This window comes from Marinomonas sp. BSi20584 (assembly GCF_002792415.1).
GTDB lineage: Bacteria > Pseudomonadota > Gammaproteobacteria > Pseudomonadales > Marinomonadaceae > Marinomonas > Marinomonas polaris.
Map to the genome: position 1 here is coordinate 1 of NZ_KZ454891.1, position 57,671 is coordinate 57,671.

Consider the following 57,671-nt stretch of genomic DNA (forward strand, 5'->3'; position numbering starts at 1 on the left):
GCTAACGCTGTCAGGGCTTTTTTTCGTCTGCAGAAAATAATGAATCGTCTTCAGGAAAGGTACTTTGACGGCCTGAAGGCCGACCTACAGCTTGGTTCAGGACTGTTTTGTCGGTCGTGGCTTTATCCCGACAAAACGTGACGTACTATATTCTAAGCTTTTTGTTAGCATACTATATTTCACCTCGGTATTTGCTTCGCTTGCCCTGTTTCGCAAGCTCAACGCGTTAGCGCTAATCCAAACCAAGGCGAATGGAATGTTGTTCAAAGAGGCTTTAATATGAGTGATTAGAGCGTTAAGAGATTAAATTTTTCCTTTTAAAGAATCTTTGTCACTTTATTTCTTAAGTTCTTGTAGTTGTTTTATGTAAGTCAGCTTCTCTCTATTCTTATGCCATGCATCGTAGAGCGCTATCAGATTTTCCAATGCAATTTGTTTGGATGCTGTTGGTGCCTGTGCTTTTTCCATCAAGGAGAGTGATTGCAGAAAGAGAGGTTCTGCTTTTAGGTAGTCTCTTTTAGTATAGAAAATAGCACCAGCTCTTGCGGAGGTATAGGCGGCTTGTAATGGCTGGGTCGGGATCTTGTCATGAAGTACTAGGCTCTGCTGATAAAGTGTTAAGGCTTCTTTAGTGTTGCCTTGATCTTCTTCTACACTACCGAGATTACCAAGTATGAGTGCTTGCTCTATACTTTGGGCATGGTTGAGTTTATGTAATCCAGCTAGGGCCTCTTGATAAAGCGCTTTGGCTTTTGGGTAATCATTTTTCTGCTGGCTGTCTAATGCCAATTCATTTAAGTTCATAATATTGGCTAACGACGCTTCGCTCGATGTAGATCGAATAGTAAGGGCTTGCTTACGCAGAGGTGTGGCTGAACTCTGTTTTCCTTGAGCCTCTAAGATAACAGCAAGACGTTCTAGCGTTTCGGCAAGGCGGACATCATTGCTTTCTAGTGTATTTTGTTCTCGGTTGAGTTCTTGCTTTAGTGTAACTTGCGCGGCATCTTGCTGGTTTTGTTGTACATATGCTTCGGCTAGTGAATAGTTAATTTGACGAAAAAGTTCACTAAATGGCTCATTACTTCTTCCTTTCATAAACACTTCGAGGATGGATATGGTCTCGGCATAATTCTGCGATTCATTATGAAGGCGAGTTAGTGCGTTTACGGTTTTTAAAACGTCATTCGCTTGAACATCTTCAAATTGTTGAATATCCCAAGCTTGGGTATAAGCCTCAATGGCATTTAGTGGTTGGCCAGCCTGTTCTAGGAAATTGCCTTTATTAAATAACAGAGTGGCTACTTGAGGGTGTTCGTCATCGTAAGCGCTTTTTGTAAACTGGATCGCATCATTGATTGAATCAATTGCAGGGTTCTGCTTGCCTTGTGCTATCTGGATAAAAGCCAATAGGTTGAGACTGCTAGCACGAAACGCGGTACCGTTGTCGGCTTTTTTTGCAACCTTAAGGGCATATTTGGCGCTTTTTTCTGCCTTGATGTAATCGCCTTCTTGATAAAGAGCCATGGCTTTGTCTTGGTAGTATTGCCAGTTATCTGCTGCCCAGGATACAGAGCTTAATAATAGGGCGCAAAGAGTGACAAAAATGGCTAAGTGATGCAGTTTTATCATGTTAGAAATTTTTCTCCAGTTTTAGGCTGACTTGGTTGTTTTCACGGCTATACAGCCAATCTACATTGCTGTTTATATTTGAGTGTTTGATGGTTAGGCTCGGAGCAAAACCTAAGATGGACAGTTGAGGCGATTTCATGACCAATGTGTAGCTGCTTTCATGGTCATTGCGTTTCGCACCAAGAATGTTGCTGTACGCTTTGTAGGTTTGTTCGCGGAAAGAGGTGAAAAATGTTGTGCTTAGAACATTAGAAAACGATTTTGAGACCCCGAGTCGTACGCCAAGTTGTAAGTAGCCATAGGGTTTATCATCCGCTTGTCGGTCTAAGCCATCAACACCTCCGAATAACGTCCAGCTATTTGGTAAGACTTGCCACATAGTTGCATTTGCTGAGTAGGAAGGGCCGTTATAACGTTCGTAGTTTTGCTTTTTATAGCGCAGTTCTTTGTAATCGCCTTGGACTTTAAGCATTTGCTTGTTAGAAAAGCGACGAGTCCATTCGCCATGCAGGCCTAAGGCACTGTACATGGCTTTATTTCCATAGGCGGAAAATTCAAAAGAAGGAGCGAGTTGTATCTGGTCATCGAGATCTTGGTAGCGATAACCTAGCTGTGTAATTAGCGTACTTTCATTGTAATCAGTGTAATCGTCATAGCTTTTACCATATAGCAAAGAGCGAAAATACAGTCCATTATGACTCGTAATAGGTGTGTGCTTGTTAAGGGTCAGTTCGTAATCAAGCCCCGTTGCTGAAATAGCATCGGGGATTTTTCGTTCATAAATACATTGGCCTTGGGAAAGGAGTAAACAGGTACGACTTTCTGAAGATTGGTTAAGGTTATCATTCCATACTGCACCAAGCGCGATAGACGTCGACCAATCACGGCGCTGTTCAAGTGCTTTACGGAAACTTTCTACCGTACGATAGACGCCAGTCTGTTGCTCATTGTCAGGATCGAGCTTTGCCGATATTTGTGTAAAAACTACCTCTGCTTCTTTATCTTGATGATCTTCGAATAGTACGCGGGCCAGTTCCAGTTGACCTGGCAAGAATTCAGGGTTCAGGCCGAGGAGCTGGCGATACTCTGTTGCGGCTTGCTCCATATTACCTTGGATTCGAGCTAATGCGCCTTTCGCATAAGCGAGTAAAAGTGGATCAGCATCGGAAAGTGTTCGGTATTCATCGAGAAAGTAAACGACGGCATTCCATTGTTTTTGTTTAATGGAAACATAGAGCGCACGCCCGATATCATTAGCATTGTGTCCTACGGTGTAAGACTTGCCATCAAGAATCAGCTCTGGGCGTTTTTCTGATAGGTAATCTTCATCTTTGAGTAACTCACTTTCCTTTGAATTGTTTTGTTGTTCTATGTTTTGGTTTAACCTGAGCTGAGTATCCAGATCGTGATCATCTGCTGTTGCAGACCGTGAGAACATAAACAGCAAGGCCAATCCGACTATCTTGCAATGAAGAAAGTTACTTTTTAAAAAATGCATGTAAATGGCTCATCATAGGCAGTAAAGAGAAAAGCCGAGCAGGATAATCATGCTCGGCTAAGGTTAAATCATAATAATGACTTAGTCTTTAGAGCCGCCAAATGCGGTGTCGTATTGCGTACCAGCAAAGTCAACAAGCCCCGCTAGATCTGCTTGGCCATTGTAGAATTGAGCTGAAACGTCACCAGCAGAAGCGACTTCGATTACTGAAATACTTGCTGTTGCATCTGAGCCAGTAACAGAAGCATCGCTATTAATGGTAGCTGTACCAATATCAACAGTAAGGCCATTTGTGTTCGCCATGCTGCCTGTTAGTGTTGCCGCAGCAAAGTCAGCGGTTAATGTACCGTTTAGCAAGCTTGCAGCTGTGCCATTGTAGTTATTGATACCCACGACTGTATAGGTGGCCGTACCAGAGGTTGGTACAGAAGTATCCGCATTGGCACCAGAATAATAAACAGTATGGCTTGCAGCCGTTGTATCCCCTGTTTTAGACCACTCACCGAACCAAACATCACTTGTACCGACCTGAGCGAAATTAAATACACCTAAGGAAGCGTGAGTTGCAGGAGCTTCTTCACTATCGTAAGCATAATTAAGTTGATTAACCCCATTAGCATCTGCTGGGGAATAGGCCGTTAGACCTTGAAAATCAACCTCTGTGCCAAGACCAGTAGCTTCGATAGAAATGCCTGCTAACCCTGATGTATGAGGTCCACCATTTACTTCTGATGCGGCAATTTGTACATAGCTCGTATTACTAGATGCACCAACAACGGCTGCACTTGCCATGCCTGAGAATACTAAAGTGCCAAGAGCGAGAGACATTGCGCTTACTAGTTGTAACTTTTTCATTGTACTACTCCATTGTGTTGTTTGTTTTCCCAATGAAAACACGGTTGCTATGACATTACTTATGTAGTGTCATCCTTGCTAACGGGTCGCTAAAAGCGGCCTGTTAAACCCAGTTTAAATGTGCGTCCCGGCGCGGCCACGGCAGATCGAGTAGCTGGATCCACGTAATACTGGTCGCTTAGGTTTGAGCCGGTGAGCTCCACATCAAAGATTTCATTAATTTTATAGCGGACGTAGGCGTCGAAGATGAGCGTGTCGCCCCAGCTATAAGGCGTGTTATAGAAATAAACATAACCGTGTTCATTGTCACCGGCCCCATAAGAGTTTGCGATGTACCAATCTAGATCACTGTTTTCGTAGCCTTTGTAATAGGTAGCTCGACCACCTATTTCTAAACGACGGTCCATAAAGCGGCCTCCTAGTGATAAGTTGGCGGAAAGCTCCGGAGTAGCTTGGGCGAGTTGGTAACCATTAGGAAAGCCGTATTTGAAGCAGCGAGGAATCGGATTATCAACGGCCCGCGCCAGGTCATTTGTGGATAACATTGCCGCGCTGTCTTCATCACAGATTTCATTTTGTAAGGTGTAATTCACGCCTAAACCAGTGAAAAATCGGCCATTGTCATAACGAGCACTGAGTTCTATACCACGGATTTTTTGCTCGTCGACATTGTTAAATTTAAAATTGCTGTCTCGTTCGATAACGTCTTCAGTGAGGTTGTCGTAGTAGGCAATTTTGACGTCGGCATGCTCTGCGCTAGAAAACCATTGGGTTAAATCGTGTACATAAGCCAGCTCCCAGTTATGGGCGTGTTCTGGTTTGACGCCGTAAGGGTTTTGAGATGCCGAAAAGGCCATGGTACTTTCAAACATGCTTGGGTAGCGCAAGGTTTCTGTATAAGTTAGATAAGCTCTGCTGTAATCGGTGAATTGATAACTGATACCTGCATGAGGCACCCAGCCATGGTCTTTGTGTTTTTTGGCTTCTGTGATGGATATGTTATTCACAGGATTTGTTTGACATGAAACGACGTTTTTTCCTGCTAGCTCACCATTTAGGCAAGGGTTGTCGGCACGGTCGTAATTGCCATCAGCATCGGGCTTCCAAGTTGCATAGTTGTTGTAAGTATTCTCAATAACTGTCTTATCGTATGAAATACCAGCAACAATTTGGTCATATACTGCTTGGCTTATAGCCCCAGAATCTAAATATGTTTTAAAGAAGGCTGTTCTTTCAGCAACTAATGTTGCAATTTCTTCATCTGTACGGACATATCCTGTGCTGTAAGAAATATTGTAATAATCGGTAGTACTTTGGCTAAACTCACCAGGATGAGCCGCGAGGAAATCATCAAACGCCCAATAAGCGGAATAGGTCATGCCGGCATTGAGTTTGAGCTTATCGGTAGGGCGCCAAGCAAAATCAAAATTGGTTTCCCACTCTTCCCGTCGACCAGCGCGTGGGAGCATTCGCCAGCCTGCACTGGCCGCTTCATCATATTCGTCATCGGATGTGAGCTTTTCGTGCTGAAAACGACCGCCAAGTGTTAGGTCTAGGGTATCGGTAAGGTTCATTTTGTTACTAAGGGTGATACCGTCGCGGGTGCTGTTGGCATTGGCGACAGCGTTATCATAGAGTACGCCCGATGTATCGGAGGGTAAGGTTTGGTTAGGGAACCCACCAGATGTGTAGGTATCACTAACGGTATCTGTTCGCCAAAGATTGGCATTAAAATCGATCCAGCGGTTGTCTATGGGTTTGTAGCTGTATTCAATATTGTAAGCTTTTGCAGTGACTTCACTAAGTGGCCATTGAATGGCACTGCGGTCGCTTTGGTTGTTGATTCTGGACGGCATGATTTCGCCATAAGTGGAATCAGATTGGCGGAAGTTGAAACCAATTTTTTGGTCGTCATCAATGTGCCATGTGGTTTTTAATAACCAAGACTCCATTAAGCTGGAGGTATTGGTCACTTCGTCGCCAGGCTGCCAATATTGGGCAAGTGAGGTGATGTAGTCTCGGGTGTCAGCTGCGCTGGGATTGTTATAGTAGCCCGTATTGTTTTTCCCTGAATAATAATTGCCTCGTTCTCGATAAGCATAAGCAGCGAGCACGTCAAAGTGTTCACTCTTTTTGGCCGCTGCGACTCGGTAGGCATAGTCGCCGCCATTTAATGGGTTGTTATCGCTATCCGATTTGCTTTTTAAATTAACTCGTAAGGTTTTGTCGGCATAGGGGTAAGCACTTCCGGCAGGGTAACCGTCGACATCTGTCGCTAATTCGCCAGTATGAAGAGCGGGTACTCGTTCTCCTGTCGCATTGCTGCTGCCTTCTATTTTGAATTCTGCGCCAAAGGTTTCACCGTCGCGGATTAAGTCGTCGGGTGACAGGGTTTTCACCACCATGGCACCGCCGACACCACTGTGTACGTCACGCTCATTGGTGGCACCTTTGTAAATTTGCACGTTGCCGATGAGGTTAGGGTCGATATAGTTACGGTTAGTCGCGCCGTTGTAGCCACGCCATACTGTGAGTGCTTGCTCTGTACCATCTATGGTAACAGGAACACGGCCAGGGCCTTGAACGCCACGAATGTTTAGATCGAGTGCGCCGCTGTTGCGAGCTTCGCCACTGAATACGCCGGGAACGCCTTGTAGTAAATCGGATGGGGTGGTGCCCTTATAACGTTCCACCTCGGTTTTACCAATAAAGGTCGTGGAGGTGTTTTTGTCGTATACGTCGTCATAGCCCTTTTGATCACGGGCACTCATATCAGACATTGCGTTGTTGTCTTCAATGGTAATGGTAGGAAGATTGACTCCGTCATCTCCTTGCTCGGATTTTACGATGTAACTGCCATTTTGAGTTTGTTGGGCAACCAGATTAGTGTTTGCCAGAATCTTTGCCAGTGCAGCGTCTTGTGTGTAGTCGCCGTTAAGTCCAGAGCTGCGTTTGCCTGTGGTAAGGGCAGAGTTAATGGATAAACTCACATCAGCGGTTAATGCAAATTGATTCAGTACTGAATCTAAAGAGCCTGCCGGGATGGAATAGTAGCGACTGTCTACTTGGGCCATGTTATCTGCGGCTAAAACGGGAGAAATTCCATATAATGCGACGGAAACGCTTAATGGTATGGCCAGTATTAATGGTTTGAAGAGGGGCTGTTTTTGGTGTTTCATTCTTTAACTTCTCGGCTGAATTAGTGTCTATACCCTTCATACCGAGTGAAGATGGAAAACCCACAAAAGAAAATGAAAGTAATTATCATTTTTATTTTTGGGTTGTACTTAGCTTGCTGTCACGTTGACCCAATAAGGGGTTAATTGGTAAATGTTGATGGGGAGGCTTGCTTGTAGCTGTTGCAAAATTTGATCTGTATTGTCTATAGAAAATACGCCCGTGACGGCCAGCTGCCTGAGCTCTGGTGCCACTCTGACTATACCTTTTCGGTAACGACTTAGTTCATGTATAAAATCGGTGAGGGGCATTCGTTGTGCTACCAGCTTGCCGGTAACCCAGCCGATGGTATTGGGGTCTGTACTAGATATGCGGGATGTATTGATGGTATTGAAAGAGACACTTTCACCAGGGCTTATTGATAGTGGATTATGCATTTGTTTACCAAGCAATTGGACGCTTTGGCCTGAGAATACGCTAATACGGGTGATGTCATCTGTGCGACGAATATTAAGCTTGCCCTGATTAAAAGAAATTATGCCATCCATTGTTTCTATTTGGTAAGGCGTTGCTTGTGATACATCTAGGAAAAATTCACCGTCATCAAGTTTAAATTGATGTTCTGTTGGCATAGCAAGAGTGGTCTTTGTATTCACAACTAGTTTATTGATATCGCTTAATGGAAAGCTTCTTACTTCCCCTGTCGCTGTGGCTAGGTTCTTATAGTAAGAGGCGTGAGAGCTTATGGACCGATTATGTATATAGCCGCCAGCGAAGAAGAGCCCTCCAGCAGAAAGCCCCATTAAACTTAACACATGACGACGAGATAGTTTTCGGCTTCGAGCTATGATTTGAATCGTCTCTTTCGGGGCATCTCCGAAATGAGCCTGTGCTTGTATCAGGCATTGCCATGCTTTTTCATTGTCAGGGTTGGCCGCTCGCCATTTATTACAAGCGTGCTGATCATGTTTGGATGGTTCGTCTGACCAGAGTCTTGCCATTAGATGTGCTGCCTGTTGAATGCGTTCTAGATCAATTTGGTTTGGTTGCATTATTTGTGTCTCTCCATCATGGCTATGGCACACGCTTGTAACGCTTTGGCGATGTATTTCTCTACAGAAGATATTGATACGTTTAATTGCACTGCAATGTCGGAATAGGACAACCCTTCTAGTCTGCGCAGTAGAAATGCTTGGCGTGCTTTTTCCGATACTTGGTGTAATAGCGCATCGATCTCTATTAAGGTCTCGATAACTTCAAGGCGTTTTTCTGGTGACGAATGATACTCTTCAGGAAGATGACTGATTGATTCCAAGTATGCCTGCTCAATACGCCACCGACGATATTGATCAACCACTAGACCCTTAGCGATACAAGTTAAATACTGGCGTGCGTATTCGGTAGGCGGTATTTTCCCACTAACCAATACTTTCAAGTAGGTGTCTTGCATTAAATCCGCGGCTTTGTGTGAGCAATTAAGTCGCTTGCGAAGAAAATTAGATAGCCATCCTTGATGCATTTCATAAAGCTGAGTGAATTGGAGTTGTAAATCTCTATTCATATCGTAAAACCTATCATTTGATAATGGTTATCATTTATGATTTCAGGATGAAGGTAAATATGCAATAGATTTAATAAAACTTAATATTTGGTTAGTTGGATATTTTTGTGTATTTTCTGTGATTAGGTCACTAAAAAAAACGGCCCCAATTTGGGACCGTTTTAGATGGTGCTGCTTTAATATGAAAGTATTATTCTTCCATTTGTGCTTTGTCGACGATGTGATTATCGCCGATGTCTTTCGGTAAAATTAAATTCAGCGTGATCGCGACGATGCCACATAGGCTGATGCCTTGAAGGCTGAACTCACCAATACCAAAGGCCATACCACCGATACCAAACACTAGGGTTACACCAACGATGATTAAGTTGCGTGACTTATGAAGGTCGACTTGATTCTTAATCAAGGTATTTAGTCCTACAGCAGCAATAGAGCCAAACAATAGAATCATAATGCCGCCCATTACAGGTAGTGGGATAGTTTGCAGAGCTGCACCTAATTTACCAACCCAAGCAAGAATAATGGCTGCAATGGCGGCCCATGTCATGATGACAGGATTGAATGCCTTGGTAAGCATCACTGCGCCAGTAACTTCACTATAAGTCGTATTTGGTGGTGCGCCAACCATAGCGGCAGCCATCGTTGCGATACCGTCGCCAGCAATAGTGCGATGTAGACCAGGTTTCTTGAGATAGTCTTTTCCGGTAACGTTAGAAATAGACAGAATATCTCCAACATGCTCAACCGCTGGAGCAATAGCAACAGGTAACATAAAAAGTATCGCATTAATGTTGAATTCTGGTGCGGTAAAGTTTGGCATAGCAAACCATGCTGCATTGTATATAGGTTCAAAATTGACTATGCCAAAGAATAGACTTAAGACATAGCCAACGAGAATACCGCCAAAAACGGGCAATAATTTAAACAGGCCTTTAGCGAACACGCTAATTAGAATCGTAGTAAGCAAAGAGGCAACAGCAATTAACATAGAAATATCTGCATCAATTGCTTGTACGTCACCTGCTTTCCCAAGCGCCATATTGACAGCGACGGGTGCTAGACCAAGACCAATAACCATGATGATTGGGCCGATAACAACGGGTGGTAGTAGGGCATGAATGAAGCCAGCGCCTTTGAGCCGAATAAACCCACCAAGAACGACATAGACAAAACCTGCTGCTATTAAGCCGCCCATAGTCGCAGGAATTCCCCATGTTTGGACGCCGTACATAATGGGTGCGATAAAGGCAAAAGAAGAAGCAAGAAAAATTGGAACCGTTCTGCGTGTGGTTAATTGAAATAAGAGAGTACCGACACCTGCGCCAAAAAGCGCAACGTTAGGATCTAGTCCTGTTAATAGTGGGACGAGCACTAAAGCGCCAAATGCAACAAACAGCATTTGAATGCCTAAGACGGCATTTTTCATAGATAAAATCCTTGGATAGTTTGAGTTCAGGGATTTTATAGACAAGTTGACATAAGCGCCAGAAAGGTAAGAATTTTGCTTAGGGGCTTTAATCGATTTCTGTTCATTAATGCTAGTCTTGCGCGACGAGAAACCTTTGCTTTTTCTGCAAGAAACCTATTTTGAACTCTTCTGCTGGAATTGGCCGACTGATGTAATAGCCTTGAATATCATCGCAACCAATATTGTAGAGCATTTCTAGTTGCGCTTTCGTTTCTACACCTTCGGCTATTGTAGTCATGCCTAGTTGTTGCGCGAGTAGGATAATGGTCCCTACTATGACTTGATCGTTGGTATTGGTTGTCATATTGCGTACAAAAGACTGGTCGATTTTGAGCTTATAAACGGGGAATCGTTGGAGATAGCTCAAAGATGAATAGCCTGTACCAAAGTCGTCGATGGATGTATGTATTCCAAGTTGCTGGAAAGATTCTAGTATTGTTATCGTGTGCTCAGGATCTTTTGTCGCAATGCGCTCGGTGAGTTCAAGTTCTAAGTATTGTGCTGGTACGGCGTATTCGTTGAGTATTGCCGCCACAATAGCTGGAAGGTCATTTACTTGAAACTGGGCATATGACAGGTTTACTGCAATTCTAACGGGAGTAATCCCTTCTTCTAGCCATTGTTTTAGTTGGCGTGCTGTTTCTCGTAAAACCCATTCTCCTATGGCCAAAATTTGTCCACTCTCTTCTGCAAGGGGAATGAATTCTCCTGGACTGACATGACCTAATTCTAGGCTATGCCATCGAATGAGTGCTTCCGCACCTATTATTTTTCCCGTGATGAGCGAAATTTGCGGCTGATAGTGTAAGGAAAACTCTTGTCGTTCTAGGGCGTCATGAAGGGCATTACCTAATGTAAGTGCTCGTGTCGAAATTGCTTGCATTTCTTCGGTGAAAAAAGCGTATCGATTTCTGCCCGTATGCTTGGCATGATACATAGCGGCATCTGCTCGCTGATAAAGGGTGTCGAAGTCTTCTCCATTTCGCGGATATAAACTCACACCGATAGACGGTGTGATAAAAAACTGATGTTGATCGATGTTATAGCGCGCGGATAAAGCCTCTTTGATAGCGCAGGTTTTTTCGATTAAGCATTCTTCATTATCTGCAGGTAGCAGAATAATAAATTCGTCACCGCCTTGTCGTGCAACGTAACCAATATTATTAATCAAGGTGCGCATTCTGTCTGCAACAGTAAGTAGTAACTTGTCCCCTATGCTATGACCAAGTGTGTCGTTGACATTTTTGAAGTGGTCTAAGTCGATAAATAGTAATGCTATTTTGGTATTAGGTTTGATGATTTGATGGAATGTTTTATTCAGTGCAACTCTGTTTGGGAGTTTTGTTAATGAGTCGTGATGTGCTAACCACTCGACCTGATCATGTGCCTTTTGGATTTCATCAATATCAATTCGTACACCAAGCATGCGAGCTGGTTTATCTTCTTGATCAAACTCCGTCACGATGCAACGTACGCCTATCCATCGATAGCTGCCGTCTATATGTCTAATTCGAGCTTGGTATTTGTAATAATTTGATTCACTTTTGCTGGTTAAAATATTATTTATGCTGTCCATAACATGCTGACGATCTTCAGGGTGTATTTTTTCCAATTCAGCCTTTCTATCTGCCATGCCTTTGACGGGAGCATAGCCGAGCATAGTAAAATACGATGGAGTTGCAAACCAGATATCTTTGCCGACATCCCATTCCCAAATACCTACTTTGGTTAATTTTAACGCTTCGTTCACGCGTATTTCAGCATCGACAAGTTCGCTTTCTCTTTCTTTAAATGGCGTTATTTTTTGCGCATAACCAACTGACGAAAAAAGTTGGTCGCTAATGTCGTATATACGTTCGGTACTAACTTGAAAATAATCTACGTTGCCACAGGGTAAGCAAACGTACTCTTCGGTGGTTCCTGTTTCTTCATTTGAGGTAATGGCAGGGATGATATTTTGACTAAGCTGGGCTTGTTGAGATTGAATTTCTTCGTCTCTGTAGCCGATTATTTCTAGCTTTGATAGGCCGATAAATTGCTCAAATGCAGGATTACAATAAATATAGGTTTGGTCCTTGTCTTTAATCCACATAGGATCAGAAAGAGCGTCGAGTGACGATGTTAATTGTTTTTTATGGTTTTCAGAATGTTCAAGCTGCTGAAAAAAAATGTTTCTTTCTGCTTTGGTTTTAATATAGACATATATAAGTATGAGTAAAAAACATGAAGCTAGAAAATAGCCTAATATTGTTCCCCAAGGATATGTCATTATTCTTCACCTTAATTTTTTATCCGCGCTCAAATGAAAAAATAGAGTTAGCGGTTGTTATATAAACGACATCATTATGTGTTCAGTGATCGTTATTTTAACCCCAATTTAGTTTTTCGGCTGTATAACATGTGATGCTACTCTGTATCGTTATGTAATCAATTTAGTTTGTCCGCTATCAAGGTTATTTTGTTTTACACATTGAGAGGGCAAGCTTTTTTAATGTGAATAACTGAGACACTTATCCTCTTGTATTGGAAATAAAAAGGTACGCTGTGGTATGAAGTGAGACGATTGGTCAAATTTAAAATAGATTTTGTGTCAAATGTAAGGAGATATCCTAAATTCTCCATATAAATGTATTAAATATTTACTCTATCTGAACACTAAGCTCTGTGGTAATTCGCTAGTATAGATAGCAACTTTTTAGCTGATAGGGTCATTTTCTATGCTTCCTCATTGTTTTTCAGAGTCCATGAAGGATTCAAACTTAGTCGGGCCGCAGGTTTTGCGAAAATCCCGAAAAACAAATGTGTCTAGTAATTTGCAACGCTTGGCGAGTCGATCTTTATTGGCCGTCGGTGTGCTATTTAGCCTTACTGCTTGCGCAGCGCAATCACAGCCACAATCATCTCAGTCTGTTGCTCAACCTAAAGAAGGTGAAGAATTTAGCTATGCTTGGTTAAAAGGCCATGCTCGTCAATTGGCGACTAAGCCTTATGAAAGCCATCAAGGTGAAATGCCAGATAGTTTAAAAGGCTTAGACTGGGATGATTACCAAGAAATTCGCTTTAATAAAGAGGCGGCTTTGTGGCGCGATCAAAAATCAGAGTTCCGTACGGAGCTTTTTCATCTTGGTCTAGGGTTTGATACGCCAATTCATATGAATGAGCTTGAAAATGGTAAGTCGACTCCGATTCCTTATATGCCTTCTGAGTTTACTTACGGTAAATCTAAAGTAGATGGTAAGAAACTTCCTAAAGATCTTGGTTTTGCTGGTTTTAGAATGCAATTCGCCACAGATTGGCAGCGTGATGTTGTCGCCTTTTTAGGTGCGAGCTATTTCCGTGCTGTTGGCAGTGAAATGCAATATGGTCTTTCCGCTCGTGGCTTAGCGATTGATACCGCAATGCCGCATCCCGAAGAGTTTCCTATTTTTACTGACTTTTGGTTAGAGAAGCCAAAACCAGGCTCAGATGTAGTTACTGTTTACGCGTTAATGGATTCTCCTAGTGTAACTGGGGCTTATCGTTTTGATATGACTCCGGGTGAACCGTTCAAAATGCGCGTAGATTCCGCTATTTATCCTCGCAAATCTGTTGAGCGTTTAGGTGTGGCGCCAATGACTAGTATGTTTATGGTTGGCGAAAATGATCGCCGAACCAATTATGATTGGCGTGCAGAGATTCATGACTCGGATGGCCTTGCTATGCAAACCGGCAACGGCGAATGGATCTGGCGACCATTATCCAACCCTGAAAATTTACAATTTAATGCTTACAGCGATGAGAATCCAAAAGGCTTTGGTTTGCTGCAGCGTGACCGTAATTTCGATCATTATCAAGATGACGGTGTTTTCTATGAGAAGCGCCCAAGTTTGTGGATTGAACCACTTGGTAACTGGGGTAAGGGCTCTGTGCAATTGGTAGAAATTCCAACGTTGGATGAAACCTTCGATAACATCGTAGCCTTCTGGAATCCAGCGGCTCCGGTTGAAGCGGGTCAAGAGTTGCTCTACAGCTACAATATGTATTGGGGCAGTCATCCACCTGTGCAATCTAACCGCGCTCGTGTTGTTGATACTTTTACAGGCATCGGTGGTGTGATTGGTAAGAAGCGTCAGTATTACAGCAAACGTTTTGTGGTTGATTTCGCTGGCGGCTCTTTAGCTATGTTAGGCAATGATACGAAAGTGAAAGCGGTGATTACGTCGTCTGAAGGAAGAATCGAAATCGAATCGGCTCGACCACTGCATTCTATCGATGGTTACCGTGCGATGTTTGATTTGGTACCACCGAAAGGGAAATCTAAGCCAATTAACTTAACGGTTCACTTGGAAGCTAACGGACAGCCGCTTACTGAAACTTGGCAGTATCAGTGGACTCCGCCAGCGGAGAAAGACAGAGAGCTTCATAATGCAGGCCATTTGAAGTAGCACTCTCTAGATATAATCGGTTTTACTTGGCAAATAAAAACGCCCGATGTGACATACATCGGGTGTTTTTTGTCACTCAATAATAAATTCTGATGGGTTTAACCTTTGCGGTTATTCAGAAGAGTGCGATAAGCGTGTCCGCTGCGTTTAATGGTTCTCTCTTGAGTCTGATAATCCACGTAAGTTAGACCAAAGCGCTTGCTATAACCTTCTGCCCATTCAAAGTTATCCATCAAGCTCCAAGCGAAATAACCGCGAATATCGACGCCGCTTTCAATGGCATGATTTACAGCGTTTATATGTCCATCTAAATAACGTACTCGTTGCTCATCGTTGATTTCGCCATCAATGATCTGATCCGCACACGCTGCGCCATTCTCGGTAATATAAATAGGTGGCAAGGTATATTGTTTGTGAAGATTCACTAACAATTCAGTGAATGCTTGAGGCGCGATTTCCCAACCAATGTCTGTGTACTCAACTGTTTGGCTGTTTTTTACATTTTTGAACATGTCATCGGCATCGTAGGCATTGTGATTACAGGTGTAGAAGTTCATGCCCAAGAAATCAATTGGTTGAGAAATGATGTCCATGTCACCAGGTAAAACTGTTGGTAAATACTGCGGAGCAACGGTTTTGAGTAACTGCGGATATTGTCCTTTCATGAGCGGTTCAATGAAGAACTGGTTATCTAGAGTTTCTCGCATCAAGCACGCGAATTGGTCTTCGGCTTTTTCGCTGGCAGCGTAGGAGCGGTTCATATTGAGCACTATTCCTACCTGAGATTTTGGTGCGTTTTTACGGATAACTGGAAGTGCTAAACCATGGGCGAGCAAAATATGGTGAGCAGCTTGTCGACCAAATTCTGGTTTGCTTAAACCCGGTGCATGTATACCCAATTCATAACCTAATATTGCGGCGCAAAAAGGTTCGTTGAATGTCGCCCAGCTATCAACCCATTCTGATAATTCTTTGGTCACCAAGTCTGCGTAATTTTTGAACTGGTATGCGGTTTCTCTATTAAGCCAGCCACCTTTGTCTTCTAGGTGTTGTGGCAGATCCCAATGGTAAAGTGTCGCAAATACAGTGAGCCCTTCTGCTTTGAGCTTTTTAAGCAAGTTGCGATAAAAATCCAGTCCAGCTTGGTTTGCTTCGCCTTTTTTGTCCATGACTCGAGGCCAAGCAATTGATAATCGATAAGCGTCTACACCGAGATCTTTAATCAACTGGATGTCTTGCTCCCATAGATGATAATGGTCACAAGCCACCTCACCATTGTCCATGCCCTTTACCTTGCCAGGAGTTGCGCAGAAGGTATCCCAAATAGAAGGGAGGCGATTATCAGCAGTTGTCGCGCCTTCAATCTGGAAAGAGGCGGTTGCCACACCAAAGATAAAATCGGAGGTAAGCATTTTTGAATGTGATGGTAGGGTGATTGACATGTTGTCCTCAGTCTTTTTATTTATTGTCTTAGCAAAGATAAGTATTGCGATCAAAGGTACTGGAGGAGGTTGAAAAGCGTCAACAATGGCATGGCTGTTTTAGTAATTTAAGATTATTTAAGTGCATTTTAAGTGATTTTTAGCAGCGAATTAAGTACTTTTTAGCTACGGATATAGCGCATTGGTGTCAGATTTCGACCTTGTGTCGTATAGGCTCGAAAGCGACTTGCTAGTTCTTCTGGTAACATTTCTGCCGAGATGACCGTAAAATGATTTGCGCTATAAAATGGCACAAGATGCGTAAATGCGAAGCAATAAGTGGTTTTTTCATCTAATGCTGGATGAATGCCGTTGATTAGATGGCTGCCGAGACCAATATTACGATGGATTGGCTCTGTCACCATACCGGTAAGCAGCTGAGAGTTGGCAATTTGTTTGAGTCTTACCGCGCAAAGAATTTTGCCTTTATCTCTTATTACCCAAATAGGATCCGCTTTGTTTGGTTTACCGCTTGGATAATGTTCTTGATAAAATTTCTTCACCAAAGGAAACCAAAGCGAAGGAACTTGTTCGGGGATAGGGTAGGATGTCTTCATAGTGGAATTTGTATAGCGACGAAGTGCTTGATGGTAGCATAATCCGCTATTTTATAGTGTTAATGAAATTGAATGACGGATAGCGGGAGGGATTATCGTGCGGCAAAGAATAGTGTTCTGGTGTTTTTGTGTTTTGGCATTGTCCATTTCTGGAATTGGATACGCAGCACAACAACAAACGGAGTTTGTTTATGAGTCAGAAGAATCTTTTGCTCATTATTTAGTACGTGCAGAGGAATATGTAAGCGAGCGCAAGGTATGGATCAATGCTGATGACAAGCCTAGAGAGCTCGCCGCTGTTCTGCCCTTTGAGTTATTGCCTGATGCAGAAAGCTGTGCAGGGCGAGCGCGCATTGGAGTGTTGTTGTCTCACGGCTTATCAGATTCTCCTTTTTCGATGCGAGACCCTGCGCTTGCTTTGCAAGCTGCTTGTTATCAGGTGCGCGTAGTTTTGTTGCCAGGTCATGGCACAAAGGCAGAAGACCTTCTCAATGTCTCACGTGATGATTGGCGTGCGACGTTTCAAAATGCTGCTGATCAGTTTAGTAAAGAAGTAGATGTCATGTATGTTGGTGGTTTTTCTACTGGCGGCGCATTGGCTGCGGAATATGCTTGGCAACATCCTGACAGTGTTGCAGGTGCTATTTTGTTTTCGCCTGTGTTTAAGGTAAATAGCAGCATAGATTGGCTTTCTCCTTGGTTGGCGATGGTGAAAGATTGGTTAGACCATTATCCAAGTGATGACTTTGCTAAATACGCGTCAATCCCTCTGCCTGCAATTGCTCAGGTGTATAAGTTGTCTAAAGAAGTGCGTAATTTGATTCTTGATAATCCGAAAGATTTGCCAGTGTTTGTTGCCTTATCAGAAGATGATCAAACAGTAGATTCGTCTGTGTCAGAAAAGGTGTTTAACGTGGGGATGATTGGGACAAAGAGTCAGATGGTACTTTATAGTAAAGATCAAATGAGCACCAATACAGACCGTATTAAGGTTTACAATACCAATTGGCCAGAGTCTAAAATATTCGGTTTATCGCATATGGCTGTTCATGGTAACCCCGATAATACCTATTACGGCGCTGTAGGTGAATACCGTATATGTGGTTGGTATCTGTCTGATGAGCCTTTGTATCAAGCGTGTCGAACGGATAAAAATAATTGGTTTGGCGAAAGTTCTGATGCATTAACGAAGAAAAGCCCTCATGCGGCACGAGTATCTTGGAATCCGAACTTTAATTCGTTAATGCAAGAAGTCGCTTTTTTCATCAAGGCAAACGCGAGTAGTAATAGATAAGTAGAGCCTCTTCTTATGACAGAGTTGACTCGGCAATAGATTGCTCTAATAAATGTCAGGAATTAGGTAGGTATTAGGGTTGAATGATACAAGAAGTGAAATTGGAGAGCGTTGATGCAAGCTGTTTTGGCCCTGCTTAGTGATAATGAATTTCACTCTGGCGAAGAGTTGGGAGCCGCATTGGGAGTTACCCGCGCAGCGGTCTGGAAGAGGCTTAAAAAGTTAGAGGCGATTGGTGTGACTGTTCACTCAGTTAAAGGTCGAGGTTATCGTTTACCTTCACCAGTCGAACTGTTGTCTGAAGACGCTTTGCGTGAAAACGGTGTGCCAAATGATGTGGCGATCAAATTAGCGTTTGAGACAGAATCAACCAACGGCGATGCTAAGCACTATATATCGCAAGGGCTGCCTTTACCGGTTCTAATCTCGGTTGAACGTCAGACTCAAGGTAAGGGGCGTCGTGGTCGTCAGTGGGAGTCGGGAGTCGCAAAAAATATTACATTTTCATTCGCATGGCGTTTTGATAATGGCCCAAATGTTGTTGAAGGTTTAAGTCTCGCGGTGGGCGTTGCTGTAGCTCGAGTATTAAAAAAAGCTGGTATTCCCAATCCTGGGTTGAAGTGGCCTAATGACGTACAAGTAGACGGTCAGAAAATCTGCGGTATTTTACTGGAAATGGTGGCTGATCAGGACGTTTGTCATGTGATCATTGGAGTCGGACTTAATGTCGAAATGAATGATGGCATTATGACCCACGTTGATCAGCCTTGGACGGACCTTGTGTCTCGCCTTAAGTCTCGCCCAAGTCGGAATGTCATTTTGGCTGAATTAACCAAAGAGCTGATTGATATTTGTCAATTATTTGAAGATGGCAATGGTATGAAGCATTTTCAATATCAGTGGCAAGCGTATGATGTTTTGTTCAATCAGATGGTTACTGTTAGTACGGTTTCTCAGCAACGTCAGGGTATTGCACGAGGTATTGATCAAAAAGGTGCTCTGCTTCTAGAAGAAAATGGTGAGCTGGTGGCTCTTCATGGAGGGGAAATTAGTGTCCGTCGAGTCTAGAATTTTGGTCGTTGATGCGGGTAATACTAGTATCAAATTTACTGCCTTTGAAGGCGAACAGGTATTGTGGGTTCAGCGAGGTGATAGTTGTCCTGTGGAAACCGGTTTTGCACCGGAGGTGATTTATTTTGCCAGTGTACGATCTAAAGAGCAGAGCGCACTGTTGCATGCTGATGTCCAAGCTGAGTTTCCAAGTAGTGAATGGATTACGCTGACGAGCCAAGCGACCGCTTGCTTCGTTCGTAATGCCTATATTGAGCCTGAGCGATTGGGAATTGATCGATGGCTCGGTGTTATTGCGGCGCATCACCTGATAAAAGGTGATGCGGTAGTAGTAGATGCCGGTACAGCGATAAAAGTGGATGTGGTTAATAGAGAGGGCACCCATCTTGGTGGTTATATTGCTCCTGGGTTGGCAATGATGACGGAATCTTTGCTCTCGAAAACTGCTCGGATTCGCTTTGATTCCCATGAAGTGGTCGAAGGTGAGGGGTTGCCTAACTCTACGGCAAGAGCGGTGACAGAGGGTTGTCATGAGATGGCGTTGGGTTTTTTAGAGCGTATTCATCATCGATATCCTGAATTTAAGTGGGTTGTGACAGGTGGAGATGCGCAAGCGTTATTGAATAGATTAGGCATTGCGCTCGAATGTTTTCCTAATCTTGTGGCTTTGGGCGCAAAGCTGGTTGGTGATGAACAGTTAAGAGGCAATAAATGAAGTGGCTATTTCTTTTTATAGTGTTACTTAATGCTGCCTTTTTAAGCTGGCATAGTTTTGTTCAGGATAAGCTAGAAAAAAATAAAGAATCTATTTATGGGCCGCCTGTGAGCGAGAGAATTCATCTCTTGTCCGAGGTGCCAGCAGTTACTGAGCAGGATTATAATGCGAGGATTGCATATGGTGAAGGGCTTGAGGATGCACTGAGTAAGGTGATGGATCAGGCTTCTGGAGATTCGCCTGATTTATACTGTCCGCGCTTAGAAACAGAGCGCGATGATGATAAAAGACAAATCATTCAAGTTCTGAAGAGTTTTGGCTGGGCTTATAAGGATCAAGAAGCTTCAGGTAAAAGGCCTAAGTTTTGGCTCTATATTGCCGCACCGGAAACACCAGCCATTGCTGAGCGTATAGTAAAAGAGCTTGCTTCTAAATCCATTGATAGCTTTGTTATTAATCGTGCCGAAATGAAGAATCGTATCTCTTTAGGTCTATATTCTTCAAAAGAGCGAGCTGACCAAGCGAAAGTGCGCATTCAAAATGTATCTGGCTATGCTGTTGATGTTTATGAACATATGCGAAATGTCCCGCTTCAGCAGATAGATATTGCGCAGCCAGTGGATGAAAAAGACTGGGAACAGTTTATGTCACGCTTCGATCTGACCAAGATGATGATAAAAGTAGAAAAAAATCCTTGCTAGCGCTTGCAATTGGCAAGACGATTCATATAATGGCTCCCACCTTTTGGGGTGTTGCGTTGTAGCGCTGAGTACGTGGAGGGGTTCCCGAGTGGCCAAAGGGAGCAGATTGTAAATCTGCCACGAAAGTTTCGGTGGTTCGAATCCACCTCCCTCCACCAATTGCGGGTATGGTATAGTGGCTATTACCTCAGCCTTCCAAGCTGAAGAGGCGGGTTCGATTCCCGCTACCCGCTCCAGGCTCATGTAGCTCAGTTGGTAGAGCACACCCTTGGTAAGGGTGAGGTCGGCAGTTCAAATCTGCTCATGAGCTCCAGCATTTCCAATGCAAAAGATAGGTGGTTTGACCGCCTTTTTTATTGTCTGTTTTTTGGGCAGATACCCTTGCCAGGTTTGGCTTGTTCAGGTATCATCCTTCGCCCATACGAATGTAGGCCAATAGTTCAATTGGTAGAGCACCGGTTTCCAAAACCGGCTGTTGGGGGTTCGAGTCCCTCTTGGCCTGCCATCTTTCGTATCATCCTATTTCTTAGTTAGGGATCACCTGAAGTATGAGTTCGAGTACTGAAGCTCAAGCGTCTCGCGGAGATGTGTTTAAGTGGGCAATTGTTGTTCTGCTAGTTGCGGTAGGCGTGATTGGTAATAACTATTATTCTGCTGAGTCACTATTGTATCGCTTAATCGCTATCTTGGTGTTGGCTGGTGTCGCTGGTTTTGTTGCATTACAAACTGTGAAAGGAAAGGCTTTTTTTACTTTGGCAAAAGAAGCTAAAACTGAAATTCGCAGAGTTGTATGGCCAACTAGACAAGAAACCATGCAAACAACCTTAATAGTATTAGCGGTTGTTGTTTTTATGTCTCTCGTACTATGGGGGGTGGATTCGTTCCTTGGTTGGATCGTTTCCTCGGTAATTAGTTAGGAGTTGCTCGTGACCAAACGATGGTATGTAGTACAAGCGTACTCAGGGTACGAAAAGCACGTAATGCGTTCGCTTACAGAGCGAGTGCAGGTTATGGGGCAGGAAGAGAATTTTGGTGACATCTTGGTGCCGACTGAAGAAGTGGTCGAGATTCGAGATGGCAAAAAGCGCAAGAGTGAAAGAAAGTTCTATCCAGGTTATGTATTGGTTCAAATGGATATGAATGACGCCTCTTGGCATTTGGTTAAAGGTACGTCTCGTGTGCTTGGTTTTATTGGTGGTACGGCTGATAAGCCTTCACCAATTACGGCTCGCGAAGCGGATGCTATTCTACAGCGTGTTAGTGACGGTGTTGATAAGCCTCGTCCTAAGACTTTGTTTGAAGTTGGTGAGGTTGTTCGTGTTAACGAAGGGCCATTTGCTGATTTCAACGGTGTTGTGGAAGAAGTGGATTACGATAAAAGTCGAATCAAAGTGGCAGTGCTTATATTTGGGCGCTCTACGCCAGTTGATTTGGAATTTAGTCAGGTTGAAAAGGCCTGATTTTGTTGAACGGGTAGCCTTCGGGCAGTGACCCAATTGGAGTTGAAAAATGGCTAAGAAAGTCCAAGCTTATATCAAGCTACAAGTTAAAGCGGGTCAAGCGAACCCAAGTCCACCAGTTGGTCCAGCACTTGGTCAACACGGTGTGAATATCATGGAATTCTGTAAAGCGTTCAATGCTAAAACTCAAAGCCTTGAGCCAGGTCTTCCAACGCCTGTTATCATCACTGTTTACAGTGATCGTAGTTTTACATTCGAAACTAAATCTACTCCTGCAGCAGTTTTGCTTAAAAAGGCAGCTGGCTTGAAGAGTGGTTCTCCACGTCCAAACACTCAAAAAGTTGGTACGGTTACTCGTGCTCAACTAGAAGAGATTGTTGTTGCTAAGCAGGCTGATTTGACTGCTTCTAACATGGATGCAGCAGTTCGTACTATTGCTGGTAGCGCACGCGCTATGGGTCTAGAAGTTGAGGGTGTTAACTAATGGCTAAATTAACTAAACGCGCTCGCTTGATCGCTGAAAAAGTAGAAGCAACTAAATTTTACTCTGTAGAAGAAGCTGTTGCTCTATTGTCTGAGCTTTCTACTGTTAAGTTTAAAGAGTCTATCGACGTATCTGTTAACCTAGGCGTTGACCCACGTAAATCTGATCAGGTTGTTCGTGGCTCTACAGTATTGCCTCATGGTGCTGGTAAAGATGTTCGTGTTGCAGTATTTGCGCAAGGTGCAAACGCTGAAGCTGCGAAAGAAGCTGGTGCAGATGTTGTTGGTTTCGACGATTTGGCTGAACAAGTTAAAGCTGGTAACCTTGATTTTGACGTAGTTATTGCATCACCTGATGCGATGCGTATCGTTGGTCAACTAGGTCAGATTTTAGGCCCACGTGGTCTAATGCCTAACCCTAAAGTTGGCACTGTAACGCCTGATGTTGCTACTGCAGTACGAAATGCAAAAGCAGGTCAAGCTCGTTACCGTACAGATAAAAATGGTATCATCCATGCTGCTGTTGGCTCTATTGAGTTCGCTGCTGATGCTATCAGAGGTAACTTGGAAGCGCTTTTAACCGATTTGCGTCGTGCTAAGCCTGCGTCTTCTAAAGGTGTTTACCTGAAAAAAGTGACCTTGTCCTCTACAATGGGACCTGGTCTACAAATTGATCTAGGCGCGCTTAACTCTACTAAGTAAGCATGTTTAGATCATGAGCTTTGGGGTCTGCCTTCATTTATTTGTTGAGTAGGCCGTCAAAGACCGCAGGAACCTAACGGTTTAATAACAACGTTGAAAAATGTTTGTCCTGCGCAGATGGTGTGGCCCGATTCAGATTAACTGGATCTAACTCACCAGCAAGTACTTCGAGTAATCGGAGAGTTGGTAAAAATAGGGGAATTTATTCCCTGCTAATCCAGGAGAAAACCAGTGGCATTAGGTCTAGAAGACAAAAAAGCCATTGTCGCCGAAGTTAGCGAAGCTGCTAAAACTGCATTGTCTGCGGTAGTTGCTGATTCTCGCGGTGTTACCGTGAGCAATATGACAGCACTACGTAAAGAAGCGCGCGAAGCAGGTGTTTATGTACGTGTAGTACGTAACACTTTGGCTCGCCGTGCAGTTGAAGGCACTGACTTCGAATGTCTAGCTGAAAGCTTTGTTGGTCCTACGCTAATTGCTTTTTCTAACGAACACCCGGGTGCGGCTGCTCGTTTGTTGAAAGCGTTTGCGAAAACTAACAGTAAGTTTGAAGTGAAGGCGTTGGCGTTCAACGGTGAGTTGATCCCAGCTGGCGACATTGATCGTTTGGCAACACTGCCTACATACGACGAAGCTATTGCGAAACTGATGAGTGTTATTCAGGGCGCAACAAGCAAGTTTGTACGTACTCTTGCAGCGGTTCGCGATCAAAAAGAGCAAGAAGCGGCTTAATACGGCTTGCCGTATCCCTTCTTGATAAATATTTGTTTTATCACCCTTGGGTGATTATAAAGAATGCTAGGAATCTGAGTCATGGCTCTAACTAAAGAAGATATCATCAATGCAGTAGCAGAAATGTCTGTGATGGACGTTGTTGAACTAATTTCTGCAATGGAAGAAAAATTCGGCGTATCTGCAGCAGCTGCTGTAGCTGCAGGTCCTGCTGCTGACGCTGGCGTTGCTGCTGAAGAACAAACTGAATTTGACGTTGTTCTTACTGCTGCAGGCGAGAAGAAAGTAAACGTAATCAAAGCTGTTCGTGCAGCGACTGGTCTTGGCTTGAAAGAAGCTAAAGCTATCGTTGACGGCGCTCCAATGACTGTTAAAGAAGCTGCTTCTAAAGAAGATGCTGCCGCTCTTAAAGCAGCTCTTGAAGAAGCTGGTGCATCTGTCGAAATCAAGTAATGATACTTGCATTTCCAGATTTCGACCAATAGTCGAAATGGCTGGTGACATTATTGTCACCGGCCTTTTTGGGTTTCTGAAACTCAAATAAAACTTAAAAGAATTTTCACATGGGAGATAATGCTCCCATATATGGTAAGGCCTGATTTGGGCCTTTTGCGTCAATGTGCACAAGCTGGGGAATGCTGATGGCTTACTCATACACTGAGAAAAAACGTATCCGTAAGGATTTCGGTAAACTGCCGCCCGTTTTGGATGTGCCATACTTGCTGGCAATTCAGCTTGAATCCTACCGTAATTTTCTGCAGGAAGGTAAAAGTCTTGCAGAGCGTGGGGAATTAGGTCTGCATGGGGCCTTTAAATCTGTCTTTCCAATGGTCAGCTTTTCCGGCAATGCGGCGCTAGAATACGTCGATTACCGTTTAGGCAAGCCAGTCTTTGATGTTAAAGAGTGTCAGTTGCGTGGTGTTACTTACGCGGCACCTTTACGTGTTCGTGTACGACTTATCATTTATGATAAAGAGTCGTCCAACAAGGCAATCAAAGACATTCGCGAGCAAGAAGTCTACATGGGCGAAATTCCGCTTATGACAGACAATGGTACCTTTGTAATCAACGGGACTGAGCGTGTTATTGTATCTCAATTACACCGTTCTCCTGGTGTGTTCTTCGACCACGATCGTGGTAAGACACACTCTTCAGGCAAGTTACTACATTCTGCTCGTATTATTCCTTACCGCGGTTCATGGTTGGACTTCGAGTTTGATCCAAAAGATTGCGTATTTGTTCGTATTGACCGTCGTCGTAAGTTGCCGGCAACTATTTTGTTGCGTGCTTTGGGCTACGGAACAGAGCAAATCCTAGATACTTTCTTTGACTCAACTCGTTTCTATTTAAAACGTGATGGTTTTGAAATGGATCTAGTTGCAAATCGCCTACGTGGCGAGACTGCACTGTTTAATATTGCTGATGCGAATGGCGAACTGATCGTAGAAGAAGGTCGTCGTATTACTGCTAAGCACATTCGTGTGATGGAAAAATCAGGTCTTGAGCGTCTATCTGTGCCGCTTGAGTACATGCTTGGTAAAGTAACGGCGAAAAACTTAGTTCACCCTGCGACGGGTGAGTTGATTGCGGAAGCAAACACTGAGTTGTCTGTTGATTTACTTGAAGCGTTGGTTTCTTCTGGTATTACTGAAGTTGATACGCTTTACACGAATGATTTGGATAACGGTCCATTTATTTCTGACACACTTCGTATTGATCCAACTAGTAATCAGTTGGAAGCTTTGGTTGAAATCTACCGCATGATGCGTCCTGGCGAGCCACCGACCAAAGAGTCGGCTGAAGGTTTGTTCCAAGGCTTGTTCTTCTCAGAAGATCGTTATGATCTATCTGGCGTTGGTCGAATGAAATTCAACCGTCGTTTAGGTCGTGAAGAGGATACTGGTGCTGGTGTTCTTGATAACGATGACATCGTTGCTGTTCTAAGAACTTTGCTTGATATCCGTAACGGTAACGGCATGGTTGATGACATCGACCACTTGGGTAACCGTCGAGTTCGTTCTGTTGGCGAAATGGCCGAGAACCAATTCCGTGTTGGCCTTGTGCGTGTTGAGCGTGCAGTGAAAGAACGTTTGTCTATGGCGGAAGCTGATGGCCTTATGCCGCAAGACCTTTTGAATGCGAAGCCTGTTGCTGCTGCTATTAAAGAGTTCTTCGGTTCAAGCCAGTTGTCTCAGTTTATGGACCAAAACAACCCGTTATCTGAAGTAACGCATAAGCGTCGTGTGTCAGCGTTAGGGCCTGGTGGTCTTACACGTGAACGCGCTGGCTTTGAAGTGCGTGACGTACACGCTACTCATTACGGTCGTGTTTGTCCTATCGAAACGCCAGAAGGTCCAAACATCGGTTTGATCAACTCGCTTTCTACTTATGCGCGTACTAACAGCTACGGCTTCTTAGAAACGCCTTATCGTAAAATTGTAGATGGCAAGCAGACTGACGAAACTGTTTATGTTTCGGCGATTGATGAAGCGAAATATGTTATTGCCCAAGCGTCTGCAAACGTAGACGAAGAGGGTCGTTTGGTTGATGAATTGGTTCAGGTGCGTCATATGCACGAAACCACTTTGATTCCAAAAGAAAAAGTAAACCTAATGGATGTGTCTCCTCGTCAGGTTGTTTCTGTGGCGGCGTCTTTGATTCCGTTCCTAGAGCACGATGATGCTAACCGAGCTTTGATGGGTTCGAACATGCAACGTCAAGCTGTTCCAACACTTAAGGCTGACAAGCCGGTTGTTGGTACTGGTATGGAGAAAAACGTAGCAAAAGACTCTGGTGTTTGTATTGTTGCGAATCGCGGCGGTGTGATTGAGTCTGTTGATGCAAGTCGTATCGTTGTGCGTGTGAATTCAGAAGAAACGATTGCTGGTGAAGCGGGTGTAGATATCTACAACCTGACTAAATACGTGCGTTCTAACCAGAACACTTGTATTAACCAACGTACTTTGGTTATGAAGGGTGAGAAGATAGCATCTGGCGATATTATGGCTGATGGTCCTTCTGTTGATATGGGTGAATTGGCGCTTGGCCAAAACATGCGTATCGCTTTCATGCCTTGGAATGGTTACAACTTCGAGGACTCGATCCTAGTTTCTGAGCGTGTTGTAGAAGAAGATCGATTCACGTCGATTCATATTCAAGAACTAACGTGTGTTGCTCGTGATACTAAGCTTGGGCCTGAAGAGATTACTGCCGATATCCCTAACGTGGGTGAAGGTGCGCTTTCTAAGTTGGATCAGTCCGGTATCGTTTACATCGGAGCAGAAGTTGAGCCAGGCGATATTCTAGTTGGTAAAGTGACGCCTAAGGGTGAAACACAGCTAACGCCTGAAGAGAAACTTTTGCGAGCTATCTTCGGTGAAAAAGCGTCTGACGTAAAAGATACGTCACAACGTGTTAAGACTGGCACACGCGGTACTGTTATCGACGTGCAAGTTTTCACTCGAGATGGCATTGAAAAAGATGACCGTGCTAAGTTCATTGAAAAATCGCAGCTTGATCAAGTTCGTAAAGACTTGAACGAAGAGTTCCGTATTGTTGAGAAAGCGACTTTCGAGCGTCTAGCAGAAGCCCTAATCGGCCAGCAGGCGGAAGGCGGTCCTGGTTTGGCTCGCAATGCTATTATTACGGAAGAGTACTTGGCGAATCTAGATCACCCTGAGTGGTTTAAAATTCGCGTTGCTAATGAAGAAGCGAGTGAGCAGCTTGAAAAAGCACAAGCCGCTTTGATTGAGCGCCGTAAAGAACTTGATGCGAAATTCGAAGATAAGAAACGCAAGCTACAAACAGGTGATGATCTAGCACCTGGCGTTCTTAAAATCGTTAAGGTTTATGTTGCCATCAAACGTCGCATCCAGCCAGGTGATAAAATGGCCGGTCGTCATGGTAACAAAGGTGTAATTTCTAAAATTATGCCAGTTGAAGACATGCCGTACGATGAAAACGGTGATCCAGTTGATATCGTATTGAACCCACTAGGTGTTCCTTCACGTATGAACGTTGGTCAGGTCTTGGAGACTCACTTAGGTGCAGCTTCTAAAGGCTTGGGTCGTAAGATCAACGAAATGCTTGTTGTAGAGCGTGAGAAGGCTGAAGCGGTTGCAGAACTGCGTAGCTTCCTTGACGAAATCTATAACGGCCACGAAGGTGATTTGAAGTGCGCGCGTACTGAAGATTTGGACAGCTTTACAGACGAAGAAATTTTGACCTTGGCATCCAACCTAACGGGTGGTGTTCCAATGGCGTCTGGTGCCTTTGATGGTGCAAAAGAGTCTGAGATTAAACGTATGTTGCGTTTAGCTGGAATCAACGAAAGCGGTCAGGTTAAATTGTTTAACGGCCGTACTGGTGATGCTTTTGAACGTCCTGTAACCGTTGGTTACATGTACATGCTTAAGTTGAACCACTTGGTTGACGACAAAATGCACGCACGTTCTACGGGTTCTTACAGCTTGGTTACTCAGCAGCCGCTGGGTGGTAAAGCTCAGTTCGGTGGCCAGCGTTTCGGGGAGATGGAGGTATGGGCACTAGAAGCATACGGTGCTGCTTACACGCTTCAAGAAATGTTGACTGTTAAATCCGATGACGTGAATGGCCGTACTAAGATGTATAAAAACATCGTAGATGGTGACCACCGTATGGAACCTGGCATGCCTGAGTCCTTCAACGTGTTGGTGAAAGAGATTCGTTCTCTTGGTATCGATATCGAGCTGGAAAACGAATAAGCACGAATCACATTTGACCTGCTGGGGAGTAAGACTCCCCGGCCTTACGAGTGGGGCGAATATCCATGAAAGACTTATTAGGTCTTCTAAAATCACAGGGACAATCTGACGAGTTTGATGCGATCCGCATTGGCTTGGCATCACCAGATATGATTCGTTCATGGTCTTACGGTGAAGTTAAAAAGCCAGAGACCATCAACTACCGTACGTTCAAACCAGAACGTGACGGCTTGTTCTGTGCAAAAATCTTTGGTCCTATTAAGGACTACGAATGCTTGTGTGGTAAATACAAACGTTTGAAACACCGTGGTGTTATCTGTGAGAAGTGTGGCGTTGAAGTGGCTCTGTCTAAAGTGCGTCGTGAACGCATGGGTCACATTGAGCTTGCATCGCCTGTTGCACACATTTGGTTTTTGAAGTCTCTACCGTCTCGTATCGGTCTTATCTTAGATATGACGTTGCGTGACATTGAGCGTGTTTTGTATTTTGAATCTTTCATTGTGATCGATCCAGGTATGACGACGCTTGATAAAGGCCAATTGCTAAACGATGAGCAGTACTTTGAAGCGCTAGAAGAATTCGGTGACGAGTTTGATGCCCGTATGGGTGCGGAAGCGGTTCAGATGTTGCTTCGCGATTTAGATATGCCTGTAGAAATTAACAGCATGCGTGAAGAGCTAAGCAGCACGAATTCTGAAACTCGTATTAAGAAGCTTTCTAAGCGTCTTAAGTTGGTTGAGGCATTCTATCATTCTGGCAACAGCCCAGAGTGGATGGTGCTAGATGTATTGCCAGTTCTTCCGCCAGATCTTCGCCCATTGGTACCTCTTGAAGGTGGCCGTTTTGCGACGTCTGATTTGAACGACCTATACCGTCGTGTGATTAACCGTAACAACCGCCTAAAACGCCTGTTAGAGCTATCAGCTCCAGATATCATCGTACGTAACGAAAAGCGTATGTTGCAAGAATCTGTTGATGCTTTGCTTGATAACGGTCGTCGTGGTCGCGCGATTACTGGTTCTAACAAACGTCCTCTGAAATCTTTGGCTGATATGATCAAAGGTAAGCAAGGTCGTTTCCGTCAGAACTTGCTAGGTAAGCGTGTCGATTATTCTGGTCGTTCTGTAATCACAGTAGGTCCATCACTGCGTCTACATCAGTGTGGTCTACCTAAGAAAATGGCACTTGAGCTATTCAAGCCATTTATCTTCTCTAAACTTGAGCTTCGTGGTATGGCTACGACGATCAAAGCAGCGAAGAAAATGGTTGAGCGTGAGACGCCTGAAGTGTGGGATATCCTTGATGAGGTTATCCGCGAACATCCAGTGATGTTGAACCGTGCGCCAACACTTCACCGTTTGGGTATCCAAGCGTTTGAACCAATGTTGATCGAAGGTAAAGCGATTCAGTTGCACCCACTAGTGTGTGCGGCATATAACGCCGACTTCGATGGTGACCAAATGGCGGTTCACGTTCCGTTGACTATCGAAGCGCAGCTTGAAGCTCGTGCCTTGATGATGTCTACGAACAACATCCTATCACCTGCAAACGGTGAACCGATCATCGTTCCTTCTCAGGACGTTGTATTGGGTCTGTACTATATGACTCGTGAGAAAATTAATGCCAAAGGCGAAGGCATGGCATTTTCTGACATCAAAGAAGTACACCGTGCGTATGGTGCTAAACAAGTTGAATTGCACGCGAAAGTAAAAGTACGTATCAGCCAAGTTGATACCACGCTTGATGGCGACAAAGTGCCATCTACTTTCATTGCAGATACAACAGTTGGTCGTGCCTTGTTGTTTGATATTGTTCCTGATGGCCTACCGTTCTCTGTGGTTAACCAAACCATGAAGAAGAAAGCGATCTCTAACTTGATCAACGAGTGTTACCGTAAAGTAGGCTTGAAAGAGAGCTGTATTTTTGCTGACCAATTGATGTACACAGGTTTTGCTTACGCAACGGCGTCTGGTTCTTCTGTTGGTGTTGATGACTTCGTTATTCCACCAGAGAAGGCGGCGATCATTGCTAAAGCAGAGGCAGAAGTTAAAGAAATCGAATACCAATATGCGGATGGTCTTGTTACGCAAGGCGAGAAGTACAACAAGGTAATCGATTTATGGTCTCGTACTAACGAAACTGTAACTGAAGCCATGATGAAAAACTTGGCAAAAGAGATGACTGTCAATAAAGCAGGTGAAACGGTTGAGCAGCAATCTTTCAACTCTGTATATATGATGGCCGACTCTGGTGCCCGTGGTAGTGTTGCGCAAATGCGTCAGTTAGGTGGTATGCGTGGTCTGATGGCGAAACCAGATGGTTCCATCATCGAAACGCCAATCACTGCGAACTTCCGTGAAGGTCTGTCAGTACTTCAGTACTTTACTTCTACACACGGTGCTCGTAAGGGTCTAGCTGATACGGCATTGAAAACAGCAAACTCTGGTTACTTGACTCGTCGTCTAGTAGACGTAGCGCAGGATTTGGTTATCACTGAAGTGGATTGTGGTTCTACAAACGGTATTTCCGTTGCAGCCATGATTGAAGGTGGTGACGTAGTTGTGCCGCTAGGTCATCGCGTATTGGGTCGTGTAGTGGCTCAAGATGTTATTGACGGTAAAGGCGATTTCGTTCTTGCTGCTGGTACTTTGATTGACGAACATGATGTTCGTACTATTGAGGCGGCTGGTGTGGATGAAATGATCATTCGTTCTGTTATCACTTGTAATACACGTCATGGTGTATGTGCTAAGTGTTACGGCCGTGATCTTGCTCGTGGTCATCAGGTTAACATCGGTGAAGCGATTGGTGTTGTTGCAGCACAGTCTATCGGTGAACCAGGTACACAGTTGACAATGCGTACGTTCCACATCGGTGGTGCAGCATCTCGAGCTTCTGCGATCGATAGTGTTCAGGTGAAGAGTGCGGGTACGGTTCGTTTCAATAAGATGAAGAGTATCGAGCGTCACACTGGGCATCTAGTTGTTGCATCTCGTTCTTCTGAATTGGCAATTGCTGATGAAGCTGGTCGTGAGAAAGAGCGTTATAAGCTTCCTTACGGTGCGGTATTGAGCGTGCGTGAAGGTGATCAAGTTACTGCGGGTCAAATCGTGGCTAACTGGGATCCACATACACACCCAATTGTATCTGAGATGGAAGGTCGTCTTGAGTTCAGCGGTATGGAAGAGAACGTTACTATTCGTCGTCAATCTGACGAAATGACGGGCTTGACTACTATTGAAGTTATGGAGATGCGTGATCGTCCTTCTGCTGGTAAAGACATACGTCCGATGATTGCCGTAGTTGATGCACAGGGTAATCCTGTATTGATTCCAGGTACTGAGTCGCCAGTACAGTACATGCTTCCTGAAAAAGCATTGTTAAGCCTAGATCATGGTGCGACAGTGAAATCAGGTGAGGTTCTTGCGCGTATTCCTCAAGAATCTATTGGTAACAAAGATATTACCGGTGGTTTGCCGCGAGTGGCAGACCTATTCGAAGCGCGTCGTCCGAAAGATCCAGCTGTTATGGCGGAAACTAGCGGTGTGGTAAGCTTCGGTAAAGAAACAAAAGGTAAGATCCGTTTGGTTATCACTCCTCAAAACGGTGATGATCCAGTCGAGACTTTGATTCCTAAATGGCGTCAAATCAACATCTTTGATGGTGAAGAAGTGGCTAAAGGTGAGATTATTGCCGACGGTCCTTTGAGCCCTCATGACATTTTGCGTCTTCAAGGTGTAGAGGCTTTGGCTGATTACATTACGAATGAAGTGCAAGAAGTTTACCGCTTACAAGGCGTAGTAATTAACGATAAGCACATTGAAGTTATCGTTAACCAAATGTTGCGTAAAGTAGAAGTTGGTGAGTCTGGTGATACAGATCTTATTCAAGGTGATCAGGTTGAGTTTACTCATCTGCTAGATTCAAACGAAAAAGCCGAAGCTGAGGGCAAGTTCCCAGCTAAGTTTGAACGTGTGCTTCTGGGTATCACGAAAGCTTCTTTGGCTACTGAGTCCTTTATATCAGCAGCATCTTTCCAAGAGACAACTCGAGTTCTTACGGAAGGTGCGGTAACTGGTAAGAAAGATCACTTACGTGGCTTGAAAGAAAACGTTGTTGTGGGTCGCTTGATACCAGCCGGTACAGGTTTGGCTTACCACAATGAGCGCAAGAGAAAGAAAGAGCTTGCGTTAGCAGCGAAGGAAGGAAGTTCGACAGTAAGTGCCTCTGATGTTGAAGAAGCATTGAGTGCTGCACTGAAAGACTAGTTATTTGCTGTTAAATCGTAAGGGAGGTGATTTTTTAGTCGCCTCCCTATTGACTGTTTTATAGGCGCAAATTAAACTTGCGCCTCCTTAATTTTGGCGATTTCCGTCATGAGAATTGGATTTGTGGAGCTTGTCTAATGGCAACCGTTAACCAGTTGGTTCGTAAACCACGTAAACGTAAAGTGGCAAAGAGTGACGTTCCTGCGTTACAAGCTTGTCCGCAACGCCGCGGTGTCTGCACTCGCGTATATACTACTACACCTAAAAAGCCTAACTCGGCTTTGCGTAAAGTATGTCGTGTTCGCTTGACTAACGGCTTCGAAGTTACTTCCTACATCGGTGGTGAAGGTCACAACCTGCAAGAACACAGCGTAGTGCTGATTCGCGGCGGTCGTGTAAAAGACCTTCCTGGTGTTCGTTACCACACAGTACGTGGTAGCTTGGATACTTCAGGCGTGCAAAATCGTAAGCAAGGCCGTTCTAAATACGGTACTAAACGTCCTAAGAAGTAAGCTAAAACGGCTTAATTCATCGTTTAGACATAATTTTTTAATACAGTAAGGCCGAGCAATAATTAAATTGTCTCGGGCGAACCTGAAGAGGATATAGATATGCCTAGAAGACGCGTCGTCGCTAAGCGTGAAATCCTTCCGGATCCTAAACACGGAAGCCAGATTCTCGCTAAATTTATCAACCATGTAATGGTTAGCGGTAAAAAATCTGTTGCAGAGAGCATCGTTTACAATGCGCTAAATACTGTAGCAGCTCGCGCTAAAACTGAAGAGCCGATGGCTATCTTCGAAAAAGCCTTGGAATCTATCCAGCCAATGGTTGAGGTTAAATCTCGCCGTGTTGGTGGTGCGACTTACCAAGTTCCTGTAGAAGTTCGTCCAGCTCGCCGCGCAGCTTTATCTATGCGTTGGTTGGTTGATGCTTCTCGTAAGCGTGGTGAAAAATCCATGGCTTTGCGTCTAGCTGGCGAAATCTTAGATGCTGCTGAAAACAAAGGTTCTGCTGTTAAGAAACGTGAAGACGTTCATCGCATGGCAGAAGCTAACAAAGCATTCTCTCACTACCGTTTCTAATCATCCGGAGAAGGATACACAGTGGCACGTAAAACACCTATCAACCGCTACCGTAATATCGGTATTTGTGCGCATGTTGATGCAGGTAAGACGACGACAACTGAGCGCGTTCTTTTCTATACAGGTCTGTCTCATAAAATTGGTGAAGTGCATGATGGTGCAGCAACAATGGATTGGATGGAGCAAGAGCAAGAGCGTGGTATCACGATAACTTCAGCAGCAACAACATGCTTCTGGAGTGGAATGAACAAGCAGTTTGAAGAGCACCGTGTCAATATTATAGACACACCTGGGCACGTAGATTTTACTATTGAAGTAGAACGTTCTTTACGTGTGTTAGATGGTGCTGTTGTTGTGCTTTGTGGTTCTTCGGGTGTGCAGCCTCAAACTGAGACGGTTTGGCGTCAAGCAAACAAGTATGAAGTTCCACGTATGGTTTTCGTCAATAAGATGGATCGTACTGGGGCTGATTTCTTTTCTGTTGTTCGTCAGTTAAAAACTCGTCTTGGGGCTAATGCTGTTCCAATACAGATCAATGTCGGCACTGAAGAAGATTTCAGAGGTGTGATCGATTTGGTTTTGATGAAGACTATAGTGTGGAGTGAAGAAGATCATGGGATGACTTTCTCTTTAGAGGATATTCCTGATGACTTGCTTGATGATGCTCTAGAGTGGCGTGAGCACATGGTTGAGGCAGCAGCTGAGGCAAATGATGAATTGATGGATAAATACCTTGAAGAGGGTGAGTTATCTGTTGATGAGATAAAAAGTGGTCTGCGAATTCGTACGCTATCCAATGAAATTGTCTTGGTGATGTGCGGTTCAGCCTTTAAAAATAAAGGCGTTCAGGCTGTTTTGGATGCTGTTGTTGAATATTTGCCTTCACCGCTTGAAGTAAAAGCGATTGAAGGTACGCTTGAAGATGGTGAGACTGTTGTAACACGAATTGCTAATGATGATGATCCGTTTTCATCGTTGGCTTTTAAGATAGCGACAGACCCATTTGTTGGTACATTAACATTTATTCGAGTGTATTCTGGAGTGTTGCGTTCAGGAGATGCGGTTTACAATTCTGTTAAGCAGAAGCGTGAGCGTATTGGTCGAATGGTTCAGATGCATGCTAATAATCGCGAAGAAATCAAAGAAGTATTGGCGGGTGATATTGCTGCTATAGTGGGTATGAAATACGTAACTACGGGTGATACGCTTTGTGATATGAATAATGTTGTTGTGCTTGAGCGTATGGAGTTTCCAGAGCCTGTTATATCTGTAGCTGTTGAGCCTAAATCTCAGGCTGATCAAGATAAAATGGGCGTTGCGCTGGGTAAATTAGCGCAAGAAGATCCTTCTTTTCGAGTGGAAACGCATGAAGAGACGGGTCAAACAATTATTTCCGGTATGGGCGAGCTGCACCTTGATATACTTGTTGATCGTATGCGTCGCGAGTTTAAGGTGGAGGCGAACATTGGTAAGCCTCAGGTTTCCTATCGGGAGAAAATTCGCAAAGAAGTGGTGGTTAATCACAAATTTGTGCGTCAATCCGGTGGTCGTGGTCAATACGGTCACGTCGTAATGAAGTTAATCCCTACTGATAAAGATGGGCTTGAATTTGTTAACGAGATTGTTGGTGGTGCTATTCCTAAAGAATACATCCCTGCAGTAGAAAAGGGTGTTTCAGAGCAAATGAAGAACGGTGTAATCGCTGGCTATCCATTGTTGGGTATCAAGGTTGTACTGATCGATGGTTCATTCCATGATGTTGACTCTAATGAAATGGCCTTTAAAATTGCAGCTTCTCAGGGGTTAAGAAAGGGAGCGGCTGATGCTGATCCTTGCGTTCTTGAACCTGTAATGAAAGTGGAAGTTGTAACCCCTGAAGAATACATGGGTGATGTGATGGGTGACCTGAATCGTCGTCGTGGTGTTGTTCAGGGGATGGACGATTCCCCGTCAGGGAAAATTATTCGTGCTGAAGTTCCTCTTGGGGAGATGTTCGGATATGCAACTGATGTGCGTAGCTTGTCGCAAGGGCGTGCAAGTTATGCAATGGAGTTTGAGAAATACGCTGAAGCACCGGCTAGTGTGGCAGACGCGATCATCAAAAATGAAGATTAATCATCATACTTACTAATTCTTAAGGTGTATGTATCATGGCAAAGAGTAAATTTGAACGTAATAAACCACACGTTAACGTTGGCACTATCGGTCACGTTGACCACGGTAAAACAACTCTAACTGCAGCATTGACTCGCGTATGTGCAGAAGTGTACGGCGGTACAGCTGTTGCTTTTGATGGTATCGACAATGCTCCAGAAGAGCGCGAGCGTGGTATCACTATCTCTACTTCTCACGTAGAGTATGATTCTCCAGTGCGTCACTACGCACACGTAGATTGTCCTGGACACGCCGATTATGTTAAAAACATGATCACTGGTGCTGCTCAAATGGACGGCGCAATCCTAGTTTGTGGTGCGACTGATGGTCCTATGCCTCAGACTCGTGAGCACATCCTTCTTTCTCGTCAAGTAGGTGTTCCTTACATCGTTGTTTTCTTGAACAAGTCTGACTTGTTGGCTGAAGACTGTGGTGGTGCGGATTCTGAAGAATACGCTGAAATGCTAGAATTGGTTGAGATGGAATTGCGTGACCTTCTTTCTGAATACGACTTCCCAGGTGATGACACTCCAATCATCCCAGGTTCTGCGCTAATGGCGTTGAAAGGCGAAGACGACAACGAAATGGGTACTACTGCAGTACGTAAACTAGTTGAAACACTAGATTCTTACATTCCTGAGCCAGAGCGTGCTATTGATGGTGCATTCTTGATGCCTATCGAGGATGTGTTCTCTATCCAGGGTCGTGGTACTGTTGTTACTGGTCGTGTTGAGCGTGGTATCATCAAAATCCAAGAAGAAGTTGAGATCGTTGGTATCGTTGATACTACTAAAACAACTTGTACTGGTGTAGAGATGTTCCGTAAGCTTCTAGACGAAGGTCGTGCTGGTGAGAACTGTGGTATTCTTCTACGTGGTACTAAGCGTGAAGATGTGCAGCGTGGCCAAGTATTGGCTAAGCCTGGTTCAATCACTCCTCACACTGAGTTTGAAGCAGAAGTTTACGTATTGGGTAAAGATGAAGGTGGTCGTCACACTCCATTCTTCAAAGGTTACCGTCCACAGTTCTACTTCCGTACAACTGACGTAACTGGTGCATGTTCTCTACCTGAAGGCGTAGAAATGGTTATGCCTGGTGATAACATTCAAATGACTGTTGAGCTAATTCACCCAATCGCGATGAACGAAGGTCTACGTTTCGCGATCCGTGAAGGTGGTCGTACAGTTGGTGCTGGTGTTGTAGCTAAAATCCTTAAGTAATTAGATATTAATATCTGCTTACTTTGATTTAGAAAAGGCCACCCGCATATCGGGTGGCCTTTTTATTTTATGGTTTATTTTGTTTGTTCAGAAATTGGTTACTTGACAACCAGTTTTTGAATGGCTAATATTCGCCGTCCTTAAAAAAGGATTGTGGCTTAATAAATGTACAGTTAAGTCATTAAAACATTGTATTTGGAGTTGGAAATGCAAAGCCAAAAAATCCGTATTCGTCTGAAAGCGTTTGATCATCGTCTGATCGATGCTTCAACACAAGAAATTGTGGACACAGCGAAACGTACAGGTGCGCAAGTGCGTGGACCGATTCCACTTCCTACTCGCAAAGAGCGTTATACAGTATTGATTTCTCCACACGTAAACAAAGATGCGCGTGATCAGTATGAAATCCGTACACACAAACGTGTTCTAGATATCGTTGAGCCAACAGAAAAAACTGTTGATGCTCTAATGAAACTAGATCTTGCGGCAGGCGTGGAAGTACAAATTTCTTTGGGTTAATAACTCAAGGTTTGGGGTGCGACAACCGGCTGGTTATCAGTCGGCTATATGCACAATAGTGGAATGATCTGGAATGATCAGCCGTAGCGGGTGATAGCCCCATACACAACTGGCAAGTGAGGTAAAAAATGGCTATTCAATTAGTCGGACGCAAAGCCGGTATGACACGTATCTTCACTGAAGATGGTGTATCCGTGCCAGTAACCGTCATCGAGGTTGAACCGAACCGCGTTACTCAGGTGAAAACAGCAGAAACTGATGGCTACCAAGCTATTCAAGTTACTGTAGGTTCTCGCCGTTCGAGCCGCGTTAACAAAGCTGCTGCGGGTCATTATGCAAAAGCGAATGTTGAAGCAGGTCGTGGTTTGTGGGAGTTCCGCCTGGCAGGTGACGAAAAAGAAATCAATGTTGGTGATGAGCTGACTGTTGCTGATTTCGAATCTATCCAAATGGTTGATGTAACTGGTCAATCAAAGGGTAAAGGGTTTCAAGGTGCCATCAAGCGTCATAATTTTAGTATGCAAGACGCTACTCATGGTAACTCGTTGTCTCACCGTGCACCTGGTTCTATCGGCCAATGTCAAACACCTGGTCGTGTTTGGAAAGGCAAGAAGATGGCTGGCCATATGGGTGCTGCACAAGTAACTACTCAATCACTAGAAGTGGTTCGTGTAGACACAGAACGTAACCTTATCCTAGTGAAAGGTGCCGTACCTGGTGCAGTAAATGGTGATGTTATTCTTCAATCAGCTGTTAAAGCTCGCTAAGAGGGGTAGACAATGAACTTGAATCTAACAGGCGCGGAAGGAACTGTAGAAGTTTCTGATGTAGCCTTTGCTCGTGAATATAACGAAGCGTTGGTTCACCAAGTAGTTACATCTTACTTGGCTGGCGCTCGTCAAGGCTCACGTGCACAAAAAACACGCTCTGAAGTGGCGGGTGGTGGACGCAAACCTTGGAAACAAAAAGGTTCTGGTCGTGCGCGCGCAGGTACTATCCGTAGCCCTTTATGGCGCTCAGGTGGTGTTACTTTCGCTGCGAAACCACAAGATCACTCTCAGAAAGTGAACAAGAAGATGTACCGTGCAGCAATGCGCACCATCTGGTCTGAGCTTGTACGTCAAGACCGTCTTGTTGTTGTTGAAGATCTTAAATTGGAAGCTCCAAAAACTAAGCTCTTCATAGCAAAAATGGCAGAATTGAATATTGAGAACGCTTTGATTGTTTCCCATAATTTGGATGACAATTTATTCTTAGCGGCTCGCAACATTCCTAACGTAGATGTACGTGATGCAGCGTCTATCGACCCTGTTAGCTTGATTGCTTACGACAAAGTGTTGGTGACAGTTGGTGCTCTGAAACAAGTTGAGGAGGCACTAGCATGATCGGCGAACGTATTTATAAAGTTCTGTTGGGTCCACACATTTCCGAAAAAGCAACGATCGTAGCCGAAGGCAATGGTCAATATGTTTTTCGTGTAACTGGTGATGCAACGAAACCTGAAATCAAACAAGCTATCGAAGCGCTTTTTGAAGTCAAAGTTGAGTCTGTTCGCACGTTGAACCATAAAGGTAAAACAAAGCGTACAGTTCGTGGTCTAGGTAAGCGTAAAGACGTGAAAAAAGCGTATGTGCGTTTAGCTGAAGGTCAAGACATTGATTTCATGGTCGCTGAATAAGGGGAGATAGGTCAATGGCTGTTGTTAAAAGTAAGCCAACGTCTGCAGGCCGTCGTCACGTTGTTAAAGTTACCAACAACGATTTGCACAAAGGCGCACCATATGCACCTTTGCTAGACACAAAAAGCAAATCTGGTGGACGTAACAATAACGGACGCATCACTACGCGTCACGTAGGTGGTGGTCATAAGCAGCATTACCGTATGGTTGATTTTCGTCGTAATAAAGATGGAATTTCTGCGGTAGTTGAGCGTTTGGAATATGATCCAAACCGTTCTGCAAATATTGCATTGATTAGATATGCTGATGGTGAGCGTCGTTACATTATCGCTTCCAAAGGTATGGTCGCTGGCAATATCGTTTTTAGTGGTGCAGATGCGCCTATCAAAGCTGGTAATACTTTGCCTCTGCAAAACATTCCAGTTGGTAGTACCGTACACTGTGTCGAGCTTAAGCCAGGTAAAGGTGCGCAAGTTGCACGTTCCGCTGGTGCTTCTGCTCAGCTAGTTGCTCGTGAAGGTCGTTACGTTACCCTTCGCCTACGTTCAGGTGAGATGCGTAAAGTATTGACGGAATGTCGCGCTACTTTAGGTGAAGTATCAAACTCTGAGCATAGCTTGCGAGTTCTTGGTAAAGCTGGTGCTACGCGTTGGCGTGGTGTTCGTCCTACCGTTCGCGGTGCGGCGATGAACCCAGTGGATCACCCACATGGTGGTGGTGAAGGTCGTAGCAAAGGTGGTCGTCACCCAGTTACGCCATGGGGTGTGCCTACTAAAGGTTACAAAACACGCAGCAACAAGCGTACTGACAAACTTATTGTACGTCGCCGTACTAAGTAATAAGAGGAAACGACTGTGCCACGTTCACTAAAAAAAGGTCCTTTTATCGACCTTCATTTGTTGAAAAAGGTAGAGGCTGCGGTAGAGAAAAATGATCGTCGTCCAATTAAAACTTGGTCACGCCGTTCTACTATCTTCCCTGATTTTGTAGGGTTGACTATCGCTGTCCATAATGGTCGCCAGCATGTTCCAGTTCTAGTAACTGAAGATATGGTCGGTCATAAATTGGGTGAGTTCGCTCCGACCCGTACATATCGTGGTCATGCTGCGGACAAGAAAGCCAAACGGTAATAAGGGGTATTAACATGAGTGAAGTAAAAGCTTCATTGAAGGGTGCTCGCCTCTCAGCGCAGAAGGCCCGTTTGGTTGTAGATCAAATCCGCGGCAAATCTGTTAGCGAAGCACTGAACATTTTAACGTTCAGTCCTAAGAAGGCGGCAGTAATTGTTAAGAAGGTACTAGAGTCTGCTATAGCTAACGCTGAGCATAACGAAGGTGCTGATGTAGATGACTTGCGAGTGTCTACGGCTTACGTTGATGAGGCTATGACTCTGAAGCGTATTATGCCACGTGCCAAAGGCCGTGCTGACCGTATTCTAAAACGCGGTTGCCATATCACAGTTAAAGTCGCTGACTAATTAGGAGAAACCCAATGGGTCAGAAGGTTCATCCAACTGGTATACGCCTAGGGATAGTTAAAGATCATACTTCTACTTGGTATGCGAATAACCAAAACTACTCTAAGCTGTTATTAAACGATCTTCAGGTTCGTGCGTTCCTGGAGAAAAAATTGGTCCAGGCTTCTGTTTCTCGTATCGAGATTCAGCGTCCTGCTCAGACAGCTCGTATTACAATTCACACTGCCCGTCCGGGTATCGTGATTGGTAAGAAAGGCGAAGATGTTGAGAAACTACGTAATGCAGTTTCTGAAATGATGGGCGTACCTGTCCACATCAACATCGAAGAAATTCGCAAGCCTGAAATGGATGCTAAATTGGTTGCGCAAAATATTGCTAGCCAACTTGAGCGTCGCGTAATGTTCCGTCGTGCTATGAAGCGCGCAGTACAAAATGCTATGCGTGCAGGCGCGAAAGGTATCAAGGTTCAGGTAAGTGGTCGTTTAGGCGGTGCAGAAATTGCACGTGCTGAGTGGTACCGTGAAGGCCGTGTGCCTCTGCACACTCTACGCGCTGACATTGACTACGCTACTTATGAAGCTGCTACAACTTACGGCATCATTGGCGTAAAAGTGTGGATCTTCAAAGGCGAAATCTTGGGCGGTATTGAACAAGTGCGAGCTGATAAAGGCGCACAAAAGAAGAAGTCTAAGTAGGGGGTAAGTCATGTTACAACCGAAACGTACTAAGTTCCGCAAAATGCAGAAAGGCCGTAACCGCGGTCTTGCTCTTCGCGGAAACCAAGTTAGCTTTGGTGAATTCGGATTGAAGTCCACAGAACGTGGTCGTCTTACAGCTCGTCAAATTGAAGCGGCGCGTCGTGCAATGACTCGTCACATCAAGCGTGGCGGCAGAATCTGGATTCGTGTGTTCCCTGATAAGCCGATTACTCAGAAACCTCTTGAGGTTCGTCAGGGTAAAGGTAAGGGTAGCGTAGAATACTGGGTTGCACAGATTCAACCTGGCAAGATGCTTTATGAAGTTGAGGGCGTTTCAGAACAGTTAGCACGCGAAGCGTTCGCGTTGGCTGCTGCTAAGCTTCCTCTGTCCACAACTTTCGTAACGCGTACGGTGATGTAGATGAAAGCAAAAGAAATGCAAGAAAAGTCTGTAGCTGAGCTACAAGCGACCTTGATTGAACTGCTACGTGAGCAATTTACTCTGCGCATGCAGAAAGCCACTGGTCAGTTAGCGCAAACTCATTTGCTCTCGCAAGTTCGCCGCAATATCGCACGTGTTAAAACCGTGCTAAATGATAAGGCAGGTAACTAAGATGGCAGAAACAAAAGCGCGTATAGCTACTGGTAAAGTAGTAAGCGATAAGATGGATAAAACCATCACGGTACTAGTTGAGCGTACAGAAAAACACCCTTTATACGGTAAGTTTATACGTCGTTCAACTAAACTACACGCTCACGATGAAAACAATGAGTGCCAAATCGGTGATTTAGTTAAGGTCGTAGAAACACGTCCTTACTCTAAGTCTAAGACTTGGAAACTGGTTCAAGTTGTAGAGAAAGCAGCAGCTGTATAAGCTGCTCCTTCCTTCGTGAGACTTGTTATCTAATTTGATTGGAGAGCAGTAATGATTCAAACAGAATCGATGCTTGATGTTGCAGATAACAGCGGCGCAAAGCGTGTTCAGTGTATTAAAGTACTGGGTGGCTCACATCGTCGTTATGCTGCTATCGGTGACATTATTAAGGTCACAGTGAAAGAAGCGATCCCACGTGGTCGTGTTAAAAAAGGGCAGGTTCTTAACGCAGTTGTCGTTAGAACTAGAAAAGGTGTTCGTCGTTCTGATGGTTCAGTGATCCGTTTTGATGTAAACTCAGCGGTTCTATTGAATGCTTCAGGGCAGCCTATTGGTACTCGTATCTTTGGCCCTGTAACACGTGAATTGCGTACTGAGCAGTTCATGAAAATTGTTTCTCTTGCGCCTGAAGTGCTGTAAGAGGGAGAGGGGACATTATGCGTAAAATCAAACGTAACGACGAAGTTATCGTGATTGCTGGGAAAGATAAAGGCAAACGCGGTAAAGTTGTTAAAGTAGTAGGCGAAAACCGAGTTCTAGTTTCTGGCGTTAATACTGTTAAGAAACACGAGAAACCAAACCCTATGAAGGGTTCAACTGGTGGTATCGTTGAACAAGAAGCACCTATCCAGGTTTCCAATGTAGCCATTTATAATAGTGCTACGGGTAAAGCGGATCGCGTCGGCTTTAAATTGAACGAAGACGGTACGAAAGTACGTGTTTTTAAATCAAATAGTGAAGCGATCGACGCCTAAGAGCGAGAATTATAGCCATGGCGAGACTTAAGCAAGTTTATAAAGATCAAGTTGTAGCAAAACTTACAGAAGAGTTTAGCTACAAAAACGTGATGGAAGTGCCTAAAATCACTAAAATCACTTTAAATATGGGTGTTGGTGAAGCTATCGCAGACAAGAAACTTCTTGAGCATGCGGTAAATGATCTTGAAGCACTTAGCGGCCAGAAAGTTGTAGTGACTAAGGCTCGTAAATCTGTAGCAGGCTTTAAAATCCGTGACGGTTACCCGATCGGTTGTAAAGTTACTCTGCGTGGCGAGCGTATGTGGGATTTCTTCGATCGTTTGGTAGATGTTGCCATTCCACGTATCCGTGACTTCCGTGGACTTAATCCTAAGTCTTTCGACGGTCGTGGTAACTACAGTATGGGTGTTAAAGAGCAAATCATCTTCCCAGAGATCGATTACGATAAAGTGGATCGTGTACGTGGTATGGATATTACCATTACAACGACTGCTCGTACCGATGAAGAAGGTCGTGCTTTGCTAGCAGCCTTTAGTTTCCCTTTCAAGAAATAAGAGGTAGGAATCATGGCTAAAGTATCAATGATTCAGCGCGAAGCAAAACGTACCAAATTAGTAGCTAAATTCGCTGAAAAGCGTGCGGCTCTAAAAGCGATCATTAGCGACGTTAATGCATCGGACGATGAAAAGTGGGATGCAACGCTTAAATTACAAGCGCTTCCACGCGATTCATCTTCTTCACGCCAACGTAACCGTTGCCAAATTACAGGTCGTCCGCACGGTGTATACCGTCGCTTCGGTCTGTCTCGTATCAAACTGCGTGAAGCAGCGATGCGTGGCGACGTACCTGGCTTGAAGAAAGCTAGTTGGTAAGCAAGTAGAGCGCGATCATAATACATGGCAGTGAGTGGAGTGTCTAAATACTGGACATTCTGCTCGCTGCTGTGTACTATGCGCGAGCTCTATTTGCTGCACAATGGTTTTTAAATTAGGAGCTCTTAAATGAGTATGCAAGATACCCTTGCGGATATGTTTACACGTATTCGTAATGCACAGATGGCTGCAAAGACCTCTGTGAGCATGCCTTCATCAAAAATGAAGACATCTATTGCTGCTGTTCTACGCGAAGAAGGTTACGTAGGTAACTTTTCTGTAGACGAAGCAATAAAACCGACGCTTACTATCGAGTTGAAATACTACGAAGGTAAGCCAGTTATCGAACAAATCAAACGCGCATCTCGCCCAAGTTTGCGTCAATACAAAGGCACTAGTGCTCTACCAAAAGTAGAAGCTGGCCTTGGTGTTGCAATCATCTCTACCTCTAAAGGTGTGATGACAGACCGTGCAGCTCGTGCTGCTGGTATCGGTGGCGAAGTAATCTGCACAGTATTCTAGGAGTTAGTATGTCTCGAGTTGCTAATAGTCCCGTGACGCTTCCTAGTGGTGTAGATTTAACCCTAAATGGACAAACTGTCGTTGTTAAAGGCGGTAAAGGTTCTTTAGAGTTTAATATTCACACAAGCGTACAAGTGTCTAAAGAAGAAAATGTTATTACCTTCGCTGCGCGCGATGGTGCAAAACAAAGCCGTGCCTTAGCTGGTACAACTCGTGCTTTGGTTAACAACATGGTTGTTGGTGTTAGTCAAGGTTTTGAGAAAAGATTGTTTCTTCAAGGTGTTGGTTACCGTGCTGCGCTTAAAGGCAATGTACTTAACCTGTCTCTGGGTTTTTCTCACCCAGTAGATTACGAACTTCCTGAAGGCGTAACAGCTGAATGTGCTTCTCAAACAGAAATTGTGATCCGTGGCATTGATAAACAAGCCGTTGGTCAAGTCGCTGCAGAAGTTCGCGGTTTCCGTCCGCCAGAGCCATATAAAGGCAAAGGTGTTCGCTATTCTGACGAAGTAATTCGTCGTAAAGAAGCTAAGAAGAAGTAGGTAGGCATTCATGAACACTAAAAAACAATCTCGGATTCGTCGTGCACGTCGTGCTCGCTTGCATATTCGTGACTTAGGTGCGAATCGTCTTACTGTACATCGCACACCACGCCATATGTATGCTCAAGTGATTTCTCCTTGTGGTAGTAAAGTGCTAGCTAGTGCTTCTACTCTTGAAGAAGCTCTTCGTGGCTCGGCGACTGGTAATAAAGTAGCGGCTAAAGAAGTCGGTACTTTGATTGCTACGCGCGCTAAAGCAGCAGGCGTCACTTCGGTCGCTTTTGACCGTTCTGGCTTTAAATACCATGGTCGCGTTCAAGTTCTTGCTGACGCTGCACGTGAAGCCGGTCTAGAGTTTTAAGGGGTAGCAAATGGCAGTTAATGATCAACAAACTAGCGATCTCCAAGAGAAGCTGGTTCAAGTAAACCGCGTTGCTAAAGTTGTAAAGGGTGGTCGTATCTTCTCTTTTACAGCTTTAACAGTTGTTGGTGACGGTAATGGTAAAGTTGGCTTTGGTCGTGGTAAAGCGCGTGAAGTTCCTCAAGCTATTCAAAAAGCAATGGAACAAGCTCGTCGTAACATGGTTTCTGTAAGACTTGATGGTGATACCCTTCAGTATCCTATTAAAGCAAGTCACGGAGCATCTAAAGTGTTTATGCAACCAGCGTCTCCAGGTACTGGTGTTATCGCCGGTGGTGCAATGCGTGCGGTTCTAGAAATCGTTGGCGTTCATAACGTTTTGGCGAAATGTTACGGCTCTACAAACCCAGTAAACGTAGTTCGTGCTACGATTAAAGGTTTGCAGGATATGAAAGCACCTGAACAAATCGCGGCAAAACGCGGTAAGTCAGTCGATCAAATTTTGGGGTAATGTGTCATGGCGAATAATACCATCACAGTTCAACTAACCCGCAGCCCGATCGGTCGTCTTCCAAAGCACCGTGAAACTGTTAAAGGCTTGGGTTTGCGTAAAGTTGGCCAAACACGTGAGTTGGAAGATACTCCTTCTGTACGTGGCATGGTTAATAAAGTTTATTATATGGTTAAAGTGGTAGGGGAATAACATGTTCTTAAATACACTTCGTCCTGGCGAAGGTAGCAAACATGCTCCTAAACGTGTTGGTCGCGGCATTGGTAGCGGCTTGGGTAAAACTGGCGGACGTGGCCATAAAGGTCTTAAGTCTCGTTCTGGTGGCTCAGTAAAACCTGGTTTTGAAGGTGGTCAAATGCCTTTGCAGCGTCGTCTGCCAAAATTCGGTTTTACTTCACGTCAGGCAAAGTATGTTGCTGAAGTTCGTTTAAACGAGCTTGCTGCTGTAAATGCTGAAGTTGTAGATTTGGCTGCTCTTAAAGGCGCCGACATTCTTGGTCATCAAATTAAGACTGCTCGTGTGATTTTGTCTGGTTCAATCGACAAAGCTATCACAGTTCGTGGTCTTAAGGTGACTAAAGGTGCTCGTGCCGCTATTGAAGCAGCTGGCGGAAAAGTCGAGGAATAAATGGCAAAGCGTGGCTCACTACCAGCTGGTATGCAAAACGGATTAAGCGAGCTTTGGTCTCGTATTCGTTTCGTATTTCTAGCAATTATTGTATACCGAATCGGTGCGCACATTCCTGTTCCAGGTATTAATCCTGACAGATTGTCTGCGTTGTTTGATCAAAATGAAGGCACTATTCTGAGTTTATTTAACGTATTCTCAGGGGGCGCGCTTGAGCGCATGAGTATTTTTGCGCTTGGGATTTTGCCCTATATTTCTGCCTCTATTATTATGCAGTTATTGACGGTTGTGAGCCCGCAGCTAGAGCAGCTAAAGAAAGAGGGTGAAGCGGGTCGTCGCAAGATTACTCAGTACACTCGTTACGGTACAGTGCTTCTTGCTCTTGTCCAATCTGCTAGTATGGCGGTTGGTTTGGCAAGTCAAGGGATCTCGTTCAGTAATGGCATGGAATTCTATGCTGTTGCAGTTGTGACTCTTGTTGCTGGTACTGTTTTCTTGATGTGGTTAGGTGAGCAAGTTACTGAAAAAGGGATTGGTAATGGTATATCCATTCTTATCTTTGCTGGTATCGTTGCAGGCTTGCCATCTGCTTTAGGTCGTTCGTTTGAGTCGGCTCGTCAAGGCGATATCAATATTTTAGCTTTGTTGCTAATTGGCATATTAGCCATTGCGACTATCGCATTCGTTGTTTTCATTGAACGCGGTCAACGTCGTATAACGGTTAATTATGCTAAGCGTCAGCAAGGCAAAAAAGTATTTGCTGCACAAAAGAGTCATTTGCCTCTTAAAGTGAATATGGCTGGTGTAATTCCACCTATTTTCGCTTCAAGTATCCTTTTGTTCCCAGCTTCGATTGGCCAATGGTTCGGTCAAGGTGAAGGAATGGAATGGTTGCAAAATATCTCTTTGGCTCTAGCTCCTGGGCAACCGCTCTATGTGCTGTTGTTTGCGATAGCAATTGTATTCTTTTGCTTCTTCTATACGGCGCTAGTGTTCAACCCTAAAGATGTGGCAGATAACTTGAAAAAATCCGGTGCTTTTTTGCCGGGTATTCGTCCAGGCGATCATACAGCTCGATATATTGACGGTGTAATGACTCGTTTGACACTGTTTGGTGCTTTATACATCACTCTAGTGTCTCTGATGCCTCAGTTCTTTGTTGTTGCGTGGAATGTTCCATTCTACTTTGGCGGTACTTCTATGTTAATCGTAGTGGTAGTTGTCATGGACTTTATGTCGCAAGTTCAAAGTCATTTGATGAGTCAGCAATACGAATCATTAATGAAGAAATCTAATCTGACTGGTTATGGTCCAAATGGCCTAATGCGTTAAGCGTAGGTTGGAGTTGAACATGAAAGTACGTGCATCTGTAAAGAAAATCTGTCGTAACTGCAAAATCGTTCGTCGTAACGGTTCAGTTCGAGTGATTTGCGTTGAGCCTCGTCACAAACAGCGTCAAGGTTAATAGCGAGTTCGCTCGATGATGGGAAAGGGTGGTTGATTTATGGCCTAAAGATAGGCATAATCAGCCGCCCTCATGATAGTAAAGTGATGAATTAACATATAATCATCAATAACAACGGAGTAAAGTGAATGGCTCGTATAGCCGGTGTCAATATTCCTGACAATAAACATGCGGTCATTTCTCTGACTTACATCTTCGGAATTGGTCGCACTCGTTCTCGCGCTATTTGCGCTGCTACGGGTGTTGCTGAAACTGCGAAAATTGGTTCATTAAGTGATGATATCCTTGATGAACTTCGTGGCGAAGTTGCTAAGTATACTGTAGAGGGTGACTTACGTCGTGAAGTCAGTATGTCTATCAAACGTTTGATGGACCTAGGTTGTAATCGCGGGATTCGTCATCGCCGCAGCCTACCAGTTCGTGGTCAACGTACCAAAACGAACGCTCGTACACGAAAAGGCCCTCGTAAGCCTATTCGTAAGTAATTTAAACGCGTTTCGCTCTAGCCACTAAGTTTGCTAGAGCTGAGCATTAAATAGGAAAGTGCAATATGGCTAAGCCAGCTACGCGCAACACCAAGAAAAAAGTCAAAAAGACGGTCGTCGACGGTGTTGCTCATGTACACGCGTCATTTAATAACACGATCGTGACTATCACTGACCGCCAAGGCAATGCTTTGTCTTGGGCTACTGCAGGTGGTTCTGGTTTTCGCGGATCTCGTAAAAGTACTCCTTTCGCAGCTCAAGTAGCAGCGGAACGTGCCGGTACTGTCGCACAAGAGTTCGGCCTTAAAAACGTTGACGTAATGATTAAGGGCCCAGGTCCTGGTCGTGAGTCCGCAGTTCGTGCATTAAATGCATTGGGCTTGCGTATCAATAACATCACAGATGTGACGCCAATTCCGCACAACGGTTGCCGTCCACCTAAGAAACGTCGCGTTTAATTGAGGAGACAGATACATGGCTCGTTATATAGGTCCAACTTGTAAGTTGTCTCGTCGTGAAGGTACCGACTTGCAATTGAAGAGCGGTTCACGCGCTCTTGAGTCGAAATGTAAAGTAGAAACGGTTCCAGGTGTGCACGGTGCACGTCGCGGTCGCCTTTCTGAATACGGCTTGCAACTACGTGAGAAACAAAAAGTACGTCGTATGTACGGTATTCTTGAAAAACAATTCCGTAATTACTATAAATCTGCTGCTCGTCTTAAAGGTGCTACTGGTGAAAACCTTCTGCAACTTTTGGAATCACGTTTAGATAACGTTGTATATCGCGCAGGTTTTGGTTCTACACGTGCAGAAGCTCGTCAGCTAGTAGGCCATAAAGGTATTCTAGTTAATGGCGCTACGGTTAACATTCCGTCTTACCAAGTTAAAGCTGGTGACGTTGTGTCTATCCGTGAAAAAGCTAAGAAGCAATTGCGTGTACAAAGCGCACTAGAGCTATCTAAAGGTCGTGCACCGATCCATTGGATCGAAGTTGATTCAACTAAACTGGAAGCTACTTACAAAGCACTTCCAGAGCGTGCCGATTTATCAGCTGAAATTAATGAGAACCTAATTGTCGAACTTTACTCTAAGTAAGTTGGTGATTAGGATTAAGAAATAGGTGGATCTATGCAGCGTTCAGTGAGCGAATTGTTAACCCCACGCAACATTGAAGTTCAGGAACTAGGCAACTGTCGCGCTAAAGTTACACTGCAACCGCTAGAACGTGGTTTTGGTCATACTTTGGGTAACGCACTGCGCCGTATCCTGCTTTCTTCAATGCCAGGTTGTGCGATTGTTGAAGTTGAAATCGACGGTGTATTACACGAATACAGCGCAATCGAAGGGGTTAAAGAAGATGTAATTGAAATTCTTCTTAACCTGAAAGGAGTTGCGATCGCTCTACACGGGCAAGATGAAGCAACTCTTACTCTAAGTAAAAAAGGTCCTGGTATCGTAACAGCTGGAGATATCCAGTTGGTTGCTGATGCAGAGATCGCTAACCCGGATCACATTATTGCGCACTTAGATGACACTGCTGAGTTAACTATGCAGATCAAAGTCGCACGTGGCCGTGGTTATGAGCCTGCTGATGCTCGTGTTGCTGGCGACGATGAGACTCGTCCAATCGGTCGCTTGCAACTGGATGCCTCATTCAGCCCTGTTCGCCGTGTTGCGTACAGTGTCGATAATGCTCGTGTAGAGCAGCGTACAGACTTAGATAAGTTAGTCTTAGACATCGAATCTAATGGTACTATCGATCCTGAAGAAGCAATTCGTCGTGCAGCGACTATTTTACAACAGCAAATTGCCGTGTTCGTCGCCCTTGAAAGCGAGAGCGAAGCACCTGTTGTAGAAGAAGAGGATGAGATTGATCCAATTTTGCTACGCCCGGTTGATGATCTTGAATTGACCGTTCGCAGTGCTAACTGTTTAAAAGCAGAGAACATTTATTACATCGGTGATTTGATTCAACGTACTGAGGTTGAGCTTCTTAAGACGCCTAACCTAGGTAAGAAGTCGTTAACTGAAATCAAAGATGTTTTAGCACAGCGTGGTTTGTCTTTGGGAATGCGTTTAGAGAATTGGCCACCGGCTAGTTTGAAAGACGATAGCAAAGTTCTAGCTCGCTAGGTCATTGTTCCCTGACCACCGTAGTTTGGTAAGGAATGTAAAATGCGTCATCGTAAGAGTGGACGTCACTTAAACCGTACTAGCTCACATCGTAAAGCGATGTTTAAAAACATGGCTGCCTCTTTGTTCGAACACGAAGTTATTAAAACTACGTTGCCGAAAGCTAAAGAACTACGTCGTGTTGCTGAGCCGTTGATAACATTGGCGAAAGTTGATTCTGTTGCGAATCGTCGCCTTGCCTTTGCTCGTACTCGTAGCAAAGATGCAGTAGGTAAATTGTTCACTGAACTTGGTCCTCGTTACCAAGCTCGTCCTGGTGGTTATGTTCGCATTCTTAAATGTGGCTTCCGCTCAGGTGACAACGCACCTATGGCTTATGTTGAATTGGTCGATCGTCCAGTTGCAGAAGCCGCTGAGTAATATCAGTTTGTAATAAAAAGCCGAGCTAATAGCTCGGCTTTTTTTTGCTAAAAATTTAGCGGATATTTAGGCGCAAAAAAACACCCGATGAAGTATAGATTCATCGGGTGTTTTTATTTATCTATGAAATACTAGTTAAGCATTTGTTTTAAGAATCGCCCAGTATGAGACTTTTCTGCTTTAGCGATATCCTCAGGTGTACCTTCAGCGACTATGTATCCTCCGCCGCTACCACCTTCGGGACCTAAATCTACGATCCAGTCAGCGGTTTTTATCACATCAAGGTTATGCTCAATAACAACGACGGTATTTCCATGATCTCTTAGGCGATGAAGAACTTTTAGTAGCTGTTCTATATCGGCAAAGTGCAGGCCTGTTGTCGGCTCATCAAGAATGTATAGCGTTGTACCTGTGTCACGTTTAGACAGCTCTTTCGCTAATTTAACTCGTTGTGCTTCGCCGCCAGAAAGCGTTGTGGCTGCTTGTCCAAGCCGAATATAACCCAAACCAACATCGATTAGAGTCTGTAGTTTTCTTGCGATAGATGGGACTGGATCAAAGAACTCTCGAGCGTCTTCAATCGTCATTTCTAGACATTGGTGAATGTTTTTGCCTTTGTAATGGATCTCTAACGTCTCGCGATTGTAGCGTTTGCCTTTACAGGTATCACAAGGTACGTAGATATCTGGAAGAAAGTGCATTTCTACCTTGATTACGCCATCACCTTGGCAGGCTTCACAGCGTCCACCTTTCACGTTAAAGCTGAATCGACCTGGTTTATAGCCTCGTGAGCGAGATTCTTGTGTTGCTGAGAATAGCTCTCTCATCGGAGTGAAAATACCCGTGTAGGTTGCAGGGTTTGATCTTGGCGTACGACCGATAGGGCTTTGATCGATATCCACACACTTATCAAATAAATCTAAACCTTCAATACGTTCATGGGGTGCCGCTTTAAGTGTTGTTGCGCCATTAAGTGCTGTAGCGGCAAGTGGGTACAAAGTACCGTTTATTAATGTCGATTTACCAGATCCAGAAACGCCAGTGATACAAGTCATTACGCCGACAGGGATCTTAAGGTCAACAGTATTTAGATTGTTGCCTGTTGCGCCGATTAACTTAAGGAATTGTTTGTCCTTGGCTTGATGGCGAATGGCTGGGATTTCAATTTTTCGTTTGCCCGTTAGAAACTGTCCTGTAATGGATTCAGGGCAATCCATTATGTCTTGTGGTGTGCCGCTGGCGATAATTTCGCCACCGTGAATGCCGGCGCCAGGGCCAATGTCGACAACAAAGTCGGCGATACGAATGGCGTCTTCATCGTGTTCAACGACAATGACAGTATTGCCTAGGTCTCTTAGTCTGGTCAGTGTTGCTATCAGTCTTTCGTTATCGCGTTGATGCAAACCAATAGACGGCTCATCAAGGATATACATAACCCCTACTAAACCGGCACCAATTTGACTAGCAAGTCGGATTCGTTGTGCCTCGCCTCCAGATAGCGAGTCGGCTTTTCGGTCGAGTGTCAGATATTCCAAGCCAACGTTTACCAAGAAGGTTAATCGGTCACGAATCTCTTTAAGAATTTTAGAGGCGATCTCTCCACGTGACCCAGGAAGTTCAAGTGTTTCAAAGTACTTCAAACATTCAGCGATTGGATAGGTCACAACTTCTGGCAATGTTTGCTCAGCTATAAAGACGTTGCGAGCGGATCGATTGAGTCGAGAGCCATGACAGTCTGGGCAAGGTTGGATGCTGATGTACTGTGAAAGGTCATCACGCACGCTGTCAGATTCTGTTTCGTGATAGCGACGTTGTAAATTTGGGATGACACCTTCAAATGAATGAGAGCGTGTCATTTTATCGCCACGTTCATTGATGTAGATGAAATCTATCTTGTCTTTACCTGAGCCTTGCAAGATGCGTTTTTTGAAATCGCTAGGGATATCTTTATATTTTGATTCTATGTCGAAGCCATAGTGTTTTGCCAAGGCACTAAGTTGCTGGTAGTAAAAAATACTACGTCGACCCCAGCCTCGGATTGCACCTTCAGCAAGCGTCAGAGTTTCATCTTGAATGATTCGATCAGGATCAAACATCTGATGAGTGCCCAATCCGTCACATGTCTGACAAGCGCCATTTGGGTTGTTAAAGGAGAAAAGGCGTGGCTCTAATTCCGTTAAGCTGTAACCACAAACCGGACAGGCGAATTTACTTGAGAAAATGTACTCTTCTTGCTCGTCATCCATATTGATGACTTTGGCGATCCCGTCGGATAAACCAAGGCATGTTTCAAAGGATTCTGCCAAGCGAAGCTGTAGATCAGAACGAACTTTAAAACGGTCAATGACCACTTCGATTGTGTGCTTCTTGTTTTTTTCTAATGCTGGAGCATCATCTAGGTCGACGACGATGCCATCGATTCGCGCGCGAATAAAGCCTTTTGAAAGTAAGTCACTGATGGTATGTAAGTGCTCACCTTTTCGATCCTTGACGATCGGTGCAAGCAGCATCATTTTAGTTTCTTCTGGTAGCGATATAACTTTATCGACCATTTGTGATATGGTTTGCGCCTCTAGTGGCTCACCATGATCTGGGCAGCGAGGTTGTCCTGCACGGGCAAATAACAATCGTAGATAATCGTAGATTTCTGTTATTGTACCGACTGTTGATCGTGGGTTGTGAGAGGTTGATTTTTGCTCGATAGAGATAGCAGGAGAAAGGCCTTCAATGTGGTCTATGTCTGGCTTTTCCATCATGGACAAAAATTGTCTAGCGTATGTCGAAAGGGATTCTACATAGCGTCGTTGTCCTTCGGCGTACAAAGTATCAAAAGCGAGAGAGGATTTACCTGAGCCGGATAGGCCAGTAATCACCACAAGTTTGTTTCTTGGGATGTCTAGGTCCACATTTTTTAGATTGTGTGTGCGGGCCCCGCGTATGGTAATGGTATCCATGATTCTCCAATGTGAAGTCGATCAACAGAAAGAAATCTGCCAGTAAATTAAATAACTGTCTATTTTTACAGTAGTTGAAATGGAGCTTCAACGGTATTTTTTGTAAAATTGACAATCTTTTTCTTAACCAGCTAAGTTAAACGGTTGAAACCTCCTTATGGATCTACTCGAACGTCGTTCAGTTCTTGCTTTAGCGCTGATCTATTTATTTAGAATGTTAGGCTTATTCCTTATTATGCCTGTCATCAGCGTGGCCGCTGATGGGTTGACCGGAGCGGACGCCGCGTTGATTGGTACTGCTATCGGTATTTATGGTCTGACTCAGGCGAGCTTACAGATTCCGATGGGCATGTGGTCAGATAAAATTGGCCGTAAACGCGTCATTGTTATTGGGCTGCTATTGTTTGCTGTAGGTAGTTTGATCTGTGCCAATGCGAGCGATATCAATACATTGATTGTTGGGCGCGCGGTTCAGGGCGCTGGTGCTATTGCCAGTACCTTGATGGCGCTATTGAGTGATGTAACTAGAGAGCAAAATCGAACTAAAGCCATGGCGATTGTTGGTATTAGTATTGGTGCCTCGTTTATGCTGTCTTTGGTATTAGGGCCTTGGATTTTTGCCTTAGTCGGGCTTTCAGGTCTGTTTTATCTATCCTTTGCGCTATCTTTACTGGGAATAGTCTTGATCATTTTTGCTGTGCCGAATATCGTCCAGCACACTTTTCGGCGCGATACGACACCGAGTCTTTTGGCGTTAGGCTTGGTCTTAAAAGATTCAAGACTGCGGTTCTTGAATGTGAGTGTTTTGTTGTTGCACGCGAGCCTAACTGCTTTGTTTGTTACCGTGCCGAATTTGTTGATTCAGCAGTTTGATTTACCCTTGTCACAACATAGCTGGCTATACTTAGCCATCATGGGTTTTGCCTTCGCAGGTATGTTACCATTGGTGATTATTGCCGAATCAAAAGGTAAGACAAAAGGCGTGTTAATCGCCGTGATGATTTTGTTGGGTTTAAGCTCGATATTGCTGCAATGGGCTCCTTACCTTTGGGTGTTTGGGGTGCTGTTATGGGCTTATTTTGTAGGCTTTAACTCACTGGAAGCTGTGTTGCCATCTCTTATTAGCAAGTTAGCGCCAGTTGGTTATCGCGGCACAGCGATGGGCGTGTTTTCTACCCATCAATTTATGGGATCATTTTTGGGTGGCGTTGGTGGCGGTTGGCTGCTCCAGCATCATTCAAGCAGTGGCGTCTTTTGGGTTGTCGGCGTGGTGTTTTTGGCTTGGTCACTTGTTTGTGCCATCCAGCCTGCACCTCGTCAGTTAAGTAGTCTGGCGTTTAGCCTGCCCAATATGACAGATGAAGAAGTAACGAAGTTGGCGGATCAACTTGCAGAAATCCAAGGAGTGGAAGGTATGCAAATTTTTAAAGATGAGCAAACCGCTTATCTGAAAGTCGATAAAAAAATATTAGACAAAGATGCTCTGGTGCGTCTGGCACCGCAAGTGCGTCTTTAAGTAAAACACTATTCTATCTTTTAGTTGGAGAAGAACGTCATGGCACGTGGAATAAACAAAGTAATTTTGATTGGTAACGCAGGCAACGATGCCGAAGTGCGTTTCATGCCATCTGGTGCAGCGGTTGCAAACGTTAACTTAGCGACAACAGAAAGCTGGCGCGACAAGCAAACTGGTCAAATGCAAGAGCGTACGGAATGGCACCGTGTGGCTTTTATGGATCGTGGTAATTTCCGTCTTGGTCAAATCGCAGGCGATTTTATTAAGAAAGGTTCTAAAGTTTACGTAGAAGGTTCATTGCGTACTCGTGAGTGGGAAAAAGACGGCATCAAACGCTACACGACTGAAATCGTAGCGAACGAAATGCAATTGCTGGATGGCCGTGGCGATAATGCTGGGCAGCAAGGCGGTGGTTACGACTCAATGCAAGGTGGTCAAGGCGGCGGTTATGGCAGTGCGCCACAACAGTCTGCTCCTCAACAAGGCGGATATGGCCAAGCGCCAGCGCAACAGGCTCCACAGCAGCATGCACCTCAAGGTGGCTTTAATCAACCTCAAGGTGGCTACCAAGCGCCAGCACATCAAGCAGCGCCTCAGCAGGCCGCTCCACAACAAGCAGCACCACAGTCTTTTGGAAGCTGGGGTAATGCACCACAGCAAGCTCCGGCTCAAGCAGCACCACAACAACGTGCGCCACAGCCAGCTCCTCAACGTGCACCAGCGCCAGAGCCAAAGCCTCAACAAGCGCCAAACTTTGACGATTTCGACGACGATATTCCGTTCTAAGAAATGCGTAGGACCTTTGGTCTGTCTGTGTTGAAATAAGTAAAGGCTCCTGTTTAGGGGCCTTTATTGTTCTATAGTGGTGTGCTAAATAAGATGAGTAAGTCATAGAGGGTTTAGGCTGTGAACGACGAAGATGAAACGTCTTTGTTCGCTCAAGAGGTGGCGGGTATTAAGCCACTTAAAAAAAGCGAAGTGTATCTGGGTAAGAAGGGTCCTCAGGTCGACTTTTCAGCTCGCCAAAAGGCGGCGTTGATCGCTAAAGAGGCGGACAGAAATCATTTGTCGCAAGACTATGTTGAAAAAGTTGAGCCCAATGATGTGCTCGAATATAAGCGCTCTGGCGTGCAAGACGGTGTTTTTAAGCGCCTGAGACAAGGTAAGTATGGCATTGATGCACGTTTAGATCTGCATAGGCATACCGTGGCTCAAGCGCGAGAGCAGGTGTATCAATTTGTTGATGACTGCATGCGTAACGATATTCGAGTCGCTATTGTTGTGCATGGTAAAGGGGATCGCACGCCAGACCCTGATAGCCAAGCTATGATTAAAAGCCATATTAATAAATGGTTGAGAGAGCTTGAGGCTGTTATGGCGTTTCATAGCGCGCAGCGACACCATGGTGGTTTGGGTGCTGTGTATGTGTTGTTTAAAAAGACGGAAAAAGTACGCTTGGACGATTGGGAAAAACATCAAAAGCGTTAATGCTTTGTTTCGTCTTAGATGGGAGTATTCACGTTAGTTCGTGCAGTAAAAGCCATGTTTTTGCTATAATTCCGCCACTTTGCTGTCTTGGACTTATGTTGTCTTGAATGTATCCAAGCTGCCCCAAAACATTGTAATTATCGTATTCTAATTTTATCGAGGTAGAGAATGGCAAATAGCACCGCGCACCATCCTGCGTTTACGTTTCTTCGCAGTGAGTTTATCGATGCTCTGAATGTTACTGTTCAAGAGTTTGAGCACACAGTCACGGGAGCTAAACATTTTCATATCGCGTCTGAGAATGACGAAAATGTATTCTTAGTCGGCCTAAAAACCGTTCCGACGGATTCTTGTGGCGTCGCGCATATCCTTGAACACACGGTATTGTGTGGTTCCGAGCGTTTCCCTGTGCGTGACCCTTTCTTCATGATGATTCGTCGTTCGTTGAATACCTTTATGAACGCGTTTACGTCTTCTGATTGGACGGCTTAT

The 57,671-nt window shown here is 44.5% G+C and carries 60 protein-coding genes and 4 tRNA genes (1 of these 64 running past the window's edge); 53 read left to right on the plus strand and 11 right to left on the minus strand.

The annotated features are described in order from the left end of the window. Positions 1–336: 336 nt before the first annotated feature. The 8 genes from TY87_RS18200 to TY87_RS18235 all read right to left on the minus strand — a co-directional run bounded on the left by TY87_RS18200 (position 337) and on the right by TY87_RS18235 (position 12,457). The gene (locus TY87_RS18200; RefSeq protein WP_100188166.1) at positions 337–1,629 is read right to left on the minus strand and encodes a tetratricopeptide repeat protein; all 1,293 of its coding nucleotides are present in this window, start codon (positions 1,627–1,629) and stop codon (positions 337–339) included. Position 1,630: 1 nt separating this feature from the next. Continuing rightward, entirely contained in the window at positions 1,631–3,127 is a 1,497-nt protein-coding gene (locus TY87_RS18205) for a surface lipoprotein assembly modifier (RefSeq protein ID WP_100188167.1), read from the minus strand. Positions 3,128–3,208: 81 nt separating this feature from the next. After that, positions 3,209–3,982, minus strand: coding sequence for a Slam-dependent surface lipoprotein (locus TY87_RS18210; protein WP_100188168.1), 774 nt, complete (start codon positions 3,980–3,982; stop codon positions 3,209–3,211). An 89-nt stretch (positions 3,983–4,071) separates the two neighbouring features. Further along, positions 4,072–7,161 (minus strand): TonB-dependent receptor, encoded by a 3,090-nt coding sequence (locus TY87_RS18215; protein WP_100188169.1) that lies wholly within the window; start codon positions 7,159–7,161, stop codon positions 4,072–4,074. A 108-nt stretch (positions 7,162–7,269) separates the two neighbouring features. Next, positions 7,270–8,211, minus strand: a complete 942-nt coding sequence (locus TY87_RS18220) for a FecR family protein (RefSeq protein WP_100188170.1) — start codon at positions 8,209–8,211, stop codon at positions 7,270–7,272. After that, positions 8,211–8,720 (minus strand): sigma-70 family RNA polymerase sigma factor, encoded by a 510-nt coding sequence (locus TY87_RS18225; protein ID WP_100188171.1) that lies wholly within the window; start codon positions 8,718–8,720, stop codon positions 8,211–8,213. Before TY87_RS18225 ends, TY87_RS18220 begins: the two co-directional genes overlap by 1 nt. A 190-nt stretch (positions 8,721–8,910) precedes the next feature. Further along, a complete protein-coding gene (locus TY87_RS18230; protein WP_072841868.1) occupies positions 8,911–10,146 on the minus strand; it encodes a uracil-xanthine permease family protein in 1,236 nt (411 codons plus the stop codon). A gap of 112 nt (positions 10,147–10,258) precedes the next feature. Then, the gene (locus TY87_RS18235) at positions 10,259–12,457 is read right to left on the minus strand and encodes an EAL domain-containing protein (RefSeq protein ID WP_100188172.1); all 2,199 of its coding nucleotides are present in this window, start codon (positions 12,455–12,457) and stop codon (positions 10,259–10,261) included. A 475-nt stretch (positions 12,458–12,932) separates the two neighbouring features. Here TY87_RS18235 and TY87_RS18240 point away from each other — a divergent pair, with 475 nt between their 5' ends. Then, on the plus strand, positions 12,933–14,612 hold the full coding sequence (locus tag TY87_RS18240) for an OpgD/OpgG family glucan biosynthesis protein (protein WP_232617182.1): 1,680 nt from the start codon (positions 12,933–12,935) through the stop codon (positions 14,610–14,612). Positions 14,613–14,710: 98 nt separating this feature from the next. Here TY87_RS18240 and TY87_RS18245 read toward each other — a convergent pair whose 3' ends face one another. Both TY87_RS18245 and TY87_RS18250 read right to left on the minus strand, forming a co-directional pair. Then, a complete protein-coding gene (locus tag TY87_RS18245; RefSeq protein WP_100188174.1) occupies positions 14,711–16,054 on the minus strand; it encodes a GH1 family beta-glucosidase in 1,344 nt (447 codons plus the stop codon). A 161-nt stretch (positions 16,055–16,215) separates the two neighbouring features. Then, entirely contained in the window at positions 16,216–16,650 is a 435-nt protein-coding gene (locus TY87_RS18250; RefSeq protein WP_100188175.1) for a GNAT family N-acetyltransferase, read from the minus strand. Positions 16,651–16,747: 97 nt separating this feature from the next. On the opposite strand from TY87_RS18250, the gene TY87_RS18255 reads away from it, so the two are divergent. From TY87_RS18255 to rplQ, 48 genes are all read left to right on the plus strand, one after another. After that, positions 16,748–17,944 carry an alpha/beta hydrolase gene (locus tag TY87_RS18255; protein ID WP_100188176.1) on the plus strand — a complete coding sequence of 399 codons (1,197 nt, stop codon included), beginning with the start codon at positions 16,748–16,750 and terminating at the stop codon, positions 17,942–17,944. 114 nt (positions 17,945–18,058) lie between these two features. Next, the gene (locus tag TY87_RS18260; RefSeq protein ID WP_100188177.1) at positions 18,059–19,012 is read left to right on the plus strand and encodes a biotin--[acetyl-CoA-carboxylase] ligase; all 954 of its coding nucleotides are present in this window, start codon (positions 18,059–18,061) and stop codon (positions 19,010–19,012) included. Continuing rightward, positions 18,996–19,730 carry a type III pantothenate kinase gene (locus TY87_RS18265; protein ID WP_100188178.1) on the plus strand — a complete coding sequence of 245 codons (735 nt, stop codon included), beginning with the start codon at positions 18,996–18,998 and terminating at the stop codon, positions 19,728–19,730. Before TY87_RS18260 ends, TY87_RS18265 begins: the two co-directional genes overlap by 17 nt. Further along, positions 19,727–20,431 (plus strand): SPOR domain-containing protein, encoded by a 705-nt coding sequence (locus TY87_RS18270; protein WP_100188179.1) that lies wholly within the window; start codon positions 19,727–19,729, stop codon positions 20,429–20,431. The genes TY87_RS18265 and TY87_RS18270 overlap by 4 nt, the downstream gene beginning before the upstream one ends. 74 nt (positions 20,432–20,505) lie before the next feature. Beyond that, positions 20,506–20,589 (plus strand) — tRNA-Tyr (locus tag TY87_RS18275). Positions 20,590–20,592: 3 nt separating this feature from the next. Further along, positions 20,593–20,667 (plus strand) — tRNA-Gly (locus tag TY87_RS18280). A 1-nt stretch (position 20,668) separates the two neighbouring features. After that, a tRNA-Thr gene (locus TY87_RS18285) sits at positions 20,669–20,744 on the plus strand. A 116-nt stretch (positions 20,745–20,860) separates the two neighbouring features. Continuing rightward, positions 20,861–20,936 (plus strand) — tRNA-Trp (locus tag TY87_RS18290). Between the two features lie 43 nt (positions 20,937–20,979). After that, complete coding sequence (secE, locus tag TY87_RS18295) at positions 20,980–21,348, plus strand: preprotein translocase subunit SecE (RefSeq protein WP_072841851.1); 369 nt, start codon at positions 20,980–20,982, stop codon at positions 21,346–21,348. A 9-nt stretch (positions 21,349–21,357) separates the two neighbouring features. Beyond that, entirely contained in the window at positions 21,358–21,891 is a 534-nt protein-coding gene (nusG, locus tag TY87_RS18300) for a transcription termination/antitermination protein NusG (RefSeq protein WP_072841849.1), read from the plus strand. 49 nt (positions 21,892–21,940) lie between these two features. Then, the gene (gene rplK / locus TY87_RS18305) at positions 21,941–22,375 is read left to right on the plus strand and encodes a 50S ribosomal protein L11 (protein ID WP_012071947.1); all 435 of its coding nucleotides are present in this window, start codon (positions 21,941–21,943) and stop codon (positions 22,373–22,375) included. Then, positions 22,375–23,076 carry a 50S ribosomal protein L1 gene (gene rplA / locus TY87_RS18310; RefSeq protein ID WP_072841847.1) on the plus strand — a complete coding sequence of 234 codons (702 nt, stop codon included), beginning with the start codon at positions 22,375–22,377 and terminating at the stop codon, positions 23,074–23,076. Before rplK ends, rplA begins: the two co-directional genes overlap by 1 nt. A 231-nt stretch (positions 23,077–23,307) precedes the next feature. Next, the gene (gene rplJ / locus TY87_RS18315) at positions 23,308–23,808 is read left to right on the plus strand and encodes a 50S ribosomal protein L10 (protein ID WP_072841845.1); all 501 of its coding nucleotides are present in this window, start codon (positions 23,308–23,310) and stop codon (positions 23,806–23,808) included. Between the two features lie 81 nt (positions 23,809–23,889). Next, complete coding sequence (gene rplL / locus TY87_RS18320) at positions 23,890–24,261, plus strand: 50S ribosomal protein L7/L12 (RefSeq protein WP_072841843.1); 372 nt, start codon at positions 23,890–23,892, stop codon at positions 24,259–24,261. A gap of 188 nt (positions 24,262–24,449) precedes the next feature. After that, complete coding sequence (gene rpoB, locus TY87_RS18325) at positions 24,450–28,550, plus strand: DNA-directed RNA polymerase subunit beta (protein WP_072841841.1); 4,101 nt, start codon at positions 24,450–24,452, stop codon at positions 28,548–28,550. A 65-nt stretch (positions 28,551–28,615) separates the two neighbouring features. After that, positions 28,616–32,818, plus strand: a complete 4,203-nt coding sequence (gene rpoC, locus TY87_RS18330) for a DNA-directed RNA polymerase subunit beta' (RefSeq protein WP_072841839.1) — start codon at positions 28,616–28,618, stop codon at positions 32,816–32,818. A gap of 137 nt (positions 32,819–32,955) precedes the next feature. After that, entirely contained in the window at positions 32,956–33,330 is a 375-nt protein-coding gene (gene rpsL / locus TY87_RS18335; RefSeq protein ID WP_012071941.1) for a 30S ribosomal protein S12, read from the plus strand. A gap of 99 nt (positions 33,331–33,429) precedes the next feature. After that, positions 33,430–33,903 (plus strand): 30S ribosomal protein S7, encoded by a 474-nt coding sequence (rpsG, locus tag TY87_RS18340; protein WP_012071940.1) that lies wholly within the window; start codon positions 33,430–33,432, stop codon positions 33,901–33,903. Positions 33,904–33,924: 21 nt separating this feature from the next. Beyond that, positions 33,925–36,018, plus strand: coding sequence for an elongation factor G (gene fusA / locus TY87_RS18345; RefSeq protein WP_100188180.1), 2,094 nt, complete (start codon positions 33,925–33,927; stop codon positions 36,016–36,018). Between the two features lie 35 nt (positions 36,019–36,053). Then, positions 36,054–37,277 (plus strand): elongation factor Tu, encoded by a 1,224-nt coding sequence (gene tuf / locus TY87_RS18350; protein WP_072841835.1) that lies wholly within the window; start codon positions 36,054–36,056, stop codon positions 37,275–37,277. Between the two features lie 207 nt (positions 37,278–37,484). Then, entirely contained in the window at positions 37,485–37,796 is a 312-nt protein-coding gene (rpsJ, locus tag TY87_RS18355) for a 30S ribosomal protein S10 (RefSeq protein WP_012071937.1), read from the plus strand. A 128-nt stretch (positions 37,797–37,924) separates the two neighbouring features. Beyond that, complete coding sequence (rplC, locus tag TY87_RS18360) at positions 37,925–38,563, plus strand: 50S ribosomal protein L3 (protein WP_072841833.1); 639 nt, start codon at positions 37,925–37,927, stop codon at positions 38,561–38,563. Positions 38,564–38,575: 12 nt separating this feature from the next. After that, positions 38,576–39,181 (plus strand): 50S ribosomal protein L4, encoded by a 606-nt coding sequence (gene rplD / locus TY87_RS18365; RefSeq protein WP_072841832.1) that lies wholly within the window; start codon positions 38,576–38,578, stop codon positions 39,179–39,181. Continuing rightward, on the plus strand, positions 39,178–39,474 hold the full coding sequence (gene rplW, locus TY87_RS18370) for a 50S ribosomal protein L23 (RefSeq protein WP_012071934.1): 297 nt from the start codon (positions 39,178–39,180) through the stop codon (positions 39,472–39,474). The genes rplD and rplW overlap by 4 nt, the downstream gene beginning before the upstream one ends. Positions 39,475–39,488: 14 nt before the next feature. Further along, the gene (rplB, locus tag TY87_RS18375) at positions 39,489–40,313 is read left to right on the plus strand and encodes a 50S ribosomal protein L2 (RefSeq protein WP_012071933.1); all 825 of its coding nucleotides are present in this window, start codon (positions 39,489–39,491) and stop codon (positions 40,311–40,313) included. Positions 40,314–40,328: 15 nt separating this feature from the next. Continuing rightward, positions 40,329–40,604 carry a 30S ribosomal protein S19 gene (gene rpsS / locus TY87_RS18380; RefSeq protein ID WP_012071932.1) on the plus strand — a complete coding sequence of 92 codons (276 nt, stop codon included), beginning with the start codon at positions 40,329–40,331 and terminating at the stop codon, positions 40,602–40,604. A gap of 14 nt (positions 40,605–40,618) precedes the next feature. Beyond that, positions 40,619–40,951, plus strand: a complete 333-nt coding sequence (gene rplV / locus TY87_RS18385; RefSeq protein ID WP_012071931.1) for a 50S ribosomal protein L22 — start codon at positions 40,619–40,621, stop codon at positions 40,949–40,951. A gap of 14 nt (positions 40,952–40,965) precedes the next feature. Next, the gene (rpsC, locus tag TY87_RS18390; RefSeq protein WP_012071930.1) at positions 40,966–41,646 is read left to right on the plus strand and encodes a 30S ribosomal protein S3; all 681 of its coding nucleotides are present in this window, start codon (positions 40,966–40,968) and stop codon (positions 41,644–41,646) included. Between the two features lie 10 nt (positions 41,647–41,656). Then, on the plus strand, positions 41,657–42,070 hold the full coding sequence (rplP, locus tag TY87_RS18395) for a 50S ribosomal protein L16 (protein WP_012071929.1): 414 nt from the start codon (positions 41,657–41,659) through the stop codon (positions 42,068–42,070). Continuing rightward, positions 42,071–42,262, plus strand: coding sequence for a 50S ribosomal protein L29 (gene rpmC / locus TY87_RS18400; RefSeq protein ID WP_012071928.1), 192 nt, complete (start codon positions 42,071–42,073; stop codon positions 42,260–42,262). A 1-nt stretch (position 42,263) separates the two neighbouring features. Then, complete coding sequence (gene rpsQ, locus TY87_RS18405; RefSeq protein ID WP_012071927.1) at positions 42,264–42,524, plus strand: 30S ribosomal protein S17; 261 nt, start codon at positions 42,264–42,266, stop codon at positions 42,522–42,524. Between the two features lie 51 nt (positions 42,525–42,575). Further along, a complete protein-coding gene (gene rplN / locus TY87_RS18410; protein WP_012071926.1) occupies positions 42,576–42,944 on the plus strand; it encodes a 50S ribosomal protein L14 in 369 nt (122 codons plus the stop codon). 17 nt (positions 42,945–42,961) lie between these two features. After that, on the plus strand, positions 42,962–43,279 hold the full coding sequence (gene rplX, locus TY87_RS18415) for a 50S ribosomal protein L24 (RefSeq protein WP_012071925.1): 318 nt from the start codon (positions 42,962–42,964) through the stop codon (positions 43,277–43,279). 17 nt (positions 43,280–43,296) lie between these two features. Further along, entirely contained in the window at positions 43,297–43,836 is a 540-nt protein-coding gene (gene rplE / locus TY87_RS18420; protein ID WP_012071924.1) for a 50S ribosomal protein L5, read from the plus strand. Positions 43,837–43,848: 12 nt separating this feature from the next. Beyond that, on the plus strand, positions 43,849–44,154 hold the full coding sequence (gene rpsN, locus TY87_RS18425; protein ID WP_072841830.1) for a 30S ribosomal protein S14: 306 nt from the start codon (positions 43,849–43,851) through the stop codon (positions 44,152–44,154). Between the two features lie 129 nt (positions 44,155–44,283). After that, positions 44,284–44,676 (plus strand): 30S ribosomal protein S8, encoded by a 393-nt coding sequence (gene rpsH, locus TY87_RS18430; protein WP_072841828.1) that lies wholly within the window; start codon positions 44,284–44,286, stop codon positions 44,674–44,676. An 8-nt stretch (positions 44,677–44,684) separates the two neighbouring features. Continuing rightward, the gene (gene rplF, locus TY87_RS18435; RefSeq protein ID WP_012071921.1) at positions 44,685–45,218 is read left to right on the plus strand and encodes a 50S ribosomal protein L6; all 534 of its coding nucleotides are present in this window, start codon (positions 44,685–44,687) and stop codon (positions 45,216–45,218) included. A 10-nt stretch (positions 45,219–45,228) separates the two neighbouring features. Then, entirely contained in the window at positions 45,229–45,579 is a 351-nt protein-coding gene (gene rplR, locus TY87_RS18440) for a 50S ribosomal protein L18 (protein WP_012071920.1), read from the plus strand. 10 nt (positions 45,580–45,589) lie between these two features. Continuing rightward, a complete protein-coding gene (gene rpsE, locus TY87_RS18445; RefSeq protein ID WP_072841826.1) occupies positions 45,590–46,090 on the plus strand; it encodes a 30S ribosomal protein S5 in 501 nt (166 codons plus the stop codon). 6 nt (positions 46,091–46,096) lie between these two features. Next, positions 46,097–46,282, plus strand: coding sequence for a 50S ribosomal protein L30 (gene rpmD, locus TY87_RS18450; RefSeq protein ID WP_012071918.1), 186 nt, complete (start codon positions 46,097–46,099; stop codon positions 46,280–46,282). Between the two features lies 1 nt (position 46,283). Next, positions 46,284–46,718 (plus strand): 50S ribosomal protein L15, encoded by a 435-nt coding sequence (gene rplO / locus TY87_RS18455; protein ID WP_072841824.1) that lies wholly within the window; start codon positions 46,284–46,286, stop codon positions 46,716–46,718. Continuing rightward, complete coding sequence (secY, locus tag TY87_RS18460) at positions 46,719–48,050, plus strand: preprotein translocase subunit SecY (RefSeq protein ID WP_100188181.1); 1,332 nt, start codon at positions 46,719–46,721, stop codon at positions 48,048–48,050. It abuts the gene before it with no gap. A 19-nt stretch (positions 48,051–48,069) separates the two neighbouring features. After that, positions 48,070–48,183, plus strand: coding sequence for a 50S ribosomal protein L36 (rpmJ, locus tag TY87_RS18465; RefSeq protein WP_012071915.1), 114 nt, complete (start codon positions 48,070–48,072; stop codon positions 48,181–48,183). Between the two features lie 128 nt (positions 48,184–48,311). After that, positions 48,312–48,668, plus strand: coding sequence for a 30S ribosomal protein S13 (rpsM, locus tag TY87_RS18470; protein ID WP_013797821.1), 357 nt, complete (start codon positions 48,312–48,314; stop codon positions 48,666–48,668). Between the two features lie 65 nt (positions 48,669–48,733). Further along, entirely contained in the window at positions 48,734–49,126 is a 393-nt protein-coding gene (gene rpsK / locus TY87_RS18475; protein ID WP_012071913.1) for a 30S ribosomal protein S11, read from the plus strand. A 16-nt stretch (positions 49,127–49,142) separates the two neighbouring features. Continuing rightward, positions 49,143–49,763, plus strand: coding sequence for a 30S ribosomal protein S4 (gene rpsD / locus TY87_RS18480; protein WP_012071912.1), 621 nt, complete (start codon positions 49,143–49,145; stop codon positions 49,761–49,763). A gap of 33 nt (positions 49,764–49,796) precedes the next feature. Beyond that, positions 49,797–50,801 carry a DNA-directed RNA polymerase subunit alpha gene (locus tag TY87_RS18485; protein ID WP_012071911.1) on the plus strand — a complete coding sequence of 335 codons (1,005 nt, stop codon included), beginning with the start codon at positions 49,797–49,799 and terminating at the stop codon, positions 50,799–50,801. 42 nt (positions 50,802–50,843) lie between these two features. After that, positions 50,844–51,221 carry a 50S ribosomal protein L17 gene (rplQ, locus tag TY87_RS18490; protein ID WP_072841820.1) on the plus strand — a complete coding sequence of 126 codons (378 nt, stop codon included), beginning with the start codon at positions 50,844–50,846 and terminating at the stop codon, positions 51,219–51,221. A gap of 131 nt (positions 51,222–51,352) precedes the next feature. On the opposite strand, the gene uvrA is transcribed toward rplQ, so the two are convergent. After that, a complete protein-coding gene (gene uvrA / locus TY87_RS18495) occupies positions 51,353–54,175 on the minus strand; it encodes an excinuclease ABC subunit UvrA (protein WP_100188182.1) in 2,823 nt (940 codons plus the stop codon). Positions 54,176–54,332: 157 nt separating this feature from the next. On the opposite strand from uvrA, the gene TY87_RS18500 reads away from it, so the two are divergent. From TY87_RS18500 to TY87_RS18515, 4 genes are all read left to right on the plus strand, one after another. Continuing rightward, positions 54,333–55,691, plus strand: coding sequence for an MFS transporter (locus TY87_RS18500; RefSeq protein WP_100188183.1), 1,359 nt, complete (start codon positions 54,333–54,335; stop codon positions 55,689–55,691). Between the two features lie 39 nt (positions 55,692–55,730). Further along, positions 55,731–56,477 (plus strand): single-stranded DNA-binding protein, encoded by a 747-nt coding sequence (gene ssb, locus TY87_RS18505; RefSeq protein ID WP_072841814.1) that lies wholly within the window; start codon positions 55,731–55,733, stop codon positions 56,475–56,477. A 120-nt stretch (positions 56,478–56,597) separates the two neighbouring features. Beyond that, entirely contained in the window at positions 56,598–57,179 is a 582-nt protein-coding gene (gene smrA / locus TY87_RS18510; protein ID WP_100188184.1) for a DNA endonuclease SmrA, read from the plus strand. A 168-nt stretch (positions 57,180–57,347) separates the two neighbouring features. Continuing rightward, positions 57,348–57,671 carry the 5' end (the start) of an insulinase family protein gene (locus TY87_RS18515; protein ID WP_072841810.1) on the plus strand. It continues 2,598 nt past the right edge of the window, so 324 of the gene's 2,922 nt are visible here — the first part of the coding sequence; its start codon is at positions 57,348–57,350; its stop codon lies off the right edge, out of view.

Coding starts and splice junctions, on each gene's coding strand:
- TY87_RS18200 (WP_100188166.1), bottom strand. CDS start 1,629: ATGATAAAACTGCATCACTTAGCCATTTTTGTCACTCTTTGCGCCCTA.
- TY87_RS18205 (WP_100188167.1), bottom strand. CDS start 3,127: ATGCATTTTTTAAAAAGTAACTTTCTTCATTGCAAGATAGTCGGATTG.
- TY87_RS18210 (WP_100188168.1), bottom strand. CDS start 3,982: ATGAAAAAGTTACAACTAGTAAGCGCAATGTCTCTCGCTCTTGGCACT.
- TY87_RS18215 (WP_100188169.1), bottom strand. CDS start 7,161: ATGAAACACCAAAAACAGCCCCTCTTCAAACCATTAATACTGGCCATA.
- TY87_RS18220 (WP_100188170.1), bottom strand. CDS start 8,211: ATGCAACCAAACCAAATTGATCTAGAACGCATTCAACAGGCAGCACAT.
- TY87_RS18225 (WP_100188171.1), bottom strand. CDS start 8,720: ATGAATAGAGATTTACAACTCCAATTCACTCAGCTTTATGAAATGCAT.
- TY87_RS18230 (WP_072841868.1), bottom strand. CDS start 10,146: ATGAAAAATGCCGTCTTAGGCATTCAAATGCTGTTTGTTGCATTTGGC.
- TY87_RS18235 (WP_100188172.1), bottom strand. CDS start 12,457: ATGACATATCCTTGGGGAACAATATTAGGCTATTTTCTAGCTTCATGT.
- TY87_RS18240 (WP_232617182.1), top strand. CDS start 12,933: ATGAAGGATTCAAACTTAGTCGGGCCGCAGGTTTTGCGAAAATCCCGA.
- TY87_RS18245 (WP_100188174.1), bottom strand. CDS start 16,054: ATGTCAATCACCCTACCATCACATTCAAAAATGCTTACCTCCGATTTT.
- TY87_RS18250 (WP_100188175.1), bottom strand. CDS start 16,650: ATGAAGACATCCTACCCTATCCCCGAACAAGTTCCTTCGCTTTGGTTT.
- TY87_RS18260 (WP_100188177.1), top strand. CDS start 18,059: ATGCAAGCTGTTTTGGCCCTGCTTAGTGATAATGAATTTCACTCTGGC.
- TY87_RS18270 (WP_100188179.1), top strand. CDS start 19,727: ATGAAGTGGCTATTTCTTTTTATAGTGTTACTTAATGCTGCCTTTTTA.
- secE (WP_072841851.1), top strand. CDS start 20,980: ATGAGTTCGAGTACTGAAGCTCAAGCGTCTCGCGGAGATGTGTTTAAG.
- rplK (WP_012071947.1), top strand. CDS start 21,941: ATGGCTAAGAAAGTCCAAGCTTATATCAAGCTACAAGTTAAAGCGGGT.
- rplA (WP_072841847.1), top strand. CDS start 22,375: ATGGCTAAATTAACTAAACGCGCTCGCTTGATCGCTGAAAAAGTAGAA.
- rplL (WP_072841843.1), top strand. CDS start 23,890: ATGGCTCTAACTAAAGAAGATATCATCAATGCAGTAGCAGAAATGTCT.
- rpoB (WP_072841841.1), top strand. CDS start 24,450: ATGGCTTACTCATACACTGAGAAAAAACGTATCCGTAAGGATTTCGGT.
- rpoC (WP_072841839.1), top strand. CDS start 28,616: ATGAAAGACTTATTAGGTCTTCTAAAATCACAGGGACAATCTGACGAG.
- rpsL (WP_012071941.1), top strand. CDS start 32,956: ATGGCAACCGTTAACCAGTTGGTTCGTAAACCACGTAAACGTAAAGTG.
- rpsG (WP_012071940.1), top strand. CDS start 33,430: ATGCCTAGAAGACGCGTCGTCGCTAAGCGTGAAATCCTTCCGGATCCT.
- tuf (WP_072841835.1), top strand. CDS start 36,054: ATGGCAAAGAGTAAATTTGAACGTAATAAACCACACGTTAACGTTGGC.
- rpsJ (WP_012071937.1), top strand. CDS start 37,485: ATGCAAAGCCAAAAAATCCGTATTCGTCTGAAAGCGTTTGATCATCGT.
- rplC (WP_072841833.1), top strand. CDS start 37,925: ATGGCTATTCAATTAGTCGGACGCAAAGCCGGTATGACACGTATCTTC.
- rplD (WP_072841832.1), top strand. CDS start 38,576: ATGAACTTGAATCTAACAGGCGCGGAAGGAACTGTAGAAGTTTCTGAT.
- rplW (WP_012071934.1), top strand. CDS start 39,178: ATGATCGGCGAACGTATTTATAAAGTTCTGTTGGGTCCACACATTTCC.
- rplB (WP_012071933.1), top strand. CDS start 39,489: ATGGCTGTTGTTAAAAGTAAGCCAACGTCTGCAGGCCGTCGTCACGTT.
- rplV (WP_012071931.1), top strand. CDS start 40,619: ATGAGTGAAGTAAAAGCTTCATTGAAGGGTGCTCGCCTCTCAGCGCAG.
- rpsC (WP_012071930.1), top strand. CDS start 40,966: ATGGGTCAGAAGGTTCATCCAACTGGTATACGCCTAGGGATAGTTAAA.
- rplP (WP_012071929.1), top strand. CDS start 41,657: ATGTTACAACCGAAACGTACTAAGTTCCGCAAAATGCAGAAAGGCCGT.
- rpmC (WP_012071928.1), top strand. CDS start 42,071: ATGAAAGCAAAAGAAATGCAAGAAAAGTCTGTAGCTGAGCTACAAGCG.
- rpsQ (WP_012071927.1), top strand. CDS start 42,264: ATGGCAGAAACAAAAGCGCGTATAGCTACTGGTAAAGTAGTAAGCGAT.
- rplN (WP_012071926.1), top strand. CDS start 42,576: ATGATTCAAACAGAATCGATGCTTGATGTTGCAGATAACAGCGGCGCA.
- rplX (WP_012071925.1), top strand. CDS start 42,962: ATGCGTAAAATCAAACGTAACGACGAAGTTATCGTGATTGCTGGGAAA.
- rplE (WP_012071924.1), top strand. CDS start 43,297: ATGGCGAGACTTAAGCAAGTTTATAAAGATCAAGTTGTAGCAAAACTT.
- rpsN (WP_072841830.1), top strand. CDS start 43,849: ATGGCTAAAGTATCAATGATTCAGCGCGAAGCAAAACGTACCAAATTA.
- rpsH (WP_072841828.1), top strand. CDS start 44,284: ATGAGTATGCAAGATACCCTTGCGGATATGTTTACACGTATTCGTAAT.
- rplF (WP_012071921.1), top strand. CDS start 44,685: ATGTCTCGAGTTGCTAATAGTCCCGTGACGCTTCCTAGTGGTGTAGAT.
- rplR (WP_012071920.1), top strand. CDS start 45,229: ATGAACACTAAAAAACAATCTCGGATTCGTCGTGCACGTCGTGCTCGC.
- rpsE (WP_072841826.1), top strand. CDS start 45,590: ATGGCAGTTAATGATCAACAAACTAGCGATCTCCAAGAGAAGCTGGTT.
- rpmD (WP_012071918.1), top strand. CDS start 46,097: ATGGCGAATAATACCATCACAGTTCAACTAACCCGCAGCCCGATCGGT.
- rplO (WP_072841824.1), top strand. CDS start 46,284: ATGTTCTTAAATACACTTCGTCCTGGCGAAGGTAGCAAACATGCTCCT.
- secY (WP_100188181.1), top strand. CDS start 46,719: ATGGCAAAGCGTGGCTCACTACCAGCTGGTATGCAAAACGGATTAAGC.
- rpmJ (WP_012071915.1), top strand. CDS start 48,070: ATGAAAGTACGTGCATCTGTAAAGAAAATCTGTCGTAACTGCAAAATC.
- rpsM (WP_013797821.1), top strand. CDS start 48,312: ATGGCTCGTATAGCCGGTGTCAATATTCCTGACAATAAACATGCGGTC.
- rpsK (WP_012071913.1), top strand. CDS start 48,734: ATGGCTAAGCCAGCTACGCGCAACACCAAGAAAAAAGTCAAAAAGACG.
- rpsD (WP_012071912.1), top strand. CDS start 49,143: ATGGCTCGTTATATAGGTCCAACTTGTAAGTTGTCTCGTCGTGAAGGT.
- TY87_RS18485 (WP_012071911.1), top strand. CDS start 49,797: ATGCAGCGTTCAGTGAGCGAATTGTTAACCCCACGCAACATTGAAGTT.
- rplQ (WP_072841820.1), top strand. CDS start 50,844: ATGCGTCATCGTAAGAGTGGACGTCACTTAAACCGTACTAGCTCACAT.
- uvrA (WP_100188182.1), bottom strand. CDS start 54,175: ATGGATACCATTACCATACGCGGGGCCCGCACACACAATCTAAAAAAT.
- TY87_RS18500 (WP_100188183.1), top strand. CDS start 54,333: ATGGATCTACTCGAACGTCGTTCAGTTCTTGCTTTAGCGCTGATCTAT.
- ssb (WP_072841814.1), top strand. CDS start 55,731: ATGGCACGTGGAATAAACAAAGTAATTTTGATTGGTAACGCAGGCAAC.